Origin of the sequence: Acidovorax sp. Root402 (genome assembly GCF_001425125.1) — a bacterium.
GTDB lineage: Bacteria > Pseudomonadota > Gammaproteobacteria > Burkholderiales > Burkholderiaceae_C > Acidovorax > Acidovorax delafieldii.
This window is the reverse complement of the sequence record NZ_LMDQ01000012.1, coordinates 228,884-284,130: the sequence shown is the minus strand read 5'-3', so window position 1 is coordinate 284,130 and position 55,247 is coordinate 228,884. Positions and strand designations below refer to the sequence as shown.

Annotated in this window: 55 protein-coding genes (1 of these 55 cut by a window edge); 16 read left to right on the top strand and 39 right to left on the bottom strand. The window is 65.9% G+C overall.

The window, feature by feature from the left end:
* Positions 1–652 precede the first annotated feature (652 nt).
* Entirely contained in the window at positions 653–1,135 is a 483-nt protein-coding gene (locus ASC83_RS06415) for a type VI secretion system tube protein Hcp (RefSeq protein WP_056059598.1), read from the top strand.
* A 242-nt stretch (positions 1,136–1,377) separates the two neighbouring features.
* Here ASC83_RS06415 and ASC83_RS06410 read toward each other — a convergent pair whose 3' ends face one another.
* Positions 1,378–3,453 (bottom strand): bifunctional diguanylate cyclase/phosphodiesterase, encoded by a 2,076-nt coding sequence (locus ASC83_RS06410; protein ID WP_056059596.1) that lies wholly within the window; start codon positions 3,451–3,453, stop codon positions 1,378–1,380.
* A gap of 93 nt (positions 3,454–3,546) precedes the next feature.
* Between ASC83_RS06410 and dbpA the strand changes: the two genes are divergently transcribed.
* Positions 3,547–4,965: an ATP-dependent RNA helicase DbpA gene (gene dbpA, locus ASC83_RS06405; protein ID WP_056059595.1), complete on the top strand. Its 1,419-nt coding sequence runs from the start codon at positions 3,547–3,549 to the stop codon at positions 4,963–4,965.
* A 78-nt stretch (positions 4,966–5,043) separates the two neighbouring features.
* On the opposite strand, the gene ASC83_RS06400 is transcribed toward dbpA, so the two are convergent.
* The 4 genes from ASC83_RS06400 to ASC83_RS06385 form a co-directional block, all read right to left on the bottom strand.
* Positions 5,044–5,736: an ankyrin repeat domain-containing protein gene (locus tag ASC83_RS06400; protein ID WP_056059593.1), complete on the bottom strand. Its 693-nt coding sequence runs from the start codon at positions 5,734–5,736 to the stop codon at positions 5,044–5,046.
* A gap of 43 nt (positions 5,737–5,779) precedes the next feature.
* Positions 5,780–6,274: a heme-binding protein gene (locus ASC83_RS06395; protein WP_056059591.1), complete on the bottom strand. Its 495-nt coding sequence runs from the start codon at positions 6,272–6,274 to the stop codon at positions 5,780–5,782.
* A gap of 139 nt (positions 6,275–6,413) precedes the next feature.
* Positions 6,414–7,046 carry a response regulator transcription factor gene (locus ASC83_RS06390; RefSeq protein ID WP_056059589.1) on the bottom strand — a complete coding sequence of 211 codons (633 nt, stop codon included), beginning with the start codon at positions 7,044–7,046 and terminating at the stop codon, positions 6,414–6,416.
* Positions 7,036–8,580: a sensor histidine kinase gene (locus ASC83_RS06385; RefSeq protein WP_082522365.1), complete on the bottom strand. Its 1,545-nt coding sequence runs from the start codon at positions 8,578–8,580 to the stop codon at positions 7,036–7,038. The genes ASC83_RS06390 and ASC83_RS06385 overlap by 11 nt, the downstream gene beginning before the upstream one ends.
* A gap of 413 nt (positions 8,581–8,993) precedes the next feature.
* Between ASC83_RS06385 and ASC83_RS06380 the strand changes: the two genes are divergently transcribed.
* The gene (locus ASC83_RS06380; RefSeq protein WP_056059587.1) at positions 8,994–9,944 is read left to right on the top strand and encodes a cation diffusion facilitator family transporter; all 951 of its coding nucleotides are present in this window, start codon (positions 8,994–8,996) and stop codon (positions 9,942–9,944) included.
* The gene (dtd, locus tag ASC83_RS06375) at positions 9,941–10,399 is read left to right on the top strand and encodes a D-aminoacyl-tRNA deacylase (protein ID WP_056059585.1); all 459 of its coding nucleotides are present in this window, start codon (positions 9,941–9,943) and stop codon (positions 10,397–10,399) included. The genes ASC83_RS06380 and dtd overlap by 4 nt, the downstream gene beginning before the upstream one ends.
* Before the next feature lie 34 nt (positions 10,400–10,433).
* Here the strand turns inward: dtd and ASC83_RS06370 are convergent, their stop codons facing one another.
* The 4 genes from ASC83_RS06370 to ASC83_RS06355 form a co-directional block, all read right to left on the bottom strand.
* Positions 10,434–11,750 carry an MFS transporter gene (locus ASC83_RS06370; RefSeq protein ID WP_082522364.1) on the bottom strand — a complete coding sequence of 439 codons (1,317 nt, stop codon included), beginning with the start codon at positions 11,748–11,750 and terminating at the stop codon, positions 10,434–10,436.
* An 11-nt stretch (positions 11,751–11,761) separates the two neighbouring features.
* Positions 11,762–12,544, bottom strand: a complete 783-nt coding sequence (locus ASC83_RS06365) for a sulfite exporter TauE/SafE family protein (protein WP_056059583.1) — start codon at positions 12,542–12,544, stop codon at positions 11,762–11,764.
* Positions 12,545–12,675: 131 nt separating this feature from the next.
* Positions 12,676–13,134, bottom strand: a complete 459-nt coding sequence (gene ybeY, locus ASC83_RS06360; RefSeq protein ID WP_056059581.1) for an rRNA maturation RNase YbeY — start codon at positions 13,132–13,134, stop codon at positions 12,676–12,678.
* A 62-nt stretch (positions 13,135–13,196) separates the two neighbouring features.
* Positions 13,197–14,153: a PhoH family protein gene (locus ASC83_RS06355; protein WP_056059579.1), complete on the bottom strand. Its 957-nt coding sequence runs from the start codon at positions 14,151–14,153 to the stop codon at positions 13,197–13,199.
* A gap of 80 nt (positions 14,154–14,233) precedes the next feature.
* Between ASC83_RS06355 and ruvA the strand changes: the two genes are divergently transcribed.
* From ruvA to ruvB, 3 genes are all read left to right on the top strand, one after another.
* Positions 14,234–14,809 (top strand): Holliday junction branch migration protein RuvA, encoded by a 576-nt coding sequence (ruvA, locus tag ASC83_RS06350; RefSeq protein WP_056059577.1) that lies wholly within the window; start codon positions 14,234–14,236, stop codon positions 14,807–14,809.
* A gap of 93 nt (positions 14,810–14,902) precedes the next feature.
* Entirely contained in the window at positions 14,903–16,816 is a 1,914-nt protein-coding gene (locus tag ASC83_RS06345) for a trypsin-like serine protease (protein ID WP_056060023.1), read from the top strand.
* 45 nt (positions 16,817–16,861) lie between these two features.
* Positions 16,862–17,923 (top strand): Holliday junction branch migration DNA helicase RuvB, encoded by a 1,062-nt coding sequence (gene ruvB / locus ASC83_RS06340; RefSeq protein ID WP_056059575.1) that lies wholly within the window; start codon positions 16,862–16,864, stop codon positions 17,921–17,923.
* Here the strand turns inward: ruvB and ASC83_RS06335 are convergent.
* The 7 genes from ASC83_RS06335 to ASC83_RS06305 all read right to left on the bottom strand — a co-directional run bounded on the left by ASC83_RS06335 (position 17,880) and on the right by ASC83_RS06305 (position 24,443).
* Positions 17,880–19,682, bottom strand: coding sequence for a lysoplasmalogenase family protein (locus ASC83_RS06335; RefSeq protein WP_056059573.1), 1,803 nt, complete (start codon positions 19,680–19,682; stop codon positions 17,880–17,882). The two genes, ruvB and ASC83_RS06335, sit on opposite strands and share 44 nt — an antisense overlap.
* A gap of 79 nt (positions 19,683–19,761) precedes the next feature.
* Entirely contained in the window at positions 19,762–20,928 is a 1,167-nt protein-coding gene (locus ASC83_RS06330) for a DSD1 family PLP-dependent enzyme (protein ID WP_056059571.1), read from the bottom strand.
* The gene (locus ASC83_RS06325; RefSeq protein ID WP_056059569.1) at positions 20,912–21,553 is read right to left on the bottom strand and encodes a histidine phosphatase family protein; all 642 of its coding nucleotides are present in this window, start codon (positions 21,551–21,553) and stop codon (positions 20,912–20,914) included. The genes ASC83_RS06330 and ASC83_RS06325 overlap by 17 nt, the downstream gene beginning before the upstream one ends.
* Before the next feature lie 23 nt (positions 21,554–21,576).
* A complete protein-coding gene (locus ASC83_RS06320) occupies positions 21,577–22,188 on the bottom strand; it encodes a DUF4136 domain-containing protein (protein ID WP_056059567.1) in 612 nt (203 codons plus the stop codon).
* Between the two features lie 55 nt (positions 22,189–22,243).
* Positions 22,244–23,227 carry a tRNA 2-thiocytidine(32) synthetase TtcA gene (ttcA, locus tag ASC83_RS06315; RefSeq protein ID WP_199227596.1) on the bottom strand — a complete coding sequence of 328 codons (984 nt, stop codon included), beginning with the start codon at positions 23,225–23,227 and terminating at the stop codon, positions 22,244–22,246.
* 4 nt (positions 23,228–23,231) lie between these two features.
* Positions 23,232–23,615, bottom strand: coding sequence for a dihydroneopterin aldolase (locus ASC83_RS06310; protein ID WP_192420890.1), 384 nt, complete (start codon positions 23,613–23,615; stop codon positions 23,232–23,234).
* Positions 23,616–23,648: 33 nt separating this feature from the next.
* Positions 23,649–24,443, bottom strand: a complete 795-nt coding sequence (locus tag ASC83_RS06305; protein ID WP_056059562.1) for an SDR family oxidoreductase — start codon at positions 24,441–24,443, stop codon at positions 23,649–23,651.
* A 10-nt stretch (positions 24,444–24,453) separates the two neighbouring features.
* Here ASC83_RS06305 and ASC83_RS06300 point away from each other — a divergent pair, with 10 nt between their 5' ends.
* Together ASC83_RS06300 and ASC83_RS06295 are read left to right on the top strand one after the other, a co-directional pair.
* Positions 24,454–25,572 (top strand): class I SAM-dependent methyltransferase, encoded by a 1,119-nt coding sequence (locus tag ASC83_RS06300; protein WP_056059561.1) that lies wholly within the window; start codon positions 24,454–24,456, stop codon positions 25,570–25,572.
* Between the two features lie 21 nt (positions 25,573–25,593).
* On the top strand, positions 25,594–25,788 hold the full coding sequence (locus tag ASC83_RS06295; RefSeq protein ID WP_056059558.1) for a DUF2905 domain-containing protein: 195 nt from the start codon (positions 25,594–25,596) through the stop codon (positions 25,786–25,788).
* Between the two features lie 35 nt (positions 25,789–25,823).
* Here ASC83_RS06295 and otsA read toward each other — a convergent pair whose 3' ends face one another.
* Genes otsA through otsB form a run of 3 tightly spaced genes read right to left on the bottom strand, consistent with a single transcriptional unit; the run spans position 25,824 to position 29,789 of the window.
* The gene (gene otsA, locus ASC83_RS06290; protein ID WP_056060017.1) at positions 25,824–27,200 is read right to left on the bottom strand and encodes an alpha,alpha-trehalose-phosphate synthase (UDP-forming); all 1,377 of its coding nucleotides are present in this window, start codon (positions 27,198–27,200) and stop codon (positions 25,824–25,826) included.
* A 49-nt stretch (positions 27,201–27,249) separates the two neighbouring features.
* A complete protein-coding gene (locus tag ASC83_RS06285) occupies positions 27,250–29,055 on the bottom strand; it encodes a glycoside hydrolase family 15 protein (protein WP_056059556.1) in 1,806 nt (601 codons plus the stop codon).
* Positions 29,052–29,789 (bottom strand): trehalose-phosphatase, encoded by a 738-nt coding sequence (gene otsB / locus ASC83_RS06280; RefSeq protein ID WP_056059553.1) that lies wholly within the window; start codon positions 29,787–29,789, stop codon positions 29,052–29,054. Before otsB ends, ASC83_RS06285 begins: the two co-directional genes overlap by 4 nt.
* Before the next feature lie 144 nt (positions 29,790–29,933).
* Between otsB and trxC the strand changes: the two genes are divergently transcribed.
* Positions 29,934–30,371, top strand: a complete 438-nt coding sequence (gene trxC / locus ASC83_RS06275; protein ID WP_056059552.1) for a thioredoxin TrxC — start codon at positions 29,934–29,936, stop codon at positions 30,369–30,371.
* Between the two features lie 108 nt (positions 30,372–30,479).
* On the opposite strand, the gene ASC83_RS06270 is transcribed toward trxC, so the two are convergent.
* The 4 genes from ASC83_RS06270 to ASC83_RS06255 are packed head-to-tail and all read right to left on the bottom strand — an operon-like array spanning position 30,480 to position 32,881.
* Positions 30,480–30,965, bottom strand: coding sequence for a DoxX family protein (locus tag ASC83_RS06270; RefSeq protein WP_056059550.1), 486 nt, complete (start codon positions 30,963–30,965; stop codon positions 30,480–30,482).
* 10 nt (positions 30,966–30,975) lie between these two features.
* On the bottom strand, positions 30,976–31,746 hold the full coding sequence (locus tag ASC83_RS06265) for a DNA-binding domain-containing protein (protein ID WP_056059548.1): 771 nt from the start codon (positions 31,744–31,746) through the stop codon (positions 30,976–30,978).
* Positions 31,737–32,585 (bottom strand): DUF692 domain-containing protein, encoded by an 849-nt coding sequence (locus tag ASC83_RS06260; protein WP_056059546.1) that lies wholly within the window; start codon positions 32,583–32,585, stop codon positions 31,737–31,739. The genes ASC83_RS06265 and ASC83_RS06260 overlap by 10 nt, the downstream gene beginning before the upstream one ends.
* 2 nt (positions 32,586–32,587) lie before the next feature.
* Entirely contained in the window at positions 32,588–32,881 is a 294-nt protein-coding gene (locus tag ASC83_RS06255) for a DUF2282 domain-containing protein (protein WP_056059544.1), read from the bottom strand.
* A 212-nt stretch (positions 32,882–33,093) separates the two neighbouring features.
* Between ASC83_RS06255 and ASC83_RS06250 the strand changes: the two genes are divergently transcribed.
* On the top strand, positions 33,094–33,639 hold the full coding sequence (locus ASC83_RS06250) for a sigma-70 family RNA polymerase sigma factor (protein ID WP_056059542.1): 546 nt from the start codon (positions 33,094–33,096) through the stop codon (positions 33,637–33,639).
* On the top strand, positions 33,636–34,277 hold the full coding sequence (locus ASC83_RS06245) for a DUF1109 domain-containing protein (protein WP_056059540.1): 642 nt from the start codon (positions 33,636–33,638) through the stop codon (positions 34,275–34,277). The genes ASC83_RS06250 and ASC83_RS06245 overlap by 4 nt, the downstream gene beginning before the upstream one ends.
* 21 nt (positions 34,278–34,298) lie before the next feature.
* Here the strand turns inward: ASC83_RS06245 and ASC83_RS06240 are convergent, their stop codons facing one another.
* Positions 34,299–34,757 carry a GNAT family N-acetyltransferase gene (locus tag ASC83_RS06240; RefSeq protein WP_056059538.1) on the bottom strand — a complete coding sequence of 153 codons (459 nt, stop codon included), beginning with the start codon at positions 34,755–34,757 and terminating at the stop codon, positions 34,299–34,301.
* 108 nt (positions 34,758–34,865) lie between these two features.
* Positions 34,866–36,125 (bottom strand): multifunctional CCA addition/repair protein, encoded by a 1,260-nt coding sequence (locus ASC83_RS06235; protein WP_056059536.1) that lies wholly within the window; start codon positions 36,123–36,125, stop codon positions 34,866–34,868.
* A 39-nt stretch (positions 36,126–36,164) separates the two neighbouring features.
* On the opposite strand from ASC83_RS06235, the gene ASC83_RS06230 reads away from it, so the two are divergent.
* The gene (locus ASC83_RS06230; RefSeq protein ID WP_056059534.1) at positions 36,165–36,620 is read left to right on the top strand and encodes a hypothetical protein; all 456 of its coding nucleotides are present in this window, start codon (positions 36,165–36,167) and stop codon (positions 36,618–36,620) included.
* Between the two features lie 23 nt (positions 36,621–36,643).
* On the opposite strand, the gene ASC83_RS06225 is transcribed toward ASC83_RS06230, so the two are convergent.
* From ASC83_RS06225 to ASC83_RS06215, 3 genes are all read right to left on the bottom strand, one after another.
* Positions 36,644–36,952, bottom strand: coding sequence for an NIPSNAP family protein (locus tag ASC83_RS06225; protein WP_056059532.1), 309 nt, complete (start codon positions 36,950–36,952; stop codon positions 36,644–36,646).
* Between the two features lie 8 nt (positions 36,953–36,960).
* On the bottom strand, positions 36,961–37,653 hold the full coding sequence (locus ASC83_RS06220; RefSeq protein WP_056060014.1) for a glutathione S-transferase family protein: 693 nt from the start codon (positions 37,651–37,653) through the stop codon (positions 36,961–36,963).
* Positions 37,654–37,785: 132 nt separating this feature from the next.
* Positions 37,786–38,358: a 5-formyltetrahydrofolate cyclo-ligase gene (locus ASC83_RS06215; protein ID WP_056059531.1), complete on the bottom strand. Its 573-nt coding sequence runs from the start codon at positions 38,356–38,358 to the stop codon at positions 37,786–37,788.
* Between the two features lie 14 nt (positions 38,359–38,372).
* On the opposite strand from ASC83_RS06215, the gene ASC83_RS06210 reads away from it, so the two are divergent.
* Both ASC83_RS06210 and ASC83_RS06205 read left to right on the top strand, forming a co-directional pair.
* Positions 38,373–40,358, top strand: a complete 1,986-nt coding sequence (locus ASC83_RS06210; RefSeq protein WP_056059529.1) for a lytic transglycosylase domain-containing protein — start codon at positions 38,373–38,375, stop codon at positions 40,356–40,358.
* A 116-nt stretch (positions 40,359–40,474) separates the two neighbouring features.
* On the top strand, positions 40,475–41,062 hold the full coding sequence (locus ASC83_RS06205; RefSeq protein WP_056059527.1) for a DUF4124 domain-containing protein: 588 nt from the start codon (positions 40,475–40,477) through the stop codon (positions 41,060–41,062).
* A 96-nt stretch (positions 41,063–41,158) separates the two neighbouring features.
* On the opposite strand, the gene ASC83_RS06200 is transcribed toward ASC83_RS06205, so the two are convergent.
* The 9 genes from ASC83_RS06200 to ASC83_RS06160 all read right to left on the bottom strand — a co-directional run bounded on the left by ASC83_RS06200 (position 41,159) and on the right by ASC83_RS06160 (position 51,542).
* Positions 41,159–42,091 carry an MBL fold metallo-hydrolase gene (locus ASC83_RS06200; protein WP_056059526.1) on the bottom strand — a complete coding sequence of 311 codons (933 nt, stop codon included), beginning with the start codon at positions 42,089–42,091 and terminating at the stop codon, positions 41,159–41,161.
* A 125-nt stretch (positions 42,092–42,216) separates the two neighbouring features.
* Positions 42,217–42,606: a D-ribose pyranase gene (gene rbsD, locus ASC83_RS06195; protein WP_056059525.1), complete on the bottom strand. Its 390-nt coding sequence runs from the start codon at positions 42,604–42,606 to the stop codon at positions 42,217–42,219.
* On the bottom strand, positions 42,603–43,541 hold the full coding sequence (gene rbsK / locus ASC83_RS06190; protein ID WP_369816951.1) for a ribokinase: 939 nt from the start codon (positions 43,539–43,541) through the stop codon (positions 42,603–42,605). Before rbsK ends, rbsD begins: the two co-directional genes overlap by 4 nt.
* A gap of 11 nt (positions 43,542–43,552) precedes the next feature.
* Positions 43,553–44,575: a LacI family DNA-binding transcriptional regulator gene (locus ASC83_RS06185; RefSeq protein ID WP_056059521.1), complete on the bottom strand. Its 1,023-nt coding sequence runs from the start codon at positions 44,573–44,575 to the stop codon at positions 43,553–43,555.
* 57 nt (positions 44,576–44,632) lie between these two features.
* Positions 44,633–45,625 carry an ABC transporter permease gene (locus ASC83_RS06180; RefSeq protein ID WP_056059519.1) on the bottom strand — a complete coding sequence of 331 codons (993 nt, stop codon included), beginning with the start codon at positions 45,623–45,625 and terminating at the stop codon, positions 44,633–44,635.
* On the bottom strand, positions 45,622–47,286 hold the full coding sequence (locus ASC83_RS06175) for a sugar ABC transporter ATP-binding protein (RefSeq protein WP_056059517.1): 1,665 nt from the start codon (positions 47,284–47,286) through the stop codon (positions 45,622–45,624). The genes ASC83_RS06180 and ASC83_RS06175 overlap by 4 nt, the downstream gene beginning before the upstream one ends.
* 160 nt (positions 47,287–47,446) lie before the next feature.
* Positions 47,447–48,400, bottom strand: a complete 954-nt coding sequence (locus ASC83_RS06170) for a sugar ABC transporter substrate-binding protein (protein WP_015015858.1) — start codon at positions 48,398–48,400, stop codon at positions 47,447–47,449.
* Positions 48,401–49,044: 644 nt separating this feature from the next.
* Positions 49,045–50,724, bottom strand: a complete 1,680-nt coding sequence (locus tag ASC83_RS06165) for an AMP-binding protein (RefSeq protein WP_056059515.1) — start codon at positions 50,722–50,724, stop codon at positions 49,045–49,047.
* Between the two features lie 74 nt (positions 50,725–50,798).
* Positions 50,799–51,542, bottom strand: a complete 744-nt coding sequence (locus tag ASC83_RS06160; protein ID WP_056059513.1) for a hypothetical protein — start codon at positions 51,540–51,542, stop codon at positions 50,799–50,801.
* A gap of 98 nt (positions 51,543–51,640) precedes the next feature.
* On the opposite strand from ASC83_RS06160, the gene ASC83_RS06155 reads away from it, so the two are divergent.
* On the top strand, positions 51,641–52,537 hold the full coding sequence (locus ASC83_RS06155; RefSeq protein WP_056060011.1) for a triacylglycerol lipase: 897 nt from the start codon (positions 51,641–51,643) through the stop codon (positions 52,535–52,537).
* A gap of 863 nt (positions 52,538–53,400) precedes the next feature.
* Here the strand turns inward: ASC83_RS06155 and phhA are convergent.
* Positions 53,401–54,240 carry a phenylalanine 4-monooxygenase gene (gene phhA, locus ASC83_RS06150; protein ID WP_056059511.1) on the bottom strand — a complete coding sequence of 280 codons (840 nt, stop codon included), beginning with the start codon at positions 54,238–54,240 and terminating at the stop codon, positions 53,401–53,403.
* 65 nt (positions 54,241–54,305) lie between these two features.
* Positions 54,306–55,247 carry the 3' portion of a tripartite tricarboxylate transporter substrate binding protein gene (locus ASC83_RS06145; RefSeq protein ID WP_056059510.1) on the bottom strand. It continues 27 nt past the right edge of the window, so the window shows 942 of its 969 coding nt (coding positions 28–969); its start codon lies beyond the right edge, outside the window — the gene reads right to left on this strand; the stop codon is at positions 54,306–54,308.

Here is a 55,247-nt window from a genome sequence, read left to right as displayed (position 1 = left end):
CGCTGTGTATGCCATTTACGTTGTCGCAGCTTGACCGCTGCAACTTGTCGGACTGCTGCGCCCCTGAGGTATGGAAGACTGTTTCAACGCCCTCAATCGTTTTCGATGGACGGGGAAGGCTCTGGCATCTTTGTTTCTTCGCCAAGCCACTAGAGTCAATCATTGGCACAACCCTTCGCAGTCATGTTCGCCTCCTGAAGAGCACTCATCGCCAAGTTGCTTGTAGTGCGTTTGTGGCGGGCGAGTCTAACGTGGACAAATTGCAAAAAACGTCACAAAACCACGACTTCAGATGCCGCGAAACACACTGTTGCTAATGTTGCTGAGAGCCGCTGAATTGCTGTGACTTGATACCCCTCCGGGCGCTTGGCGTCCGTATCATCCGCCCGCCAACAAGCTTGCGAGGGAGGGGAATTCAAGCAAGCGAAGCTCCATATGCACAAACAAACACACGTTTCCAAGGTGAGCGTAGTGGTGGCGTATGGCACAGTATTTCCGCATGTCCCGCATGCCGGCTGTGAGCTTCGTACCTCTCCTTCAGTCGTGAATTCTGTGGGGGCGCAACGCTGCCTCTGCGGAAATTGAGAGCGTGCGTGTGCCGTTCAAGCAACGGCGCCTGCAACGCATTTTTGAACCAAGGAGAGGTACCCGAATGACAGTTGCGATTTTTATGAAGGTGGAAGGTGCGAGCGGTGAATCGAAAGACGCAGCGCACAAGGATTGGACGGATGTCGAGTCGTTTACCTGGGGTGTGACCCAGCCGCACTCTATGGCCTCTGGTGGTGGTGCCGGTGCCGGTAAGGCTGACTTTCAAAACCTGAATGTTGTCGCCAACATCGACAAGTGCTATCCCGCTGTGCTCAAGCATTGCGCCACGGGCAAGCATTTGGGTCAGGTAGAAATTTCGATGTGCAAGGCCGGTGGCACGCAGATTGAATTCGGCAAGATCACCCTGACGGACGTGATGGTTACCAACGTGACCGTCAGCGGTACAAGTTCTGGCGACACTGTGGTCGTGAACTACGCGTTCCAGGCTGCCAAGATCAAGACGGAGTACTCCGAACAGACCAACCAAGGCGGCAAGGGCGCTACCAGCCAGATGGGCTTCAGCATCAAAGAAAACAAGGAAGCCTGAACGCACGGCTGCTTGTGATAGCGCCCACTTGGGTGAGCGCTATCCAAGTGTCGTACTGTAGGGGGCCGGCTTTCCTGCAAGCGTTCGCTCTCGGCCTCAGTGACTTGTGAGATCGACGCGATTCGATGTGCGAGCAGGAAATGAGAGCGTGCAAGCGCCGCAGAGCGGGCCCAGCCGTTGGCTGCCGCTAAGCCATTTCACCGAGAACTGGGGGGCTGGCGGTCCATCCGTCGGAAACGGTTTTACCCACTACCGTTACTCTCCAGCCATTCCCGCGCAATCGTCTCATCCATCGGTACCGACACCACAAACCCCTGGATCACATCGCACCCCAGTTCCTTGAGCAATGCGATCTGCCCTTGCGTCTCCACCCCTTCCGCCACCGTCTTGAGCTGCAGGCTGCGGGCCATCTGGATGATGGCGGTGACGATGGCGACGTCGTCGGCACTGCCGGGGGTGTCGGTGACAAATGACCGGTCGATCTTGAGCTTGTCGATGGGGTAGCGCTTCAGATATGCCAGGGAGGAGTACCCGGTGCCGAAGTCATCGATGGAGATGCCGACGCCCAACGCCTTGACGGCGTGCAGGGTGTTCAGGGTCTGGCCAGTCTGGTGCATGAGCACGGACTCGGTCAGTTCGATCTCCAGGTATTGCGGTGCCAGCCCTGTTTCCTGGAGGACGGCCGCGATTTCTGCGGCCACATCGCGCTGGCGGAATTCGAGGGCCGAGAGGTTGACTGCCACGGGCACCTTGGCCAGGCCCTGGTCCTGCCAGGCTTTGAGCTGGCGGCAGGCTTCGCGCATCACCCAGCGGCCGATGGGCGTGATGAGGCCCCGTGACTCCGAGAACGTGATGAACTCATCGGGCCCCACCAGCCCACGCTCGGGGTGGCGCCATCGCACCAGCGCTTCCAGGCCTTGCAGCGAACCGTCGGCCAGGCAAATTTGCGGCTGGTAATGCAGCACGAAGTCGTTGCGTGCAATGGCGTCGCGCAGCAGGCGCTCCTGGTGCAGCACATCGAGGGCACTGGCCTCCATGCTGGTGGCGTAGAACTGGCGGTTGCCGCGCCCGCTGTCCTTGGCATGCTGCATGGCCGCATCGGCGCAGCGCAGCAGCATGTCGGCGCTGCCACCGTGGTCCGGGTACAGGCTGATGCCGATGGACGGGGAGATGGTGAGCGGCAGCTGATCGACCGTGAAAACGCCGTGCATGGACTCCAGCAGCTTGTCGGCCACCATGGCCGCGTCATCGGGCGTCTGCACGTCGGTCAGCACCACCACAAACTCGTCGCCGCCGATGCGCGCGACCACGTCGGCATCGCGCACACCCTGGCGCAGTCGCTCGGCGACGTTGCACAGCAGCTGGTCGCCCGCATGGTGGCCGAGCGAGTCGTTCACGGTCTTGAAATGGTCCAGGTTCATGAACAGCACCGCCACACGGCCATGCCGCCGGCGGGCCAGCGACAGCACCTGCGACAGCTGCTCCATCAGGAAGTGCCGGTTGGGCAATTGTGTGAGGGGGTCGTGCAGTGCGATGAAGGCTTCGCGCTCCTGCGCCTGTTTGCGGGCCGTGATGTCGCGCACCACCACGATGCGGTAGTCGGCATGGTGCAGGGGCATGGTCTTGCCGACGACCTCGACGGGGATGGGATGCCCGTCCTTGTGGCGGATGGTGACTTCGTACGGATCCTCCCGTCCGCTGCGGGTGTATTCCAGCGCGGTGGCGCGCCACTCGGGGCTGATGAAGTTGAAGATCGACAGGCCCAGCACTTCGTGCAGTGCAAATCCCGTCAAGCGGTACAGTGCCTCGTTGCCGTCGGTGATGATGCCGTCGCGATGGAACACGATGGCCTCGTCCGTGGCCTCGGTGAACTTGCGCATGCGTTCTTCGCTCTGGCGTACCTCGCGCTCGGCGCGCCAACGCTCGGTGATGTCGGTGATCAGCACAAAGGAGCCGAGCTGCAGCCCCGCGTTGCCAAAATGCGGGATCAGGTTGACCTCGATCATCCGCACCTCGCCGTTGGGCAGGGTTTGCTCGCGCGTGTATTTCACGCGCTCACCGTGCGAGCAGCGCTCCACGTACGGCTGGATGGCCTGCCAGGCCTTGTCGCCAATCGCCTCCTGCACGGTCAGGCCCAGGATGGATTCTGTGCTGTGGCCGTTGTAGGCGGCGTAGCCCTGGTTGGCGAACTGGCAGCGCAGCCGCGGCAGGTCGTAGTAAGCCATCAGGGCCGGGACCGAGTCGGCGATCAGGCGCAGCAGCGAGTCGCTGGAACCCCCTTGACCTGGCGTGTTGGCTGCGTTGGATGAGTCTGGCATGGACCGCTCGGTACGTATCTGTTTGTTATAGCCGATACACCTGACGGGGGCGTAAGGTAGTTGCCCGGATACCCCGCACCGGATAATCCGCCCATGACCTCCAAAGAAAACCAAGCCCGCACTGATTTCAGCGCGCTGGCCCTGAGCCCCGCCATGCTGGCCAACCTGCAGCAGCTGGGCTACACCACGATGACGCCCATCCAGGCGGCCAGCCTGCCGCCCGCCCTACTGGGCAAGGATCTGATCGCCCAGGCCAGCACCGGCAGCGGCAAGACCGCCGCGTTTGCGCTGGCGCTGCTGGCCAACCTCAACCCCCGCCGCTTTGCGGTACAGGCCCTGGTGCTGTGCCCCACGCGCGAGCTGGCCGACCAGGTGACCACTGAAATCCGCCGCCTGGCGCGCGCCGAGGAAAACATCAAGGTCGTGACCCTGTGTGGCGGCGTGCCGCTGCGCGGCCAGATGCTGAGCCTGGAGCATGGCGCGCACATCGTGGTGGGCACACCCGGCCGGGTGATGGACCACCTGGAGCGCCAGCACCTGACGCTGGAGGCGCTCAACACCCTGGTGCTCGACGAGGCCGACCGCATGCTCGACATGGGCTTCTTCGACGACATCGTGACCGTGGCGCGCCAGTGCCCTAAAGAGCGCCAGACCCTGCTGTTCTCGGCCACCTACCCCGAGGGCATCGCCAAGCTGAGCGCCCAGTTCATGAAGTCGCCCGAGCAGATCACCGTGCAGGCGCAGCATGCCGAGGGCAAGATCGGGCAGCGCTGGTACGAGGTGAAGAACAGCGAGCGCCTGCATGCCGTGTCGCTGCTGCTCAACCACTTCCGGCCCGATTCGTCCATCGCGTTCTGCAACACCAAGCAGCAGTGCCGCGACCTGGTGGCCGTGCTGCAGGCCCAGGGCTTCAGCGCGCTGGCGCTGTTTGGCGAGCTGGAGCAGCGCGAGCGCGACCAGGTGCTGGTGCAGTTTGCCAACAAGAGCTGCTCGGTGCTGGTGGCCACCGACGTGGCCGCGCGCGGGCTGGACATTGCCAACCTGGCCGCCGTGATCAACGTGGACGTGACGCCCGACCCCGAGGTGCACATCCACCGCATCGGCCGCACGGGCCGGGGCGATGCCGAAGGGCTGGCGCTGAACCTGGCCAGCCTGGACGAGATGGGCAGCGTGGGCAAGATCGAACAATTGCAGGGCCGAGAGTCGCGCTGGTTCCCTGTGGCCGACCTGACACCGACCGGCAACGGCCCGCTTGTGCCGCCCATGGTCACCATCCAGATCATCGGTGGCCGCAAGGAGAAGATCCGTGCGGGCGACGTGCTGGGCGCGCTGACCGGCGAGATGGGCTACACCCGAGAGCAGATCGGCAAGATCAACGTGAACGACTTCTCCACCTATGTGGCGGTGGACCGTGCCATCGGCGCCCAAGCTGCCCAGCGTCTGAACCAGGGCCGGGTGAAGGGCAAGACCGTGAAGGCCCGCCTGGTGACGGGAACCCAGGACTTTGAGTAAAAAGCGCCGGATGCGCTAGTCAATCATGCGCCAATAGCTATCAATTTGATAGTAAATGCGCGTCCTGCACTGGCGGCATCAGCGCCGTGCTGCGGCAGCCTCCAGCATCCGCACCATTTCTCCGAAACCCCGCTGGCGCGCCAGCTGCAGGGGCGTGTTGCCCTGCCGGTCGGTCAGTGCCTGGCTGGCCCCCGCCTGTAGCAAGGCTTGCAGTGTCGCCTGGTGGCGCGGACCGCCGTTGCCCAGCACGATGGACTCGATGAGCGCCGTCCAGTGCAGGTTGTTCACATGGTCCAGCGGCGCCCCGGCGGCGATCAACTGACGCACCACGCCGTCGTGCCCCAGGTGGGCGGCGGCGATCAGGGCCGTGCCGTCATAGCGGCTGGTCACCTGTTTGGCGCTGGCGCCCAGCTGCAGCAGCACGCGCAGCGTGGCCTCGTCGTCCGCCACGGCGGCGATGGTCACGGCGTCGTAGCGGTCGTTCTCCAGCGCATTCAGGTCGGCCCCAGCCTGGGCGAGGGCGCGGATGGCATCGGCCTGCCGGGCAAAGGTGGCCACATGCAGCGGCGTGCGGCCGTAGCCATCGCGGGCATTCACGTCGGCCCGCGCTGCGATCAGCTGGGTGAGCCTGGGCACATCGCCCCGCGCCGCAGCGGCATGCAGGCCCTGGTAGGCCGCTGTTTCGGCCGCCGTGGGTGGCACCTGGGCCTGGGCCGGGGTGGCACAGGCCAGTGCGGCGGCCAGGGCGAAAACAAGATTCCACGGCTTCATGGGGGCCTCCGTTGAATGCTCAGTTGCCTGTGGTTGGGCTGGCTTACTTCAGCAAGTCCTGCACCTTGGCGATGCCCGCCACCGCGCACTGCTCGTCCAGGTGGCCGCCGGGTGCACCGCCCACGCCCACAGCGCCGATCACCTCGTTGCCCACCTTCACCGGCACGCCGCCGCCCAGCAGCAGGTAGCCGGGGATGTTCACCAGGTTGGCCGCAGCGGGGTTCTTCTGTACGCCTTCCATCATGGCCAGCGTGGTGTTCTTGGCCGATGCCGAGGTGTAGGCCTTGAGGCGGCTGGCCTCCAGCGTGTGGGGGCCGGCGTTGTCGGCGCGCTGCACAGCGCGCACGGTGCCTGCGCGGTCCACCACGGTGGCCGTGACGGCGTAGCCGTTGGCGGTGCAGGTGGCCACGGTTTGCGCGGCGATCTGCGTGGCCAGGTCCAGCGACATGTTCTTTTCGGTGCGCACGCCTTCGGCGCTGGCGGCGGTGGCGATCAGGGACAGGGTGAGGGCGGCGACGGTGGCGAGGCGGTTTTGCATGGTGTTCTCCGGTGTTTCTGGGTCGGTGCCACCCGTTGTGGCGCCGTGGGAGAACTGTAGAAATGGCCGCCGTTTTCGGCCATTCGGGCGGCTACGCGCGGGCCTCCGTAGAACTACGGAAAGCCCGCCAAGGGGCAGCTCACGCGGCCGCGTCCACCAGCGCCGCGTACCGCCGGATCAGCTGCGCCAGCGACTCGGCCCCCAGCTTGGCAAACAGGTTGGCGCGGTGTGTTTCCACCGTGCGGGGCGAGAGTTCGAGCGCGCGGCCGATTTCCTTGTTGGTCAGACCCTCCACGATCAGTCCCAGCACCTCGCGCTCGCGGGCCGAGAGCTGCGCAAAACGCTCGCGCGCCTGCTGGTCGGCCTGGTGGCGTTCGCGCGAGCGCACATGCTGGCGCACGGCGTTTTGCAGGGCTTCGATCAGCACTTCGTCGTCCACCGGTTTTTCCAGAAACTCGGCCGCGCCGGTCTTGAACGCGCGGCGGCACATCTCCACCGTGCCGTGGCCGGTGAGCAGGATCACGGGCTGGTCCACGCCCTGCGCCAGCAGTTGCTCCAGCACCGTGAGGCCGCTGATGCCCGGCATGCGCACATCCAGCACGATGGCGCCGATGCTGGCGCGGTCAAACCCGGCCATGAAGGACTGCGGGTCGGCCCAGGTCTGCACGCGCAGGCCCACGGTGCTGATGAGCAGGGAGAGGCCCTCGCGCACGGCAGCATCGTCGTCCACCAGGTGGATCAGGGGCGAGAGGGAGGGGGCGCTATCGGTCATCGGTGGGTGGTGCGACGTTGAGGGTCAGCACAAACTCTGCCCCCCGTTGGGCGGCGGATGGGGGCGTGGCCTCGGGCGCCAGGCTCAGCTGCGCGCCCATGGCCTGCGCCAGGCTCTCGCACAGCGTGAGGCCCAGGCCCAGGCCGCCGTTGCGTGTGGTGTAGAAGGGCTCGAACAGGTGCTGGCGTGCTTCGGGCGGGATGCCGGGGCCGTGGTCGCGCACCGAAAGCGCCACCTGTCCGGCACCAGCCTGCGCCATTGCAAGGTGCAGCCGGCGTTCAGCGGGGGGCACTTGTTCCAGCGCCTGCAGCGCGTTCATCAGCAGGTTGTGGATGATCTGTTGCAGGGCCACGGGTTCGGCCAGCACCGGGGGCAGGTCTGCGGCGGCCAACACCTCGGGCACTACGCTGCGCTGTGCCAGCTCGGGCTCCAGCAGGTGCAGCACGTCCTGCACGGCAGTGGGCAGCGCCAGGGGCTGGGCCTGACCGGCCAAGTCGGGCCGCTCCACCAGGCGGCGCAGGCGGCCCACCACGGTGGATGCGCGGCGCGCCTGCTCCACGGCGCGGGCCATGGCGGTCTGTGCGGTGTCGAGGTCGGGTGGGTCGTCGGCCAGCAGGCGCTGGGCGGCCTGGGTGCTGGACAGCAGGGCGGTCAGCGGCTGGTTCAGCTCGTGGGCCATGCCAGCGGCCAATTCGCCCAATGTGTTCAGCCGCGCCACCTGGCCCAGGCGCAACAGCTCTTCGGCCCGCTGGCGCGCCACGCGCTGGCGCCACAGTGCGCGGCCTGCGGCCCACAGCGCTGCGGTCAGCAGGCACCAGCTCAACATGCGCCACCAGGGCAGTTCGTGCAGGCCCACGGTGCGGCGGGCCACCACGTCCAGCGGCTGGCTGGCGGCGGCCAGCAGTTTGTGAAAGTCGTAGGTGCGGATGCCGCTGCCCTGGTCGGCCTGGCCGGGCTGCACCACAAAGGCCGTGCCGCCATGCTCCAGCGTCACGCGCACCGGGCTGGCGGCCATATCCATGGGCCACTCGTCGGTGGGGATGGTGGTGCGCAGGTCGATGTGCAGCGCATAGCTGGCTGGCGTGCCCGCCAGCACCAGGTAGTAACGGCCTGCGGGTAGGTTCAGGCCTGCCGTAGCGGCGTGGCCGGTGCGCCGTGAGGTGGCCTCGGCGGCTGTCAGCTCGGCCTGCAGTGCGGGCGGCCAGTCGCTGTGGGCCGAGCGCTGCAGCACCGCCAGAATCTGCGGATACACCGACGTGAGGCGGGGCAGGGGCGATGCCGCGTTGTGCAGGTCATCCACCGCAGCGGCTGGCTGCAGCAGCGCCAGCGTGGCCATGATGGCGTCGTGCTGCACCACGCGCTGGCTCAGCAGCCGATGCACGATGCGCGCGTCGGTCTCAAACGCCGCGTGCAGCTGCTGCAGGCGGTCCACCACCAGCCAGCCGCAACCGATGCAGGCCACCGCCACCCACAACTGCAGGCTGGGAAGGTGCAGGGCGTGTCGGGGCAGAAGGCGGCGCCAGGCGGGGAGCATGCGCGGATTCTGGCATGGGGGCCTTAGAGCCTGTTCAACGTCTTTTTGGAGATCGCATTGGAGTGCAATCGGGAGGAGTGGATGCTTTGGATGCGCCGCATGGGCTCGTGCCCATGCAAGCAGCCGGGGCGCCAAAACTCCGAGTTCATCGGCCCGATTTCACTCCAACCCTTCGGGCAAGTGCCTTGCCGGGCGGTCTGCGGCGTTGTGTCGCTTGTGGATAGCGGGGCTATCCACTGCGCCCCGCGCCTTGCATCCCATCCAGCCAAGGGCGTTGTGCGACTCCAAAAAGACGTTGAACAGGCTCTTGGCTGGGGCCTGCTGTTAAACGGCGCTCAGATTCTGAACAGGTTCTTAAGGTGGCTCTGGTGTAATTTCAGACTCGCCTGTTTCCGCTCCTTCGCTCACCCGCCATGTCAGCATCTTCTCCCGCATCCCACCCCTGGCTTTCACCCCGCAACCTGCTGTGGGCCTCGGTGGCCGTGGCGGTGGTCACCATTGCACTCAAGACGCTGGCCTGGGTGGTCACGGGCTCGGTGGGTCTGTTGTCTGACGCCATGGAGTCGTTTGTGAACCTGGCCAGCGCCATGTTTGCGCTGGCCATGGTGACGGTGGCGGCACGGCCAGCCGATGACGACCACCCCTACGGCCACCACAAGGCCGAATACTTTTCCTCGGGCTTTGAGGGCATCCTCATCATGGGCGTGTCGGCGGGCATTCTGTGGGCGGCGGGGCACCGCTTGTTTGACCCACAGCCCATCGAGCAGGTGGGCTGGGGCCTGGGACTGTCGGTGCTCAGCTCGGCCCTGAACGGGCTGCTGGCCTGGGTGATGTTCCGCTCGGCGCGCGAGCACCGCTCCATCGCGCTGGAGGCCGATGCACGCCACCTGGTCACCGACGTGTGGACCTCGGCCGGTGTGCTGGTGGGCATTGCGGGCGCTGCCCTGACCGGGTGGTTGTGGCTGGATGCGGTGGCGGCCATTGCTGTGGCGCTGAACATCCTGAAAGAGGGCGTGGAGCTGGTGTGGCGGTCGTCCCAGGGCCTCATGGATTCAGCCGTGGAGCCCGAGGTTCAGTCCACCATCGACACCACGCTGCAGCAGTTTGTGGCCGCCCAGGCGCCGGGCGCTGTGCGGTTCGACCATGTCTCCACCCGCCGCGCGGGCCAGCGCCAGTTTGTGGACATGCACCTGCACATGCCCGCCGACTGGACCCTGCGCCACGCCGCCGAGCTGCGCGGCCAGGTCGAGCGCGCGCTGATGACCGCCGTGCCCGGCCTGCGTGCCACCATCGAGCTGCTGCCCACCGATGTGGAGGCGCATTTCGACGACCCCCGTGACGATGTGAAGGATGCCGTGAAGTGATCAGCGTATTGCAACGTGTGCGTGAAGCGCGTGTGGATGTGGACGGGCAGATCGTGGGCGCCATCGGCGCGGGGCTGCTGGTGCTGGTGTGTGCGGAGCGTGGAGACACCGAGGCCGAAGCCGACAGGCTGCTGGCCAAGATCCTCAAGCTGCGCATCTTTTCGGACGCCGCAGGCAAGATGAACCAGAGCGTGCAGGACATCGGTGGCGGCCTGCTGCTGGTCAGCCAGTTCACGCTGGCGGCAGACACCACCGGCGGCAACCGCCCCAGCTTCACCCAAGCGGCGGCACCCGATGAAGGGCTGCGGCTGTACGACTACCTGGTGGCCCAGGCGCGCAAGATCCATCCCGTGGTGGCCACCGGCCAGTTTGCAGCCGACATGCAGGTGCACCTGGTCAATGACGGGCCGGTGACGATTCCGCTGCGGATGCCCCCTGCAGTTCAACAAAATTGATAGCAGCTGACGATTGATAGATAGGTACTAGAGGCTATCTGGGTTCTGATGCTTGCGAAGAAACCAGTGGCGACACAGGCAAAAACCGAAACGCCATTGACGCCAGCGCCAGCCAGGCCGCAATCGCCAGCATGACGGCCGTGTGGACATCCCAGCCCAGGTGTTGGGCGCCTGTGGCCACGATGCCGGTGAACCACTGCATCAGCGCCACGCCCAGGAACATTGCCATCGTGTAGGCCGACAGGGCCCGGCCGGTGAGTGCGGGCGGGTACGAGGCGCGCACGTCGGCGTACTGCAGCACGCCGTGGCCCGACAGCAGCCCCATCAGCAGGATCAGCATCACGCTGGCGGCAGGGTGCACCCGCAAAAATGCCAGCAGCGCGAACAGCCCGGCCATCAGCAGCGAGGCGTTGCCAATCCATCGCCGGCGGCGGCCAATGCCAGGGTCCAGCCGGCCCGCCAGACCGGGTGCAAACAGCGCAATCAACGACAGACCCAGCGCCACGTTGCCGCTGTCCACCAGCGTGAGGTGGTAGCGGTCCATCAGCAACGGCGCCAGCCACAGGCCCCGCAGCGACAAAAACGCGGCGTAGCCCGACATGCCCAGCAGCAGGATGCCCCAGGTGTGCGGCACCGTGAGCAGCTGGCCAAAGCCGAGCAGCGCCTGGCCCCAGGTTTCGCGCTGCGCCGGGGGCGGCACCAGCGGGGCAGGCTCGTGCACCCGCAGCCAGATCAGCAGCCACGACAGCGCGCTGAGCACCGCCAGCACGGCATAGCCCGTGCGCCAGCCGCCACCGTGCTGCACCAGCCAGGCCAGCGGCGTACCGGTGAACAGCAGGCCCAGACCTCCAACTCCCATCGCCACGCCCGACAGGTAGGCAAACCGGTCGGCAGGGAAATGCCGCGCAATGAACAGCGTGCAGGCCAGGAACGCGGGCGAGCAGCCCACGCCGATCATCAACTGGCCCACCATCAGCCACGCATAGCCGGGCGCTGCCGCCGACAGCGCGGCACCGCCAATCGCCAGCGGGAAAGCGGTCAGCACCGTGCGCCGCAGGCCCCACAGGTCCAGCCCCACGCCCATCAGCAACTGGGCCACACCGAACGACAGGCCGAACAGCCCGGCAAAGGCCCCCAGCGACCCGGGCGACAGCCCGAACTCGGCGGTCAGCCCCTGGGCCAGGATGGCAGTGGTGGTTCGAAACGCCTGGCTCAGCGCGAACCCGCTGAGCAGCGTGAGCAGCATGGCCCACAGCACGCGGGGCGGCGGGCGGCTGCTGCCTGCCGTTGGTGCTGGCGTGGGTGCCGGTACCGCCGCAGGCGTGGACCTTGGCGTTGGCGGCGAGGCCAAGGGGCTGCTGCTCACTGCCGCCAGAAGAACACCGCCGCCATCACCAGCCCGGTAGCCACGATGCCCCAGCGGAGCACATTGGCAGGCAGCTTGCGCGCTAAGCGGGCGCCGCCGTAGCCGCCTGCGGTGGCGGCCACCATCATCATCAGCGCCTGCGGCCACAGCACGATACCGCCTGCTGCGTAGATGGCCACCGCAATCGCGGTGAGCAGCGCAGAGACCAGGTTCTTCATGCCGTTCATGGCGTTGAGCTGGGTTTGCCCCAGCAGGCCGAACAGTGCCAGCAGCAAGATGCCCAACCCGCCGTTGAAGTAGCCGCCATACCCCGCTACGGCCAGCATGCCCAGGGCCGCCTTCCACGGCGCGGCGGGGCCATGGGCCGTGGCACCGGCCCACTGGCGCAGCCGGGGCCCCAGGGCAAACAGCGCCGTGGCCGCCAGCAGCAACCAGGGCACGACCTTGCGGAAGGTGGCATCGGGCGTGATCAGCAGCAGCGCAGCCCCAGCCGATCCGCCAATGAGGGCCAGCACCACCACCGCCCGCATGGACAGGCCGGGCGGCGGTTGCATGTCCTCCCGAAACCCCCAGGCCCCTGCCATGTAGCCCGGCAACAGCGCTACTGTGCCCGTTGCATTGGCGACCACGGGCGGCACGCCGGTGAAGACGAGGGCAGGCAGGGTCAGAAAGCTGCCGCCTCCGGCAACGGCATTGAGGGCGCCGGCGACGAAGGCGGCGGTGACGAGCAGGGCGGTATCCAAAGTATCTCCTTGGCCGCATTGTTGCGCGCGCGGCATTGCACCGATGTTAGGTGGAGATGCCGCGCTTTCGAGTCCGAATTGCGACCGTAAAAGGTGCGACTGCTTTGCCCACGGCTGCGTTTTTCAGGTGGGCGATCGGCAGGCTCTCGGGGAAATCCTGAATCCGGTCAGGTTGCGTAGGGGTCTTCAAAACCCAGCTCGCGCAGGATGTCGGACTCGTACGCCTCCATCTCCTCGGCGTCGGCCTCGCTCGTCTCGTGGTCCCACCCCTGGGCATGCAGGGTGCCGTGCACCAGCATGTGGGCGTAGTGTTCTTCCAGGCTCTTGTTTTGCTCCTTCGCCTCGCGCTCGATCACGGGGGCGCACAGCACCAAGTCGGCGGTCACCACCGGCTCCTGCGTGTAGTCGAAGGTGAGCACGTTGGTGGCGTAGTCCTTCTTGCGGTACTCGCGGTTGAGCTGCTGGCCTTCTTCGGCACCCACGATGCGCACGGTGATCTCCGCGTCGGTGGCCAGGGCGTGGCGAATCCAGCGCGTGACCTTGTGGCGGGGCAGCACAGCCCGGTGGGCGGCGGCTTCGTCAAACGCGCCAAACTGCAGCGACAGGGAGAGTTGGTTTAAGGACATTTGAGGTGTTTTAAGCTACCGGTGCCCAATTTATAAGCGTACGTAGCTATTAAATTAGGAGTTCAGTCGCGGGTGCGGGCCGCTGCGGCACGGCGGGGGGCGTCGTAAGCGTCCACGATGCGGGCCACTAGCGGATGGCGCACCACGTCGGCGCTGGTGAAGTGGGTGATCGAGATGCCCTTGACGCGCTTCAACACCCGTTCTGCGTCGATCAGGCCGCTCAGCGTCCCCTTGGGCAGGTCGATCTGGCTCACGTCGCCCGTCACCACCGCCTTGGCACCAAAGCCAATGCGGGTCAGGAACATCTTCATCTGCTCGGGCGTGGTGTTCTGCGCTTCGTCCAGGATGACGAACGCGTTGTTCAGCGTGCGGCCACGCATGAAGGCCAGCGGCGCGATCTCGATGGCGTTGCGCTCGAAGGCCTTTTGCACTTTGTCGTGCCCCATTAGCTCATACAGCGCGTCGTACAGCGGGCGCAGGTACGGGTCCACTTTCTGCGCCAGGTCGCCGGGCAAAAAGCCCAGGCGCTCGCCCGCCTCCACCGCCGGGCGGGTCAGCACGATGCGCTGCACGCTGCTGCGCTCCAGCGCATCCACCGCACTGGCCACGGCGAGATACGTCTTGCCGGTGCCCGCAGGGCCGATGCCGAAGGTGATGTCGTGCGTGGCGATGTTCTGCAGGTACAGGTTCTGCGTGGGCGTGCGCCCACGCAAGTCGGCCCGGCGGGTGTTGAGGATGATGGCGTCGTCTGGCGCTTCCAGCAGTTCGCTGTCGCCCGCCAACATCAGCTGGATATAGTCCTCGCCAATGGGGCGCTCGGCCATCTCATACAGGGCCTGCAGCAGCTCCATCGCCTGCGTGGCCTTGGCCTTGGGGCCGTCGACCTTGAACTGCTCGTGCCGGTGCGCAATGCTCACCTGCAATGCCACCTCGATGGTGCGCAGGTGCGCATCGGCCGGGCCACACAGGTGGGTGAGCCGGGTGTTGTTGTGGGGGGTGAAGGTGTGGCGCAGGATCACGCGGATAATTCCAGTCAGGCAACGGAAAACAGCAAGAACGGCGGCGCGGCATGTCATGCCCGCGCCGTCAAAGGACATCAATGATAGGCAAATTGACCGGCACCCTGCTGGAGAAGAATCCCCCCGAGGTGCTGCTGGACTGCCACGGCGTGGGCTACGAAGTGAATGTGCCCATGAGCACGTTCTACAACCTGCCCGCCGTGGGAGAGCGTGTGAGCCTGCTGACACAGTTCATCGTGCGTGAGGATGCTCAGCTGCTGTACGGCTTTGCAACCGCCCCTGAGCGCCAGGCGTTTCGTGAGCTGATCAAGATCTCCGGCGTGGGACCACGCACTGCGCTGTCCATCCTGAGCGGGATGGGCGTGAGTGACCTGGCGCAGGCGATTTCGCTGCAGGAGGCGGGCCGTTTGGTGAAGGTGCCGGGCATTGGCAAAAAGACAGCCGAGCGTTTGCTGCTGGAGCTCAAGGGCAGGCTGGGGGCGGACATGGGGGCTGTGCGTGGCGCGGCCACCAGCGATGCGCAAGCCGACATTCTGCAGGCGCTGTTGGCTTTGGGCTACAGCGACAAGGAGGCGGCTGCGGCGCTCAAGGCGCTGCCAGCGGAGGTGGGGGTGAGTGACGGAATTAAGCTGGCGTTGAAGGCGTTGGCCCGCTGATAATCGCCCCGAAATGTTCGCCCCGCAATGGTTTAGTGGTGACCCTTCTGAGGCTTGCAAGCGTGAGTCGTAGCGATTTCTAGGATGCAGACAATGAAAAAGTTTTCCGTAGTGCGTTGGGTACCCGCCCTCTTCTCGGCAGCAGCGCTGCTGGTGGCGTGTGGTGGTGGCACAGGTGACGCGGCACCTAACGCTCCGTTGCTGTCTCAGGTGGACAGCAGGGTTCAGCCTGTAGAAGCCGTGCAGGATGTTGCTCGAGTGAAGTCCCGCAGTGCCACTGCAGCGCCGTCAGCAGCTGTGGTCGCGTTGGCAGAACTGGCTGCGGAAAAGACCCAGTCCGTGGACTCGGTGGGGCCACGGCTCGTGGGGCAAGGCCGTGATGTGGAGGCGACCAAGTCTGTGTCTGCGATGGGAGCCCTGTGGAAGTGGCGCAAAGCACCTGCGGGTGGCCTGGTTGCTGCGGTGAGTTTCAGCGCGGAAGGGGCCTATGGTTTGCGGCTGGGAGTGCTTGTTCAGCAGCTTCCGGGCAGCGCAGTGGTGCGCGTTTATACGCAGGCGGCGCCTGACAAGGTGTTCGAGATCTCCGGGCAGGAAATTCTCCAACTCATCGAGCGCAATCAGGCTGCGGGCGACCGTTCGGATGCTGCTCGCACGTGGTGGACACCTGATACCGGGGGCGGTGAGGCGACCTTGGAAGTGGAGTTGCCGCTTGGCATTGCCGCGAGTACCTTGCAAATTTCGGTACCCCAGCTGTCGCACATCTTCGCGAACTTGTCCGTGCCCACCGAGCAGGAATACCAGGAACAAATTCAGCAGAATGCGAAAGCCATCGGCGATGCCGACACCTGTAACCTGGACGCCACTTGCTACAACGACGGCGCCAACGAACGCAATGCGGTCGCGCGCATGGTATTTGTTAAAGGAGCGAATGCCTACCTGTGCACAGGCACATTGCTCAACGATGGCAGCTCCAGTGGCAAGCCTTACTTCCTGAGTGCCAACCACTGCATTTCAGATCAGACCGTGGCTTCGTCCTTGCAGACGGACTGGTTCTTCCGTTCGTCGAGCTGTAACAGTGGTGCACTGCAGAGTTCGAGTACCAAGAAGGTAGGAGGGGCCAAACTTCTCTACGCCAGTGCCGATACCGATACATCGTTTCTCTTGCTCAACGACACGCCTCCCGCAGGAGCGGTTTTTGCGGGGTGGGATGCGTCTGCCGTGGCTGCAGGAGTCTCTACCATCGGTTTGCACCATCCCCGTGGCGACCTCCTTAAGTTGAGCTATGGGGCAGTGGTCGGCCAATCGACTTGCACCACGATCTCTGACACGCAATTTTCGTGTGGAGGGACCAACGGTAACTACTACCGAGTTAACTGGAGCCAAGGCACTACCGAGGGGGGCAGCAGTGGTTCTGCGCTGTTCAGGAACGGCAAGGTGGTAGGCACCCTGTATGGAGGGAGTGCCATTTGTACCAACAAGTCGTCATCGGACTTCTATGGCCGTTTTGACGTGGCTTACAACGCTGCGTTGAAGAACTGGCTGGCATCGGCAGTCAGCAGTGGTCGCGCAGCTGTTTACCGATTTTACAACAGCAAAACTGGCGCGCATTTCTACACGGCCAGTGCTGCCGAACGGGATTTCGTGATTAAAACCTTCCCAGAGTTCGGATATGAAAATATCGCGTTCTACGCTTATCCGGATGTCAGCTCCGGTAAGGACCCCGTGTTTCGTTTCTACAACGCCACCAGCGGCGCACATTTTTACTCGGGCAGTGTGGAAGAGCGCGACTATGTGATCACTCATTTTCCTGAATATCGCTACGAGGTCGTCAGCTGGTATGCACAGAAGGCTGAGGGCAACGAGTCTTCTCCGATCTACCGCTTCTACAACGCAAAGACGCGAGCACACTTTTACACGATCAGTGCTGCTGAGCGGGACTTTGTGATTCAGGTCCACAAGGACTTTCAATATGAGGGCCCCATGTACTACGCATGGACTTCGCAGTGAGTTTGTGCCGCAGTATCCAAGGCGCAGACCCTCCCTGCTCACACAATGACCATCCAGACCGACGATTTCACCCCCGCCCCCGCCAAACGCGTCATCTCCGCAGTTCCCGTTTCCCCCCAAGAGGAGGCCATCGAACGTGCCCTGCGCCCCAAACTCTTGCAGGAGTATGTGGGGCAGGCCAAGGCCAGGGAGCAGTTGGAAATCTTCATCGGCGCGGCGAGGAAGCGGGGTGAGGCGCTGGACCATGTGCTGCTGTTCGGCCCGCCCGGCCTGGGCAAGACCACGCTGTCGCACATCATCGCGGCGGAGTTGGGCGTGAACCTGCGCCAGACCAGCGGCCCGGTGCTGGAAAAGCCCAAGGACCTGGCGGCGCTGCTGACCAATCTGGAAAAGAACGACGTTCTCTTCATCGACGAGATCCACCGCTTGTCACCCGTGGTGGAGGAAATCCTCTACCCTGCGCTGGAGGACTACCAGATCGACATCATGATCGGCGAGGGGCCGGCAGCGCGCAGCATCAAGCTGGACCTTCAGCCCTTCACCCTGGTGGGCGCCACCACGCGTGCGGGCATGCTGACCAACCCGTTGCGCGACCGCTTCGGCATCGTGGCGCGGCTGGAGTTCTACACGGCCGAGGAGCTGGCGCGCATTGTCCAGCGCAGTGCCGGGTTGCTCCATGCACCGATGGATGAGGAAGGTGGCTTCGAGATCGCCCGCCGCTCGCGCGGAACACCGCGCATTGCCAACCGGCTGCTGCGCCGGGTGCGCGACTATGCAGAGGTCAAGGGCGATGGGCGCATTACCAAACCCATTGCCGACAAGGCGCTGGCCATGCTGGATGTGGACCCGCAGGGCTTTGATGTGATGGACCGCAAGCTGCTCGAAGCCGTGATCCACCGCTTTGACGGCGGTCCCGTGGGGCTCGACAACATCGCTGCCAGCATTGGGGAAGAGGCCGGCACCATCGAGGATGTGATCGAACCCTATCTGATCCAACAGGGCTTCCTGCAGCGCACGCCGCGCGGGCGCATTGCCACGCTGGCGGCGTTCCGCCACCTGGGGGTTACGCCGCCGAAGGCGAGCGGGCAAGATCTGTTTGGGGTGTGAGGGCCGTGGCAGAGCTGGGCTCTGCGCGGGCTGCTCCCCGCAGCATGCCCGCCACGATCAGCGCCTGCGCCGCGTAGTACGTCGCCAGCACCCACACTTGTGCCATGGGCAGGGGCGTCACAAACCGGTTGGTGGCCAGCAGCGAGTCGCTGAGCATGAAGAACCCGGCGCCGATGGCGACCCACAGCGAGGGGGCGTCGCGCAATACGGTGGCGCGGCCTATCGCCTGGGCCGCCATCAGCGCAATCACCAGCACATAGGCCGCGACGGGGGCGCGCAATGCAGGCGGCAGGCCGCCCGCCCACAGAAAGGCGTACATGGCCACGCCGATGCCCAGCGTGGCCACCAGCGCACCCCGGTGCGGAAACCACGCCTGTCCACTTTTGAACAGCGCCACATAAAACAGATGCGCCACCAGAAAGCTCACCAGGCCGGGGATGAAGAAGCCCTGGAACATGAGAAACACATCCCCCGCCAATGACCCGCCCAGGGCCGCGATCAGCAAGACCCAAGGCGTTTTTGCGCCTGGTGCACCTCTTGTGCTAGTCGAATATGCACTGGCAGCTACTAAAATAATAGCAATCGCCATGGTCAGCGGTTTGAACAGCCAATGCCATTGTGTGAACTCCAGCGCACTGGTGGCCGTGGCCAGTGCCGCGCTTTGCAGCATCAGCGCCATCAGCATGCGAAGGCGCCCCTGCATCACAGCGCCCAGCGACCATTGCACTGTCAGCAGCACGGCGAACCAGACGGCGTTGTGCGCCAGCGGCGCCGCATCGGCCTGCCACAAAAAGGCCGCCACGCCCCCGAGAAGCAGCACAAACTGCACCAGTGCAAACCACTGCACGGCGCGCGACATCGGTGGGTGGTAGAGCGCCATCTGCGCCATGCTGAAGGCCGGCTTGGGAAAGCGCTCCGCCACGTCCGCAGGCCGCCAGCCCGGCGGCTTGATCCAGACCTTGAGCTTGTCGAGCCAGCTGCGTGCGTGCCAGCTGTCGTGCGCCAGCCCGGCGTACACCTGGGCGTTGGCCCACAGTGGGTCCCAGCTATTGAGCAGGCCGCGGGTGCCATACACACATTTTTCCTGGTCGTCTTCGTCCTTGAAGGTGCCAAACAGTCGGTCCCATACGATCAGGATGCCGCCGTAGTTCTTGTCCAGATAGGCGTCGTTGACGGCATGGTGCACGCGGTGGTTGCTGGGGCTGCAGAACCAGCGGTCGAACCAGCCCAGGCGTCCCACCTGCTCGGTGTGCACCCAGAACTGGTAGAGCAGGTCAATCAGCGCCACGACGCCGAACACCAGCGGCGGAACGCCCGCCAGTGCCATGGGCACATAAAAGATCCAGCCCAGCAGCGCGCCCGAACTCGTCTGGCGCAGCGCGGTGCTGAGGTTGTAGTCCTGGCTCTGGTGGTGCACCGCGTGCGCGGCCCACAGCACCGCCGATTCATGCCCCATGCGGTGGAGCCAGTAGTAGCAGAAGTCGTAGAACACCAGCGCCAGCAGCCAGCCGGGCAGGCTGGTCCAGAACGCATCGTTGCGCCACAGCGCCACGTGCTCGAACAGGGCGGTGTAGATGCCGATGCGCAGCAGCCGCGTGAACACTGCGCTGGTCTGGCTCAGCATGCCCAGGCTGATGCTGCTGACGGCATCGGCCAGGCGGTAGGTGTTGCGCTGGCGCTTGAAGCCAATGGCCAGCTCAAGGGCGATCAGCAGGAAGAAGACGGGTGTGGCAAGGACGATGATCTGGCTGGGGCTCATGTTGCCGGATTGTGGTCCAGCAGCCAGCTCACACCGGGGCAGGTGAACCCCTATAGCCCCGGTGTTTAGAGGGCTGCGCCTATGTCTGCGCTCCCCGTGCATCCACCCGGATGATGCGCTCCACCGTGCCGGCCGCCAAACCGCCGCGCACGCCGATCAAAAAGTCATGCAGATTGACCGTGGGGTCGCAATGGCCAGGGATGAGCCAGAGCATGTGTCCCAGGCTGGGCAGTCGGGCATCGGGAGCGTCTGCGTAGAGCAAGCCATGCTCGTCGCCCCCGTTGGCATAGCGCAGGGTGCGGTCGGCGGGCAGCAGGGCCACCGTGGGCAGGCCGGAGTCAATGGCGTGGCTCTTGTGACCGGCGTCGCACACGGCGTGGGTGTCGCGCACAGACACCACCTGGGTCTTGACGTACAGCGCATGTTCAAACGCGGGCTGCGCAGGATCGCGTTCGTTGCGCGCGTAATCTGCGTCCATGAACAAAAACGAGCCTGCCTGCAACTCGCCAAACACGCCGCTGGCGGCCTCGTGAACCAGAGTGCCTGTGCCTGATCCGGTGATCAGCGGCACGGGCAGCCCGGCGGCTTCGATGAGCTGGCGCGTGTGATCCGCCGCGCGAACGACAGCGGCGATGGTCTCGCGCCGACCCACGCTGCTGGCCAGGTGCTGGGCGCGCCCATGGTAGGCCTGCAGCCCCGCAAACCGCAGGCGGGGGCTGCGCGACACGGCCAGCGCGAGAGGCACGGCGGCCTCGCCCGGCGGCACGCCGCAGCGGCCCTGGCCCACGTCGATCTCGACCAGCACATCAATGCCCGCGTCGCTGCCGTACTGCGCCATGGCTTCGGCCAGGCGTTCGATGCCGTCGATGTGGTCCACGGCCACGCCCAGGCGACCGCCGCGTGCCGCCAGCAGCGCCGCCAGCCGCGCCACGCGGTGCAGCTTGGGCATGGCAATGACTTGGTTGGTGATGGTGATGTCATCGACCCCGCCAGCGGCCAGCGCCTCGGCCTCAGCGACCTTCTGCACACACACGCCCTGGGCGCCAGCGCGTTGCTGCAGTAGCGCGAGTTCGGCGCTCTTGTGCAGCTTGGCATGGGGGCGCCAGCGCACGTGGTGCTTACGCGCGAAGTCGGCCATGCGCTGGACGTTGCGGTCCATGGCATCCAGGTCCACCACCAGGGCGGGGGTGTCGATAGCGTCCACCCGCTGGCCGATGGTGGATTGCAATTCAGGCGTGGTTTTCATCGCGCAGGACAATCTGGTCAAGGTGTTGGGTGTCCGCCCAGCCGACGAGGGTGAGGCCGTCAGGCGTCCACAGCAGGCGGTTGATGGCGGCGTTGGAGAGTTGCCAGGTGCGCGGCGCCTGGATGTCCTGGCGCGTGGCCAGGCGGTACAGCACATCGAGCACGCCGCCGTGCGCCACCATCACCACCTGCTCGCCCACATGCTGCTGCGCCAGCGCGGTCACGGTGCGTTCGATGCGGTCACGCAAGGTGACGAGGGATTCGCCGCCCTCGGGCGTGTAGTGGGGGTCGCGCTTGCGCCAGCGCAATGCGTCCTCGGGCAGCTCGGCCTCGATCTCGGCAAACGTGCGGCCCTGAAAGTGCCCGAAGCTGCGTTCGCGCAATCCCGGCTCGGTCTTCAACGGGGCGCCTGTGGTGTGGGCCACGGCCTGGGCGGTGGCGTGCGCGCGTTGCAGGTCGCTGGAGTAGATGGCTGCAATCGGTTCGCCCACCAGGGCCTGGGCGACCTGGGCGGCCTGCCACAGGCCGGTGTCGTTGAGCGGGATGTCCAGGTGGCCCTGGATGCGGGTGTCCACGTTCCAGGCGGTTTCGCCGTGGCGGATGGCAACGATGCGGGTGGCGTGCATGCAATAGACGGGCGTAGAGGGAATCAGTGTGAGGGCGGAACCAATGGCAGGCGTACTTGCCGCGGCCCCTCGGGCGGCTTCGGAAAGCCGTTGAGTGCGGCGTCGAACAGCACGCCATAGACGGCCGGATCGCTCACCCACACATCTTCGTGCACGGCTGAGGTTTCGTACACGACGGCCTGGGTGCTGGCGTCGCGCATCACGATGCTGACCGCGCGGCGGTGCAGGGGCGTGGGCTCGCCAAAACGCCACATGCCATGCACTCCCCAGCCCCGTCCATACCAGCCGCCCATGCCCCAGGGGCCGGGGCCGTAAGCGCCGTACGGGCGGAACGGGTCATAGCGCGGCACGGCGTCGGCCTGCACGCCCAGCTGCACCAGCAGGCGGGGCGCAGCATCGTCGCGCTGCAGGCCCGCGCGCGCCAGGGCCTGTTCGGCCAGTGTGGTGATAGTGTCGAACGAAGGGGCCTGCTGCGAAGGCAGGCGCTCAATGCGGTACGTGGCAGGTGCGGGCACGGCCGCCAGCGTTGAGAAGCTCTGCACCTGGCCCTCCACCACGCGGGTGGTGCTGCAGCCTGCGAGCAGGGTGACGGTGAGGCCCAGGAGCAGGGCGGGAATCCATCGGCGTTGTGTCATGGTCAGAGTGTCCTGAAACAAGGATCTCCGTGAGAGTGCCGCTGGCCCCGGCAGTTCACGACAGTTGCACCACCTGCACGCCGGGCAGCGATGGCGATGGCGCCGCAAACTCTTCCTTGTCAAAGGCCTTGTCGCCGTCTTCGCTGGCGATGCCGGTGGCCTTGGCGTTCTTGAAGTCGTACAGGCTGCCGTCCAGCAGGTGCGAGGGCACCACGTTCTGCAGGGCGTTGAACATGTTCTCCACGCGGCCGGGGAAGCGCTTTTCCCATTCGCGCAGCATCTCGCCCACCTGCTTGCGCTGCAGGTTCTCCTGGCTGCCGCACAGGTTGCACGGGATGATGGGGAAGTTGCGGTGCGCAGCCCAGCGGGCGGTGTCTTTCTCGGCCACGTAGGCCAGCGGGCGGATCACCACATGCTTGCCATCGTCGCTGACCAGCTTGGGGGGCATGCTCTTCATCTTGCCGCCAAAGAACATGTTGAGCAGCAGCGTCTGCAGGATGTCGTCGCGGTGGTGGCCCAGCGCGATCTTGGTGCAGCCCAGCTCATCGGCCACGCGGTACAGAATGCCCCGGCGCAGGCGGCTGCACAGGCTGCAGGTGGTCTTGCCCTCGGGGATCAGCTTCTTGACGATGCTGTAGGTGTCCTCGTTCTCGATGTGGAAGGGCACGCCGGTGCTGGCCAGGTACTCGGGCAGCACATGCTCAGGAAACCCCGGCTGCTTCTGGTCCAGGTTCACGGCCACCAGGTCAAAGTGAATGGGCGCGCGGGCCTTGAGCTTGAGCAGGATGTCGAGCAGCGCATAGCTGTCCTTGCCGCCGGACATGCACACCATCACCTTGTCGCCTTCTTCAATCATGTTGAAGTCGACGATGGCCTTGCCGACTTCGCGGCACAGGCGCTTTTCCAGCTTGTGGGTTTCACGCTCGATCTTCATGCGGGCGGCGCCGCTGGCGGCTGCCTCTGCAGGCTCGTCGGCCCAGCCGACGGGGGCGGAGAGGGCGGGGTTGGTGGTCGGGGCTTCGTTCACTACGGTGCTCATGGGGTCACCACTGTCCTGTCTCGACGCGAATGGCCACTTCGCAGTCGTCAAAAATTTCGAGTTTGGCAATCTTCACGCGCACGCCCAGCACGCCGGGCAGTTGCATCAGGCGGTTGGCCAGCTTGCCGATCAGGCTCTCCAGCAGGTTCACATGCTCGGCCGTGCACTCGTCGATGATGATCTGGCGCACACGCCGGTAGTCCAGCACATGGCCAATGTCGTCGTCGCGCGGGGCCAGCGGCTGCACGCCCAGGCTCAGTTCGGCATCGACCTGGATGGGTTGCGGGTCGGTCTTTTCGTGGTCGAGGATGCCCAGGTTGGCATCGAAGCGCAAACCGGTGAGCGTCAGGATCTGCGTGCCAGTCATCTGGGAAGGGGTCTGTGTCATGGTGGGGGCTCGTTGTGTGCGCAAGCGCTGGGCTCACATCAACGAGAAATCGCGGTCAAACTTCATCAGGTGCTGGCCGCCATCGACCAGCAGCGTGGTGCCGGTGATGGAACGGTTCTCCAGCGCAAACTTCACCGTGGCGGCCACGTCCTCGGCGGTGGAAGAGCGGCCCAGGGGGCTGAGGGAATGCAACTGGGCGAACTTTTCGTCGCTCAGCATATGGCTGGTCAATGTGAGGCCGGGTGCCACGCCCACCACACGCACGCGCGGCGCCAGGGCCAGCGCCAGCATGGTGCCGGCGGCTTCCAGCGCGGCCTTGGAGAGCGTGTAGCTCATGAAGTCGGGGTTCTGGTTCCAGAGCTTCTGGTCCAGCAGGTTGACCACGGCGCCCTGCGCATCGGCCTCACCCGCCGCCACCCGGTCGGCCACATGCTGGTGCAGGGCCTGGGCCAGCAGCACGGGGGCCGCGGTGTTGCTGCGCAGATGCTTTTCGAGCGCGGCAAAGCCAAAGGTCTCTACGTTGTCGTGCTCGAACAGGGAGGCGCTGTTGACCACCGCGTCAACGCTGCCAAAGTGCGCCACCACGCGGGGCAGCAGGCCGCGCACGGCGGCTTCGTCATCAAAATCGGCCTCAAAATGGGCGCTTGCGCTAGTCAATCTTGCACATTCAGCTACTGTATTGATAGCATCTTGCGCTGACGAGCGGTAGTGCACCGCCACCTGCCAGCCGCCGGCAGCCAGGGCCAGCGCAATGCTGCGGCCCAGGCGCTTGGCGGCACCGGTCACCAGCACGGTGCGGGGGCGGTGGGGAAGGGAAGGGGTGGACATGTGGGGGACAATGCGGGCCGTGACCCAAAGACTCGACAGTTTAACGACCGCCCTGCACCAGCACATCACCCAGGCCATTGCCGCCGAGGGTGGATGGCTGGGTTTTGATCGCTTCATGGCCTTGGCCTTGTACACGCCCGGCCTAGGCTACTACGCCAACGATTCCACCAAATTCGGCGCCATGCCGGAGTCCGGCAGCGACTTTGTGACCGCGCCCGAGATGACCCCACTGTTCGGCCAGACCCTGGCCGTGCAGGTGGGCGAGGCGCTGGCCCAAACCGGCACCGACGAGGTCTGGGAGTTTGGCGCGGGCTCGGGCGCGCTGGCGCTGCAGTTGCTGGATACGCTGGGCGACCAGGTGCAGCGCTACACCATCGTTGATCTGTCGGGCAGCCTGCGCGCGCGCCAGCAGGTCAAGCTGGTAGCCCACGCCCACAAGCTGCGCTGGGTGGACGCCTTGCCCGAAACGTTCAGCGGCGTGGTGGTGGGCAACGAGGTACTGGACGCCATGCCCGTGCAACTGCTGGCGCGCCACGGCGGCCAGCAGGGCGGTGTGTGGCATGAGCGCGGAGTGGCGGTAGCTCAGGACGGCACTTTTGCCTGGGTCGACCGTCCCACCGAACTGCGCCCGCCCATCGACATCGAAGGCCCGCAGGACTACCTGACCGAGATCCACGCCCAGGGCGAAGGCTTCATGCGCATGCTGGCCGACCGGCTCACGCGCGGCGCGGCCTTCTTGCTGGACTATGGGTTTGGCGAAGATGAGTACTACCACCCCCAGCGCCACATGGGCACCGTGATGTGCCACCAAGGCCACCTGGCCGATGGCGACCCGCTGGTGGCGGTGGGGCTCAAGGACATCACCGCGCATGTCAACTTCACCGCCATGGCGCTGGCCGCGCAGGAGGCGGGCCTGAATGTGCTGGGCTACACCACGCAGGCGCATTTCCTCATCAACTGTGGGTTGCTCCCAAAAGTGGAGCAGCTACCGCAAGCCCAACGGGCGACAGCGGCCAAATTGATCATGGAACACGAGATGGGCGAGCTGTTCAAGGTGCTGGCCGTGGGGGCGGGCGAGCCGTGGGAGCCGCTGGGGTTCAGCCACGGCGATCGTTCGCACCGGCTCTGACCGCCTGCTGCCGCGCTGCCCATGTTTCGCTGGCTTCTCGTCATCCTCCTGGCCCTGATGTTCATCAGCTGGCTGTCGCCGCTGCTGCGCCGCATGGGCTTCGGGCGGTTGCCGGGGGACTTCCGGTTTCGGTGGCTGGGGCGGGACTGGGACGTCCCGCTGGCGTCCACGCTGCTGCTGAGCTTTGTGGCCAGCCTGATCACCAAGCTGTTGTAGTGCAGCGGCCGCTGCCGCTGCCCTGCTATCTCAAATTAGCCCGCCGTCTGCAGCGCGTCCAGAAACGCCTTGCGCCACCAGTGCACGTCGTGCTCGCGGATGCGCGCCATCAGCTTCTGGTGGCGCGCCTGCCGTTCGGCCAGCGGCATCTGCAGGGCCTGCTGGATGCTGTCGGCCATGCCCTGGGGGTCGTAGGGGTTCACCAGCAGCGCCTCTTTCAACTGTTCTGCTGCACCTGCAAACCGTGACAGCACCAGCACGCCGGGGTTGTCCGGGTCTTGCGCCACCACGTATTCCTTGGCCACCAGGTTCATGCCATCGCGCAGTGGCGTGACCAGGCCCACGGCAGCGGCGCGGCACAGGCCCGGCACACGTTTGCGCGCTACCATGCGGTGGATGTAGCGCACCGGCATCCAGTCCAGTTCGCCGTAGTCGCCATTGACCGAGCCGCACAGGCCCTCCAGTTCCTGGCGCAGGTCGGCATAGGCGTGCACGTCGTCGCGGCTGGGTGAGGCGATCATGATCATCGTCGCACTGTCGCGGTTTTCGGGGTAACGATCCAGCAGCTCTCGGAATGCGCGCACGCGGTGTGGAATGCCCTTGGAGTAGTCGAGCCGGTCAATGCCCAGCAGCAGGAGCCTGCGCGAATACTCGTCGCGCATGTTCTCGTAGGTCTCCATCGCGTCGGGGGCGTGTGTGAGGCGGGTGAATTCGTCCACGTCGATGCCGATGGGAAACGACTGCACCACCACGGTAGCCCCAAACGCGCGCACGCGCTTTTCGTCCACCGCTTCGGCGCTGCCCTCATTGCGAACATAGCGCGTGAAATGCGACACGTCGGTCTCGCTCTGCAGGCCCACCAGGTCGTAGGCGAACAAAGAGCGCATCAGCCACTCGTGCTGCGGAATGGCCGCCATGATGAGCGGCGGCGGCATGGGAATGTGCAGAAAGAACCCGATGCGCTGCTTGCAGCCCATGGCACGCAGCTCGGCGGCGAGGGGAATGAGATGGTAGTCGTGCACCCAGATCACATCGTCGTCGCGCAGCAGGGGCAGCAGCTTGCGCGCAAACATCTGGTTCACACGCCGGTAGCCTGTGATGTAGCGGGCGTTGAAGTCGGCCAGGTCCAGCCGGTAATGGAACACCGGCCACAGCACGCTGTTGCTGTAGCCGTGGTAGTAGCTGTCATGGTCTTCGCGGCACAGGTCTACGGTGGCCAGGGTGACGGCGCCGGCCTGGCGGGTGTGCAGTTCGCTCTCGCCGGGTGTGCCGTCTTCGACCACGGTGCCGCTCCAGCCAAACCAGAGTCCTCCGGTCTGGTTCAGGGCTTCACCCAGGGCCACAGCAAGGCCACCGGCGGCGGGCTTGCGCGGATCGGCAAGGCGGTTGGAGATGACGACAAGACGGCTCATGGGGGCAATCATCCGTGCTGACCGCCCCCGGCCGGTGTCGGACAGCGCCTCAAATCACGCTGTCCCAGGGCGCTGACAGGCGCACGGCGGCGTTGATCACACCCACCATCGAATAGGTCTGCGGGAAGTTGCCCCACATCTCGCGGGTTTCGGGGTGGGTGTCCTCCGACAGCAGGCCAAGCGGGTTGCGTGCGGCCAGCATGGTCTCGAAGATGGCCCGTGCCTCGGCCTTGCGGCCAATGCGCGCCAGCGCGTCTATGCGCCAGAAGGTGCAGATGTTGAAGGCCGTTTCGGGCTTGCCAAAGTCGTCGGCCGCCTCGTAGCGGCGCATATAGGGGCCATCGCACAGGCTCTTTTCCATGGCCTCCACGGTGCTCACAAAGCGTGGGTCCTTGGGGTCGATCAGGCCCACCTCGGCCATCAGCAGCACGCTGGCATCCAGCTCATGCCCGCCAAAACTCTCGGCAAACGCCTGGCGTTCTTCGCACCACGACTTGTCGAGGATCTCGGCGCGCATGCGGTCGGCATGTTGCTGCCAGTGGCTGGCACGGTCGGCCAGCTGCAGCGTGGCGGCGATCTTGGCCAGCCGGTCGCAGGCGGCCCAGCTCATCAGTGCGGACGAGGTGTGCACCCGGGCGCGCGTGCGCAGCTCCCACATGCCGGCATCGGGCTGACCGTACACACGCACCGCGTTGTCGCCCACCTGTTCCAGCCGCTTGAATTCGGCCAGGCCCGCGCGGTGCAGCAGGCGGTGGTCATGAAAGGCCTGGGCCGCGCCCAGCACGATGTTGCCGTACACGTCGTGCTGAAAATGCTCGGCCGCCTGGTTGCCCACGCGCACCGGGCCCATGCCCCGGTAGCCCGCCAGCTGGGGCACAAAACTTTCGGGCAGGTCTTTCTCCAGTCCGATGCCATACAGCGGCTGGATGTGGCCGTCGCCGCCTTCGACCACCACATTGCTCAGCCAGCGCAGGTAGTCCTCCATGGTGCCCACCTCGGAGATGCTGTTGAGAGCGCGCACCACAAAAAAAGCATCGCGCAGCCAGCAGTAGCGGTAGTCCCAGTTGCGGCCGCTGTGGGCCGACTCAGGGATGCTGGTGGTCATGGCGGCCACGATGGCACCGGTTTCTTCGTACAGCGACAGCTTGAGCGTGATGGCCGCACGGATCACCGCGTCCTGCCATTCCAGTGGAATAGCCAGGGCGCGGCTCCAGCTGCGCCAGTAGGCCGTGGTCTCCTGTTCAAAGCGGCGGGCGTTATCGGCAATACCGTCCACCAGCGTCTCGTCGGCGCCCAGCAGAAAGTTGTGTTCGCGCGTGAGCACAAACGCCTGGCCCGACAGCACATGCGACACCGGCGCATCGGTGGACAGGCGCAGCGTCATGCTCTCGCCCACGTAGCGGATGTGGTTGCTGCCGCGCGTGATCTCGGGGGTGGTCTGGCCCCAGTCGTAGCGCACCTTGAGCGCCACACGGATGCGCGGCGACCCCTGGATGGGACGCACCCGGCGTACCAGCGTCATGGGCCGGAAGTAGCGTGACCGGCTGTAAAAGCGTGGCGCAAAGTCGGTGATCTCGATGCCGTGGCCCGCCTTGTCGAACAACTGCGTGCGCAGGATGGCGGTGTTCGGCTCGTACCACTGGTGGGCCGATGCCAGGTCTTCCAGTTCGATCGCGAAGTGGCTGCCCTCGTCGCCAGGCTGCAGCAGGGCGTTGAACACCGGGTCGCCATCAAAGCGCGGCAGGCAGCACCACACCATGCGGGCATGGTCGTCGATCAGTGCGCTGATGGCGCAGTTGCCGATCATCCCGAGGTTGAGCGAGCCCGTCTGGGGGGCTGTGGCGGCTGTGTTCATCGTTCGCGCTCCAGCGTTGTGCGTGCAGACGACAACCAGCCCCGCAGTGCGGCCGATGTCATGCAGCGGTGTTGTGCCATGGTGGGCCCTTCGCCCACCTTGATGCCCCAGCCGCCGAGCGTCTGCACAGCGGCAAAGCCGGCCTCGTCGGTGACGTCATCGCCCACAAAGACCGGCGTGCGGCCCACAAAGGGTGGCTGTGTCATGAAGTCGACGATGGCCTGGCCTTTGTGAACGCCACGGGGTTTCACTTCAAAGACGCATTTGCCACGCAGCAGTTCCACACCTTCCACCTCGCGCATGGCCCGCACCAGCGTGTCGTGGCACAGGGATTCGAGGTGGGGCGCCTGGCGGTAGTGCAGGGCCACGCTCACACGCTTGGTCTCCACCAGCAGGCCAGGGTGCCGTGCTGCAAGGTCTTGGGCGGCCTGTAACACGGGCTCCAGGGCGGGTGGCTCGGTGGCGGGAACGGAAGTCTCGCCCAGACGGTATTGGGCCCCATGTTCGCTCGCCAGCGGCAGGTGCAGCGGTGCCAGAAATCCGTCGATGTCCGCCTCGGGCCTGCCAGTCACGATGGCCAGCGCGCCACCCAGCTGGGTATGCAGCGATGACAGCGTCGGAATCAGCCCCGACGCGATGCGCACCGCCTCGGGGCGCGGTGCCAGCTCGGTGAGCGTGCCATCGAAGTCGAGAAAAAGCGCATGGGCAGTTGTCAGTGTGGGGAGCAGCTGCATGCACGAAACCATAGCAGACGCTGCAATGCAGATATGGCGACCAGGGGGATTCTGGGCTGGTAAACGCGCGCAAGGTTTGCGACCTCTTGAAACGGAGAGCCAGTGCCGCAATGTGTTCAGAGACCCCAATGCCCCCGCCACGCCATGACCGAAGCTCTGCACATCGTCTGCCCCCATTGCCACACCACCAACCGCGTGCAGAGCGCCGACTTGGGCAGCGCGCCCGACTGTGGCCAATGCCATCAGCCCCTGTTTGCTGGGGCGCCGCTGGAGCTGGATGCCACCAGCTTTGACAAGCAGGTGGTGCGCAGCCACATCCCGGTGCTGGTGGATTTTTGGGCCCCATGGTGCGGCCCGTGCCGCCAGATGGCGCCCGCCTTTGCGCAGGCTGCCCGTGAGCTGGAACCCCGCGTGCGCCTGGTCAAGCTCAACACCGAAGACCACCAGGCCATTGCGGCGCGCTATGCCATCCGCAGCATTCCGACCATGATCCTGTTCCAGCAGGGGCGTGAGGTGGCGCGCATTTCGGGCGCGCTGGGGGCGGCGGACATCGTGCGCTGGGTGCGTACCGTGGTGGGGTGATTGGGAACGACTTGGCAGGTTTTGAAGCGTTTTAGGCCGCAAGCGCTAGTTGAATATGCCTTGAGTGCTATCGAAATGGTAGCTGTTGATCCCGCGCAGACGGGTTCTTCAACGAATCCCAAGCGCCCGGTCCAGCGACACGTTGCCGGCACCGCGCCCCACCAGGTACAGCATCAGCCCCGCCCATGACAGGTGGGTGGGCCAGGCGTCCGGGTAGACAAACAGCTGAATTGTCAGCGTCATGCCCAGCAGCGCCAGGGCCGACAGGCGTGTGAACAGGCCCAGCACCAGCAGCACCGGAAACAGGTGCTCGGCCACGGTGGCCATCTGCGCCGCCAGCTCGGGCGGCAGCACGGGCAGCTTGTACTCGTCGCGGAACAGCGTGTAGGCGCTGTCGGAGATGGTGAACCAGCCATCGACCTTGGTGCGGGCCGACAGCCAGAAGATGCCTGCAATGGCCACGCGGTTGACCAGTGCCAGCAGGCTGTGCGGGGTGAGCCAGGTGGCTGCATCGGCCAGGCGCGCCCACAGCATGCGCGGGCCTGTGGCGGGGGGCGTGGGGACGTGGGTGGCCGGGGTGTTGGGGATGTGCATGGTGGGCTCCTCAGCCGGTGTGGGCGGTGTGTGGGTTGGTGGTCGTCAAGGCGCCCGCGTCGAGCAGGCTGGTCATCAGGGCGGCAAAGTCGGTCGCCGGGTCGGCCTCCAGGGAGCGGGTGGCGGCAGTCTCCAGCGGCAGGCCTTGGGCGCAGGCGTCCAGAAACGCCACGCCGGCGCGGGAAAGGGGCCGCCATATCACTTCCGCATGGGGCCGGGTGAGCAGTGCGCCGTCGCCGTGCCAGTCCAAGGCCTCGGGCAGGGCCAGGCCCTCGCGGTGGTGGTGCCACAGCGCATAGGCTGGAAAGTCTTCACACCAGGCCCAGCGCGCGGCGGGGTGCGGCTGCAGTGATGCGTGGGGCAAGGTGTCAGGGGCCTGCTGTGCCAGCCAGTGGCGGTCCACGGCAGTGGCGTCTGCCGCCAGATGGCATGCGGTCCAGCAGCGGTCCAGGTGCGCCACGGCGCTCAGGTAGGGCAGTTCGGCCGCCGGTGCAAAACCGGCCAGAAAATCGGCAAACCCGGCGCCATAGTCCACCAGCAAGCCGTCACGCGGCGGCTGCGCGCGGGCAAACACCGCCGCAGCGGCGCGGAACCAGTCTTCGCCTACCAGCTGGCACACCGTGGGGTAATTGGCCTGTAGCGCATCGATGCAGCCCTTGAACACGGTGTTGCGGTACACGGCAAAACCGGGCTGAGCTTCCAATGCGGACAGCCACGGTGCATCTGCTGCCTGGCCGAGCAACGCGGCAGAGAAGCCGTCCTGAAAGGTGCTCAGCGGCATGCAACCTCCCGGGGCTGTGCATGGGCGAGCGCACGGTGGGCCTGCTCCCGCTCGGCCAGCAGTTCATTGAAGGTCGGCAACTGGTCGTCGCGTTCGATCAGGGTGGGCACGGGGCCAGTGCGCGCCATCACCTGCTCGTACAGCGCCCACACGGCGGGCGCCACGGGCGCATCGTGGCTGTCGATCAGCAGCGCATCGCCGTGCACCGGGTCGGCATGGTGGCCTGCCAGGTGGATCTCTGCCACGGCGTGCAGGGGGAAAGCTTCGAGGTAGGCTTGCGCGCTAAATCCCAGGTTGTTGGCGCTGATGTACACGTTGTTCACGTCCAGCAGCAGGGTGCAACCAGTGCGCAGCACCAGCTCGGCCAGAAAATCGGTTTCCGCCCAGTCGTGGCCGTCGATGTGCAGGTAATGCGTGGGGTTCTCGATGGCGATGGGGCGCTGCAGCACATCCTGCGTGCGGGCGATGTTGCCGGCGATGCGGTGCAGTGCCGCGTGCGTGCGCGGAAACGGCAACAGGTCGGGCAGGTATTGCCCGCGCCAGGTGGACCAAGCCAGGTGCTCCGAAATGATGGCGGGCTCTATCCGTCTTGCGAGGGCCGCAAGCCGTGCCAGGTGGGCCTCATCAGGTGGTGCATCGGCCGCAAGCGATAGTGACACGCCATGCAGTGCCACTGGGTGGCACGCACGGATGGCCTCCAGCCAGGCCAGGCGCGGGCCGCCGTCGGCCAGGTAGTTCTCGGGGTGCACTTCCCACCACAGGCCGGGGGCAGGGCACCGCAGCGCCTCGTCGTAGTGCTGGGGCTTGAGACCCAGGCCGGCGGTGAGAGGGGATGCCATGGTCAGCTCTTCATGGGCGTCAGCATGCCCATGCCCTTGGGCGTCTTGATAGTGGTGCAGGTGCCTGCGGGCACAAACTTCCAGGCGTTGCCCTGGTAGTCCATCTTGGACGTGCCCGCGCAGGTGGTGCCGGGACCTGCAGCGCAGTCGTTCTTGCCAGCCATCGAGACGCCGTAGCACTTCTCCATGGCAGGCTTGGCGCCGTCCATGGGGGCGGCGTTGGTTTGGGCCATGGCGGCGCCAGAGGTCAGGGCAACAAGTGCGAGGGCGCCGAGGCTGAGGGTGCGAGTGGTCATGGTACGGTTCTCCGAGGGTTGGATAAAGGTTGAATCCGACCGGGTGGCGGCACTGAGGTCGCATTGAGTGGCCCGATCTGCGTTGTAATTCGGGCTGTGCAGCAGGCGGGTTACAGCACTGCTCAAAAATTCGTGGCGGCGTTGCGCAAATATTTTTTGTGTTGCCTGTAACCCATTGGCCCCGGCATACGAATTCCTTGCAGGGAGACACCATGGAGATAGTGGAAGAGCGCCTGCGCGGCTTGCTGATGCAGGGGCTGGATGCCGATGCAGCCGCTTACCAGCGTTTTTTGAAGGAGCTGAGCGCCCACCTGCGCGCCTTCCTGCGCCGCCGCCTGGCGCAGCGGCCCGATGAGGTGGAGGACCTGGTGCAGGAGACGCTGCTGGCCGTGCACAACCAGCGCCACACCTACCGGCCCGAGATGCCGGTGACCGCCTGGGCGCATGCGATTGCGCGCTACAAGCTCATCGACTGGCTGCGCTCGCATGCCGTGAAGGAGGGCCGCAACGACCCGCTGGACGATGCCGACGAGTTGTTTGCCACCAGCGACAGCGAGGCTGCCGAAGCCCGGCGAGACCTGGGGCAACTGTTGCGCACGCTGCCAGACAAGCAGCGGCTGCCCATTGAGTATGTGAAGCTGGAAGGGTTGTCGGTGGTCGAGACGGCGCGCCTCACGGGGTTGTCGGAGTCGGCCGTCAAAGTCGGCGTGCACCGGGGGCTCAAGGCCCTGGCCGCCAAGATCAGGGGAATGGCATGAAAACCGATGAATTGATCCACCTGCTGGCCACCGATGACCGGCCGGTGCAGCCCGCCGCTATTGAGCGACGGTTTGCCGCCGCCAGCGCCGTGGGCATTGCCGGTGCCGGGGTGCTGATGCTGGCCCTGTTCGGTCTGCGCCCTGACCTGCTGGCGACCATGGCGTTGCCCATGTTCTGGGGCAAGCTGGTGTTTGCGGCCGCCCTGGCAGCCGGTGGCCTGGCGCTGCTGCGCCGCATGGCCCGCCCGGGCATGCCGCTGGGCCTCGCAGCCCTGTGGCTGGCGGTGCCGCCGCTGGTGCTGTGGGCCATGGCCCTGGGGGCTCTGTGGCAGGTGCCTGCGGCGGAGCGTGTGCCGCTGATTCTGGGCAGCACCTGGCGGACTTGTCCCTTCAATATCGCCTTGCTGTCGGTTCCTGCGTTCGTTGGGGGCTTCTGGGCGCTCAAGGGCGCTGCGCCCACGCGGCTGGCGTGGGCAGGAGCGGGCGCTGGCTTGCTGGCAGGCGCGCTGGGGGCGTTGGTGTATGCCCTGCATTGCCCCGAGATGGCCACCCCGTTTTTGGCGGTGTGGTATCTGGCGGGCATGGCCATACCGACTGCGCTGGGGGCGGTGCTGGGGCCGCGTCTGCTGCGCTGGTAGCGCTGGTGGGGGAATGGAGCTTCAGGCGCTGACACGCTTGTTGTACGCGCGGAACACTGTGTCCAGCGTCCAACCCAGCGATTCGTAGAGCTTTTGCGCCGTGGTGTTGGTGTGGGCCGTGGTCAGGTCCATGCGCACCTTGCCATGGGCGCGGGCCGTCGCTGCTGCCGCCAGCAGCAAGCTGCGCCCGGCCCCTGTCTTGCGCGCTGCGGGCGCCACGAACAGGTCGTACAGCGTGTAGATGGGCGCTGCCTCCACCGAGCAGAACGTGGGGTAGAGCTGGCAAAAGCCCACCGCTGCCTGTGCCCCATCCATCGCAAGCAAGATCACGGACTCTTCGCGCTCCAACCGCTTTGCAATGAAGGCCCGCGCTCCGGCCAGGTCCGGCGCCTGCTCGTAGAACTGCCGGTAGGCGTCAAACAGCGGCGCGATGGTGTCGGCGTCCGTCGTGGTGGCGGGGCGGATGTGCACAGAGGTCATAGCGGCGTCGTGATCGCAAAATAGCCAAAAGACGCACCCTTTTCAGGGTGCGAGCGGACGCGGATTGTAGGGAGGGTTGGACCGATCTTGGCGACGTAGCGCACGCGGTCAGGTGGTGGTACCGTGCGCCTGGGTGTGCAGCCACTGCGCCACGGCTTCGACCCGTGCCTGGTGGATCAGCGCACCCACCTGCGGGCCGCTTTGTCCCCTGGCGGCGGCCTGTGCCGCAATCTCGCGCGTGACGACCGATTGGACGGCGGCCAGCACGGCCAGCAGGCGAGGGCGCTGCGGATACGCGGACTCTTCAAACCCCAGCCGCCCGCGCGCATCGCACTCGCAGGCCAACAGCACCTCGGCAAACCGCTCGGGCTTGCGGATGGCGTCGCAGCGCTCCAGCAGGCGCACCAGGGCAGCGGCAGACAGGTCGGCGCTGCGGTGGATGTGCCCGTGTTCACGCGCCACCACCTCGGCGGTCTCGCGGCAGTCCACGGGCACGCGCAGGCGCTCGGCCACGCCTTTCAGCAGCTCGGCACTGCGCTCCTCATGCCCGATGTGGCGCGGCAGCACATCGGCGGCCGTGGTGCCCTTGCCCAGGTCGTGCACCAAGCAGGCAAAGCGCACGGTGAGTGGCGCCTGCAGCCGCGCCGCCATGTCCAGCACCATCATCAGGTGCACGCCGGTGTCCACCTCGGGGTGGTACTCGGCCCGCTGGGGCACGCCCCACAGGCGCGCCACCTCGGGCAGCAGCACGGCCAGTGCGCCACACTCGCGCAGCACCTCGAACATGCGCGAGGGTTGTGCTTCCATCAGCCCGCGCGCCAGCTCTTGCCACACGCGCTCTGGCACCAGGTGGTCCACCTCGCCATGCGCGACCATCTCGCGCATCAGCTGCATCGTCTCGGGCGCCACCGTGAAGTCGGTGAAGCGCGCAGCAAACCGCGCCACGCGCAGGATGCGTACCGGGTCTTCGCGGAAGGCATCGGTCACATGGCGCAGCACGCGCGCACGGAGGTCTTTTTCGCCGTGGTAGGGGTCAAAAAGACGGGTGGCGCCGGATTCATCTGTGCTGGATGCTATTGAATTGATAGTAAGGTCGCGGCGCGAGAGGTCTTCCTCCAGCGTCACATCGGGCGAGCTCTGCACCACAAAGCCCCGGTAGCCGCGCCCGCTCTTGCGCTCGGTGCGGGCCAGCGCGTATTCCTCGCGTGTTTCGGGGTGCAAAAAGACGGGGAAGTCGCGCCCCACGGGCAGGTAGCCCTGCGCCAGCATCTGCTCAGGCGTCGCGCCCACCACCACCCAGTCGTGGTCATTCACCGGTCGGCCCAGCAGCTTGTCGCGGACGGCGCCGCCCACCATGTAGATTTGCATCGGCGTAGTTTAGGACGAGGGTCGTATAGTCCCGCCACCATGTCCCTATCGTCCGACCTCACCATTGCCCAGCTCAACCCCGACGGCAGCGTTCCTGTGCCCCAGGCACCAGACGCCGCTGCCAATGCGGCCGCCGAGGCCCTGCAGCGCGAGGCGCAATTCGAGGCCCTGAAGGCCCAGGTGGAGGCGCTGCAGGAGATCCTGGCCAAGCCGCTCAACGACATCCTGGCTGAACACGACAAGTTCAAGGAGGTGGCGGCCGCATGGGATTCCTTCGGCGCGATGTGGATGCTGTCGCAGCGCGCCATGCGCCGCGTGGCGATGGACCTTGCAGCCACCCAGGGCGTGAGCGAGGAAGAGGTGGTGGCCCGTGCCATGGCCTACGCGAACCAGGTGCTCAACACCGAGGACGAAGACCTGGGCGGCACCATCGCCCCCGCCCAGTTGGCCCACATCGCGCGGCACAAGGCGTTCTTGCGCAAGCAGTTCCGGTAACGGGGCTGCACGGCCCCGCCGGGTCAGTGGAACACGGGGCGGAAAAAACTCCGCTCGTAGCTCACGATGCACCCCGTCTCTTCGGCATAGCGGAAAGCCGCCTGGCACTCCGCGTCTTGCATCGACTGCTGGCGGTACACCTCGTAGGCGGCGAGGCTCTCGAACGTGAACAGCGCCAGCGCGATGTTGTTGGCGCCCTCGCTGGGCATGAAGTAGCCGTGGTGTTGGCCGCCGAATTTCTCGACCAGCGGAATCCACAGTTTTCCGTAGTGCTCAAACTCTTTCAGCTTGCTGGTGTTGAGCACGTAGCGCAGGTAGATGGTGACGGCCATGGTGGTGCTCAGCCTTCGGTATGGCGCAGGCGGTAGGGCTCTTCGAAGTCCAGGAAGTCCTTCTCGGCCAGGGCTTCGTCGATCCAGGCCTGCACGCCGGGCAGGGTGCGCACCCGGTCCACATAGGCCCGGATGGTCGCAGGCACGGGCAGGGCGTAGGTATGCAGGCGCATGCAGACGGGGGCAAAGTAGGCGTCGGCCACGGTGAATTCACCAAACAGCAGCGGACCACCGTGCTCTTGCAGCAGCGCACTCCACATCTCCACCAGGCGCTGCACGTCGGCGCGCACGCCGGCCTGGTCGCGCCAGATCAGGGCGCCGGTGTCGGCAAGGTTTGCTTCGATGTTCATGGGGCAGTGGTTGCGCAGGGCGGTGAAACCGCTGTGCATCTCGGCGCAGACGCTGCGGGCGCGCGCGCGGGCCTTGGCGTCGGTGGGCCAGAGCTTTTTGTCGGGGTGGGTTTCGGCCACGTACTCCGCAATCGCCAGGGTGTCCCACACCACCAGGTCGCCGTCCACCAGCACGGGCACTTTGGCCGTGGGGCTCACGGCCCCGATGGTGCGCTTGAATTCCGACTGCGCGTCAAAGCTGTCAAAGCGCACGCGCACTTCTTCAAAGACGATGCCCGCCTGCTTGAGCAGCACCCAGGGGCGCATGGACCAGGACGAGTAGTTCTTGTTGCCGATGTAGAGCTTGAGCATGTTGGGCACCTGAGATGAAGGGGTCAGCCCGCCATGCTAGCGGCTGCCGGGCGCGTCAGCGATGCCAAAAACTGGCCTGAATGATGCGCTGCCGGCATCACAGGCCATCGTGCAGGCCTGCCTGGCCGGGGATCAGATGGGCCAGACCACGCCGTTGTCGTTCAGGATGGCGTCGAGTGGCAGGTCGAACTCCTCGGGCTCGAAGTCGTCCAGGTAGCCATGGGTGAAGCCCAGGCCCACGGTGAACGGCTTGGGCTGCAGCGTCGCCAGCGTGCGGTCGTAAAAGCCGCCCCCATAGCCCAGCCGGTAGCCACCCGGTGCGTAGCCCACGCAGGGCACAAACAGCAGCGTGGGCACGATGACCTCGGTGTCCTTGGGCTTGGGGATGCCATAGGCGTCCTCTTCCATGGGGCAGCCGGGGTACCAGGCGTGGAAGGTGAGGGTCTTGTGCTGCTTGTTGACCACCGGCAGGCCGATGCGGCGGCGCAGGGGTTCGTCCAGCAGCTCGCCGTCTTCCTTCCAGCGGTGCAGGGCGGGCAGGGGGTCGAACTCGCCCTTGATGGGCCAGTAGGCGCCGATCACCGTATCCGGCCGGTTCACCAGCCAGATGCGCATCACCTGCTGTAACAGGTCGGCCCGCTGTAGGCGGTCGGGCAGGTTGAGGCGTTCTTCTATCAATGTGCGCCGAAGGGCTGCTTTGTCCATCAGATAATTCCCCCATGCAATTTCTCAGAGCGATTCTGACACCCCTTGTGGCCGCCACCCTGCTGGCCGCCACCGCGCCCCTTGTCATGGCGCAAAACCGTGGTGACGATACCCTGCTGGAGATGCAGCAGGCGTTCCGCAAGGGCGACCGCAACAAGCTCGCGCAGCTGCTGCCTGCGGCACGCGGCCATGCGCTGGAGCCTTGGGCCGCCTACTGGGAGTTGCGCGTGCGTCTGGGCGAGGCCTCGTCACAGGAGATTCAGGCCTTCATGCAGCGCTACGCCGGCACCTACCAGGAAGACCGCCTGCGCAACGACTGGCTGCTGCTGCTGGGCCAGCGGCGCGACTGGGGCCAGTTTGCCGACCAACACCCCAGCTACCGCATGTCAGACGACCGCGAAGTGCGCTGCTACGCGCTGCTGATCGACCAGATCAAGGGCACGGCACCGGCCACCGTGGCCGAGGACGTGCGCAGCAACTGGTATGCGATCCGTGACGCCGACGATGGCTGCACCCACGCCGCGCGCGAGCTGTATGGCTACAAGAAGCTCTCGGCCCTGGACGTGTGGCGCAAGGCCCGCCTGGGCGTGGAGGCCAACCGCCCCCGCGTGGTGCGCTCGGCGGTCGAGATCGTTTCGCCCGAATCGCTGCCGCAGCTCAAGGATGTGCTCGATGCGCCCAGCAAGTACCTGCTCTCGCGCGCCACTGCCGCTGGCAAGGCCCGGCAGGAACTGGTGCTGCTCGCCCTGTTGAAGCTGGCCACCAGCGACCCGGACGGCGCGGCCTATCAGCTGGAGAACAAATGGGGCGTGCACCTCTCGGCCGAAGAGCGCAACTGGGCCTGGGGCGTGATCGGCAAGACCGCTGCGCAGAAGCTGGCCAGCAACGCCCACGGCTACTTCGCCAATGTGACCAAGGACAGCGACCTCAACGACGACCTGCTGGGCTGGAAGGTGCGTGCCGCCTTGCGCGCCGGCCAGTGGAAGGCCGTGGGCAAGGCGGTGGATGCCATGGGCCCTGAAGGCCGCCAGGACAGCACCTGGGTGTACTGGAAGGCGCGCTCGCTGCTGGCGGGCCGCGTGAGCGATGCCGAACGCGCCGAAGCCCGGCAACTGCTCGAAGGCATTGCCGGAACGCGCGGCTTCTATGAGCAGCTGGCGCTCGAAGAGCTGGGCCAGCGCATCACCACACCCCCCGCTCCCGCGCCCCTCACCGCCGAAGAAAAGGCTGCCGCCCGCGCCAACCCGGGGCTCAACCGCGCCCTGTACGCCATACTGCTGGGCCTGCGCAGCGAAGGCGTGCGCGAGTGGAACTACACCACCAACCTGCACCAGAGCGGCGGCATGCCCGACCGCGAACTGCTGGCCGCCGCCGACTTCGCCTGCCAGCGCGAGGTGTGGGACCGCTGCATCAACACCAGCGAACGCACCAAGGGCGTGGTGGACGTCACGCAGCGCTTTCCCATGCCGTTTCGCAGCACCGTGGTGGAGCGTGCCCAAGGCATCGGCATCGACCCGGCCTATGTGTACGGCCTGATCCGCCAGGAAAGCCGTTTTGTGATGGATGCCCGCTCGCATGTCGGTGCCTCGGGCCTCATGCAGGTGATGCCCGCCACGGCCCGCTGGACGGCCAAGAAGATTGGCCTCACAAACTTTACGCCCGACCAGATCACCGACCGCGACACCAACATCACCATCGGCACGGCCTACCTCAAGCTGGCGCTGGACGACTTTGCGGGCTCCATGCCCATGGCTGCGGCCGCCTACAACGCGGGCCCCGGCCGCCCGCGCAGCTGGCGCAACGGCCCGGTGCTGGACGCCGCCATCTGGGCCGAGAACGTGCCCTTTGCCGAGACGCGCGACTACGTGAAGAAGGTGCTCTCCAACACCACCAATTACGCAGCCATCCTCACCGGCCTGCCCCAGTCGCTCAAGAGCCGCCTGGGCACCATTGGCCCCCGCGACGCGAACCTGCCCGAGGTGAACAAGGACTTGCCCTGAGGCCCTGTTGCTCTCCGGCGGGGGCGAAAGGTATCTGGATTGCTATCAATAGAGGAGCTGAAGGCGCATGTTCAACTGGCGCTTCAGTGGGTTTTAATTAAAAGAGAGAGGGTGTGATGGGCAAACTGGCATGGATGGCCTGTGTGGCCGCAGTGTGGGCGTGGGGCGCGGGTGCTCAGGCGCAACCCGTGTACAAGTGGGTGGACGCCGATGGCAAGACCCACTATGGCTCGCAGCCCCCGCCCGCCAAACAGGACGCCGAGCCGCTGAAGCTGCAAAGCAACAACGGCACCAGTGGCGGCAGCACCTCATCCGGCAACAACGGCGCCAGCGCCAAGGCGGGCCAGCAGTACAACCCCGATGGCACCAAAAAGGTCTCCAAGGACGTGGAGGAGTTTGGCGAAGGGCTCAAGAAATCGCTGGGCACCGTGGACAGCCAGCAGGCACCCCTGAACTGCGCCGTGGCCGTGGACAACATCCACTACCAGGCCGACCTGATGCTGGAGGTGGGCCAGAAGAACGTGCGCGATGGCTACATGACGCAGGCAGCGTTTGATTCCGCCGCCCCCAAAATCCGCGAGGCCAAGGGCAAGTACAGCGTGTCGGACTGTCAGGGCGCCTCGGGCAACAAGAAGTCGTTCTACCAGTGCATGTCCAGCAGCAAGAACCACGTGACGGGCTGCGACAAGCAATACAAACACTGACGGCGTTGTGCTGATCCGCCCAGGCGCTTTGCGCCAGCGGCGGGGTCCCTCCGTCAGGGCACGCACCGGCACCCAGTGATGCCGAGGCGCCAGGCCTCACACGTTGTGCAGCACCTCGCCCTGACGCGCCGCGGCGCCTGACCGCACCAGTTCATCTGCCAGGCTCTGCAGCCATTCGGCCTCGGTCTGCGCTGCAAAGTGCCGTGCACGCAGCATGCCGAAATACGGCGTGGCCTGCGCCCAGGCCGTGAGGTCGGCAATCCCGATCTGCTGCCATTCGAGCAGCTTGTACTTGAGCAGCACCTTGGCCGCATAGAGCGCGTGCTTGCCCGGGTTGTGCACAAAACCGTCCAGGCGGCGACGGGCGCCGTCGATGGCGCGGGGCGCATCGGCAAACACCGGCCCGTGGCCCGGGATCACGACCTGGGGCGACAGCGTTTCAATCAGGTCCAGCGTGGCCCCCACCTGGGCGAAGGCATCGTCGCCCTCCAGCTCCGGGAACACCACGCCAAAGCCGTTTTCCCACAGCGCATCGGCCGAGATCAGCACGCGGCCCTGGGGTTCGAACAACACCACCGAGTGCGGGTCGTGCCCCGGCGCGGCATGCACCTGCCACGGCTTGTCGCCCAGCAGCACGCACGAGCCCGGCACCAGCAGCGTGTCGGCCCGAAAGGGTGGGCACTCCTGCCCGGTGGGGGTGTAGCTGAGCGCATAGGCATCCCACTGGCGCACATGGTCGGCCTGGCCGGGCGGTATGGCCGTGAGCACGCCGGGCCAGGCCTTTTGCAGCGCGGCATTGCCGCCGCAGTGGTCGCTGTGCAGGTGGGTGTTGAGCAGGCGATCCAGCCTGCGGCCCGCGAGAGCATCGCGCACCAGCTCCACGGTTTGCTCGGCATGGCTGCAATAGCCGGTGTCCACGATGGCTGTGTCGTGCTGGCCGATGAAGAGGATGTTGTTGGCCGACAGCCAGCCGCGTTCGAGGACGGTGATTTCAGGGGGCAGGAGATCGTGGGGCGCTGTGGTGGGCATGGGTGCAGGAATTCGGGGCTTCGGTGGCGGGCTTCAACGCCGCGCCGTGGGCTGCTGCCCAGCGTACCGCAGGTCGCACCTGCCCGAAGTCCTCCAAAACCCGCAGCCTGGCCGCCCAGGCTGTGTCAGAACGTCACGCCCGCCACCAGGATCACATTGGCATACGGCGTGCACTCGCCTGTGCGCACCATCACGCGGGCCTGCTGGGTCAGGCGCTTGAGCTCATCGTGCGATACGGTGCCAGGGACCACCGGAAGCTGGCACCACGTGGGTAACTGGCCACCGTTGCGCTCCACGGCTTCGGTGGCGATCAGCGCTTTTTCGACCTGCATTTCGTCCAGCACCACCCGCAGCACATCGGCCACGGCCGGGATGCCCGGCGTCAGCGCAAGGTCAATGCGGCGCGGGCCATTGGGGATGGGCAGTCCCACGTCGCCAATCACCAGCATGTCGCCGTGGCCCAGGGTGGCGATGGCGTGGGAGAGTTCGGCGTGCAGCAGGGCGGTGCGTTTCACAGGGGGCTCCAGGCGGGCGGTTGGGGGCTTTGCGCCACGGCGGCGCGGGTGGGGATGGAGGGCTGGGCGCCGGGCTGGGTGACGCACAGCGCCGATGCTCGGATGCCTTCGCGCACGGCGGCGTCCAGCGGCTCGCCGCGTGCCAGCGCCACGGCCAGTGCACCCAGGAAAGTGTCACCAGCGGCCGTGGTGTCCACGGCTTTCACGACCAGGCCGGGGTGGTAGCGGTTGCCTGCCGCATCGGCGGCCACGGCACCTGCGGCGCCCAGGGTCACCACCACCTGGGCGGGGCCCTTGGCGCGCAGGGCCTGTGCGGCCTGCGCGGCATCTGCGGGAGTGGTCACGTTCTGGCCTGCCAGCGCGGCGGCTTCCACCTCGTTCACGACCAGTGTGTGCACCAGCGGCCACATCGTATTGGGCAGGGGCTGGATGGGTGAGGGGTTCAGCACCACCGGGCAGCCTGCGGCATGGGCCATCTCGGCGGCGGCCAGCACCTGGGGCAGGGGGGTTTCGAACTGCAGCACCAGGCCGCCTGCGCCTTGCAGGGCGACGCCCAGCGCGGCGGCATCCAGCACAAACCGGCCATTGGCGCCGGGCACGACCACGATGCGGTTTTGCCCGCTGGCCTCCACGGTGATGGCGGCCACGCCGGTGGTGGTGTCGGTGTCGGTCTGCACGCCGCTGTGGTCGATGCCGTCGGCATCGAGCCCGGTGCGCAGCGTGTGGCCATAGCCGTCGTCGCCCACGCGGCCAAACAGGGCCACCCGGGCACCCTGGCGCGCACAGGCCACGGCCTGGTTGCCGCCCTTGCCGCCGGGCACCAGGTGCAGGGCGTCGGCCAGCACGGTTTCGCCGGGGCCGGGCGCATGTTGCACCTGCAGCACCAGGTCCATGTTCAGGCTGCCGACGACGGCGATGCGGGGGGCAGTATTCAATGGGTTGTTGTTCATGCCTCAGCCCCCGGGGCTGGCGCGGTGGACGAGCGCACGCGCAGCTCGGGCTGCAGCATCACCTTGCGCGCGTCCTGGCGCTTGCCGTCGATGCGCTCCAGCAGCATGTCCACGGCCAGTGCGCCGATGCGCTGCTTGGGCTGGGCCACGGTGGTGAGCGGTGGGCTGGTGAAGGCCGTGAGTTCGATGTCGTCAAAGCCGACGATGGACAGCGCCTCGGGCACGCGCAGGTCGCGTTCGTGCGCGGCGCACAGTGCGCCCATGGCCATGAGGTCGTTACACACGAAGACGGCGGTGGGGGGCTCGGGCGCGCGCAGCACCGCGTGCATGGCTTCGTAGCCGCCCTGGCTGGTGAAGTTGCCGTGCCACAGCAGGCCGTCGCCCGTGCCGCAGCCCGCGTCGGCCAATGCGGTGCGCCAGCCTGCAATGCGCTGCTCGCTGGGGGCAATGCCGGCTGGCCCGCCAATGCAGGCTATGCGCCGGTGGCCTAGCGACAGCAGGTGGCGCGTGGCCAGCAGGCCGCCCTGCATGTGGGCGGTTTCCACCAGGTCGCAGGGCTGCTGCTCGGTGAGTTCGATCTCGCGGTCCACCAGCACGGTGGGGATGGACAGGCCCGCCAGCTGCGTTGCCAGCGTGGCGTCGTGCCCGGTGGAGACCACGATGAGCCCGTCGATGCGCCGCTCGGCCAGCACCTGCAGGTAGGTGCCCTGGCGGTGCGCCTCGTCGTTGGTGTTGCACAGGATGACGTTGTAGCCTGCGCCAAAGCAGCGGTCTTCCACGCTGTGCACGATCTCGGCAAAGTAGGGGTTGGAGCTGTTGGGGATCAGCATGCCCAGCGTGCGCGTGTTGTTGCTTTTGAGGCTGCGCGCAATGGCGCTGGGCACATAGCCCAGGGCGCGGATGGCGGCCTCGACGCGCTCGCGCCCCTCGGGGCTCACGCGGCGTGTGCCGTTGACCACGTGCGACACCGTGGTGACCGACACCTCGGCGTGGCGCGCAACGTCCTTGATAGTAGCCATGCAAAAAGAAGAATGAGGTCGTTGTTGGTGGGGCAGACGGTCGCGGTAATCAGTCTCTCAGACCTTGGCGCGGCGCTGGCGCAGCGTGTCCACGATGACGGCCGCCACGATCACAAAACCCGTGATGATGCGCTTGCTGGGCTCGCTGGCGCCCACCTGGGCCAGGCCTGCCTCCAGCACCGCGATGATGAGCACGCCAAACGCGGTGTTGATCACCGAGCCGCGCCCGCCCATCAGGCTGGTGCCGCCAATCACCACGGCCGCAATCACCTGCAGCTCCATGCCGGTTCCGGCGTTGGGGTCGGCGGCTTCCAGCCGGGCCGACTGCATCAGACCCGCCAGGCCCGCGAGCAGGCCGGTCATGGCAAACACGATGACGCGGATGGGGCGCGGGTCCACGCCTGCGAGGCGCATGGCTTCTTCATTGGTGCCAATGCCCACCACGTAGCGGCCGAACACGGTGCGCGATAGCACCAGCTGCGCCACCACCACCAGCACCACGGCCAGCAAGAAGGCGAACGAGATGCCGCCAAAGAAGGGTGCCGACAGCCACGAGATCGCATCGCCCACGTACTGCGTGCGCGAGTCGGTCACCACATACGCGCTGCCGCGCACGGCTTCGAGCATGCCCAGGGACACGATGAACGAGGGCAGCCGCCACGCGACGGAAATGGTGCCCGTGATGGTGCCGCACACCAGGCCCGTGGCCAGTGCCAGCGCGGCGGCGGCGGGCACCGTCCAGCCCCACTGCAGGATGGCAGCGGCCGAGGTGGCGGCGGCCAGCGCCATCACAGAGCCCACCGACAAATCGATGCCCGCGATGATGAGCACAAAGGTCATGCCCACGGCCATCACGGCCAGGGCCGGGATCTCGTTGGCGATGGTGATGAAGGTTTCGGCGCTCCAGAAATATTCGGACAGCGACGAGAACAGCGCCACCATGCCTGCCAGCACGGCCAGCAGGCCCAGGTAGGTGCCCAGCTGGCTGCGCCAGACCGAGGCAGAGGAGGGCGCCGCAGCGGGTGCGGCAGATGTGGTGGGGGCGTTCATGCGGTCACAGGAGAAGAAGTTGAAGGGGTGGTGCTGGTGCGTCCGCCGGGCTCGGAGAACGCGGCCGCCAGCAGCGATTGCTCGGACCACTCGCCGCGCTCGAACACGGCCACCAGGCGGCCCGCGCTCATCACGCCGATGCGGTCGGCCATGGCCATGAGCTCGCGCAGGTCGGACGACACCATCAGCAGCGCGCGGCCCTCGGCGGCCATGCGGTCCAGCTCGCCGTACAGCTCGGCGCGCGCGCCCACGTCCACGCCGCGCGTGGGTTCGTCCAGCAGCAACACGCGGCCTTCGCGGTGCAGCCAGCGGGCAAACACCACCTTTTGCTGGTTGCCGCCCGACAGTTGCCCCACGGGTTGTTCCGGGCCGTGGCAGCGCACGCGCAGGGTGCGGATGAATCCCTGCACCAGGCGGCTTTCGAGCCCGCGCTGCAGCCAGCCGCCGCGCGACACGGCCGACAGGTCGGACAGCGTGGCGTTGATGCGGATGGGCTGCGACAACAGCAGGCCCTGGGATTTGCGGTCTTCGGTAACCAGGCCCACACCGGCGGCGATGGCCTGCAGCGGCGACGCGAAACCACGGGGAATCGTGCGGGGTGCGGCCTGGGAAACCGCAGGTTTCTGGTTTGCTATGTTTTGTATAGCCGATTGCGCTTGCGCATCAAGCGCTAGAGGCTGTTTTTGCTCAAATTCTGGGTGCAGCGTCACGCTGCCACGGTCTGCCCGGTCGGCGCCAAACAGTAGGCGGACCAGCTCGGTGCGGCCCGATCCAACCAGCCCGGCAATGCCGAAGATCTCGCCAGCGCGCAGCTCCAGGCTCACGTCCTGCACGGCGGTGCCCCGGCCCAGGTTTTCAGCGCTCATCACCACGGGGCCGATGGGGCGGCGCGGGCGGTGGTCCAGGTCGCTCACCACGCGACCCACCATGCGCTGCACCAGGTCGTCTTCGCTCATGCCCGCCATGGGGCGAACGTCCACCAGGCGGCCGTCGCGCAGCACGGCCACGCGGTCGGCAATGCGGCGCAGTTCTTCGAGCCGGTGCGACACGTAGATGATGGCCACGCCGCGCGCGGTGAGGTGCGCGATCTGCTCAAATAGGTAATTGGTCTCGCGCGGCGTGAGCATGGCCGTGGGCTCATCGAGCACTAGGATGCGTGTGTCGTCCTGCAGGTTGCGCGCAATCTCCACCATCTGCTGCTGGCCGATTCCCAGCTGCGAGACCGGGGTGGCGGGGTCGATGGTGTCGAGCCCGATCTTGGCCAGCTGCGCACGGGCGGCGGCGTGCAGCACATCGCGCTGCAGCCAGCCCAGGCGGTGTGGCAAGCGGCCCATCAACAAATTCTCGGCCACGGTGAGCGTGGGCACCAGGCCCAGCTCCTGCATCACCATGCGCACGCCGTGGCGCTCGGCGTCGCGGCGCGACGTTGGCGCGTACGCCTGCCCCGCCAGCAACATGCCGCCGCGCGTGGGCTGCTCCAGCCCGCAGAGGATCTTGGACAGCGTGCTCTTGCCCGCGCCGTTCTCCCCGGTCAACGCCAGCACCTCGCCCGCAAACAGCTCCACGTTCACGCCATCGAGCACGGTGGCGGTGTAGTCCTTGCCCACGGCCTGGATGGCGAGCAGGGGCGTGGCTTGTCGGGCGGCGGAGGGGCTGAGCATGGTGGTGTGATGGGGGCGACTGCAGAGCGGGCTTTATGTTTTAAGCGGTGAACAAAGCTCAGCGAAGCGGTTCTGGCTAGGCGCCGTGTCGCAGGCAGTACTGGAAGTACGACAAGACACGGCAACAACGCCAGAAGAGCTTTGTTCTCCGCTCCAGGGCTTACTTGCTGTCTTTCGTCACCAGCACCACATCCGTCTTCACCGTGGCGGGCAGCTGGTTTTGCGGCGTCTTGGCGGCCAGGGCCTTCTGCGCGAGTTCGATGCCGAACACGGCCTGCTTGGCGGCGTACTGGTCGGCGGTGGCCAGCACGCGGCCATCGGCCAGCATGGGCTTGATGGCGCCAATGTTGTCGTAGCCCACCACCTGCACCTTGCCGGTTTTGCCAGCGGCCTTCACGGCGGCCACGGCGCCCAGGGCCATGCTGTCGTTGCCCGCCAGCAGGGCCACCAGGTCCGGGTGCTCACGCATCATGCCGGCGGCCACGGTGTTGCCTTTTTCAATCTCCCAGTTGCCGGACTGCACGCCCACCACGGTGATGTTGGCAGCCTTCATGGCGTCCTGGTAGCCGAGGGTGCGCTGTTGCGCATTGAAGGTGGTGGACACGCCTTCGATGATGCCGACCTTGTCACCGGCCTTCAGCGTCTTGGCCAGGTGGTCGCCCACCAGCTTGGCGCCCGCGCGGTTGTCGGGGCCCACGAAGGGCACGGTGATGTTCTTTTCCTTCAGCGCATCGGCATCGAGCTGGTTGTCGATGTTGACCACGAGGATGCCCTTGTCGATGGCGGACTTGACCACGGGCACCAGCGCCTTCGAATCCGCCGGGGCCAGCACGATGGCGTTGACCTTTTGCGCTACGGCCTGTTCGATCATCTTGATCTGTGCGGCCGTGTCGGTCTCGTTCTTGATGCCGTTGGCCACCAGCGTGTATTCCTTGGCGTGGGCCTTCTGGTGCGCCTTGGCTCCGTCTTCCATGGTGCGGAAGAACTCGTTGGCCAGCGACTTCATGATGAGCGCGATCTTGGGCTTGTCTTGCGCAAACGCAGGGCTGGCCAGCAGGCTGCCCACAACGGCGAGGGCGGCGGCGGTCTGAACGGAACGGCGGGTGAACTTCATGGGTGTTGTCTCCAGGTTGGAATGTGGATAAGGGCAACGCTGAACAAGCCTCTTGCGCCCGGCGCATCCCTGGCTCAGCACGGTCTGCAGCGTTGCAAATCCTCGCGATAGCTACGGCTATCGCTGTGGTTTGCGCCTTGCAGCCCATCCCGACCCAGAGCCCGCCGCATCGCGGAGGATTATTCAGCGTCGCCCTCAGGCGACCGACAGCGCGGATAGAACCCCGGCAGACCCCGCAAAAAGGAGCGGCTGCGAAGGTCCGGTGCCTTGTCGTGATCGGGATGATAACGAAAGCAAACGTTTGCGCAAACGTTTGCTATTCGGTAAAAACCCGGAGACGATGGCGTTTTACGGCTGTGCGGTGGCTGCAGGAAGGCGCTGCAATGCGGTGGAAAAGAGCTGGCCTGCCGTTGTGTCGGTTCGCTATGTGGCCGACGGAGGCAGCGTTGCGGAGCGGGCTTGCGGGGGGGCGTGTGCCGAGAGGACAGATACTTTGCTATCGCTTGGGCCTTTGGAGAAGGCGCGCCCCAGACCAGGGACACCGCGCAAGGGCCGCCCCGCCGCGCTGGTGTCGTCCCCCTTCCCGAAGCGCGTAGCGCGCAGAGAGAAGGGGGAAGCGGCGTAGCCGCTCAGGGGGATGGTCTCTACTTTCGCAGTTCCCTGCGCAGGATCTTGCCCACATTGCTCTTGGGTAGCTCGTCGCGGAACTCGATGTACTTGGGGCGCTTGTAGCCGGTGAGGTTCTGGTGGCAGTAGTTGGCCACTTCGTCCTCGGTCAGAGCCGGGTCGTTCTTGATGATGAACACCTTGATGGCCTCGCCCTGTTTCTCGTCGGGCACGCCGATGGCCGCGCATTCGACCACGCCGGGGCACAGACTGATGACCTGCTCCAGCTCGTTGGGGAACACATTGAAGCCGCTCACCAGGATCATGTCCTTCTTGCGGTCGATGATGCGGGTGTAGCCCTGCGGGTCCATGATACCGATGTCGCCCGTGCGCATGAAGCCGTCGGGCGTGAAGGCCTTGGCGTTTTCTTCGGGCTGGTTGTAGTAGCCCGTCATCACGTTGGGGCCGCGGATGCAGATCTCGCCCGACTCGCCCTGGGGCAGGCTGTTGCCTTCGTCGTCCTTGATGGCAATGTCGATGCCCGGCAGCGGCAGGCCGATGTTGCCGCTGAACTGGGTGCTGATCACCGGGTTATTGGTGCCGATGGCGCAGGTCTCGCTCATGCCCCAGCCTTCGATCATGGTGCTGCCGGTCACCTTCTGCCACTGCTTGGCCGTGCCCTCGCTGGCCGCCATGCCCCCGGCCTGCGACACGCACAGGTGCGAGAAGTCCAGCGCCTTGAACTGCGGGTTTTGCAGCAGCGCATTGAACAGCGTGTTCACCGCCGGCAGCATGTGGAAGGGACGCTTCTTGAGTTCGGCGATGAACTTGGGAATGTCGCGCGGGTTGGGGATCAGCGTGAGGCTGGAGCCCTGGCGGATGGCCAGCAGGCACAGCGTGAGCGCGAAAATGTGGTACAGCGGCAGCGCGGCAATGCTGTTGGCCTTGGAGAGGTCACCCACCTTGGACAGCGCTGGCGTGAACCACGCCTCGGCCTGCAGCGTGGCGGCCACGATGTTGCGGTGGGTCAGCACTGCGCCCTTCGACAGGCCCGTGGTGCCGCCGGTGTACTGCAGGAAGGCAATCGAATCCAGCGTGGCCTGGCTGGGTGCGAGCGACTTGTGCTCGCCCAGCGACAGCGCCTTCTTGAAGGTAACGACCTTGCGGCCATTCGACAGCGGCAGGTCATACGCAGGCACCATCTTGGCCAGGTGGCGCACGGCAAAGGTGATCCATTTGCCAAACCAGAAGCCCAGCAGGTCGCCCATGGACGCCATCACCACATGCTTGACGGCGGTGTGGTCCACGACCTCGGCCAGCGTGTGGGCAAAGTTCTCCAGGATCACGATGGCCGTGGCGCCCGAGTCCTTGAGCTGGTGCTCCAGCTCACGGGCGGTGTACAGCGGGTTCACGTTCACGCAGGTATAGCCTGCGCGCAGCACGGCGGCCATGGTCACGCCAAACTGGGGGATGTTGGGCAGCATGATGGCCACGCGCGCACCGGGCTCCAGCCCCAGGCTCTGCAGATAGGCACCCAAAGCGGCCGAGCGGCGATCCAGCTCGCCGTAGGTCATCCACTGGTCCATGCAGACCGAAAACGGGCTCGATGCGTGTTTGCGGAACGACTCTTCCAGCAGGTGGGCCACAGAGCGGTATTGCTCGGGCTGCACGTCGTGTGGGACGCCCGGGGGGTAGCTCTTGAGCCAGATCTTTTCCATGCGCTTGTTTCCTTGTGCTCGCCAAATGCCATTGATAGGTGGGCACAGATTGTGGAAGGCGGGCGCGTTGCGGGCTATCGGGCTTGTCCTAGTGTGCTGGCGAGCTGGGTCCCGCAGGTGACAGGATCGGCATCGAACAATTGCTCCATCAGCGCCCGCTCGCGTTGTTCGATGGTGGCCAGGAACTGCTCCACCCCGCCGCGCTGGCGCGCAAGCTGGCCGAAGGTGTCAAACCCCGCCTCCAGAAACTTCTGCAACGCGCCCATGCCCGCAGCGTTGGCCGGGCCGCGCATCATGCGCAGCATCATCCGCAGGCCGGGGGTGCGCGTGAGGCGCGCCAGGTCATTCCCCATGGCCAGCACGCGCTGCAGCTGCTGCTGGCGCGCATGGCGCTGGCCCACAGTGCGCCAGGCGGTGGTGTAGCGGGCGGCAACGTTGGCCGCATCGGCTTCGTGCAGCAACCACGCACGGCCCATGTCCTGGTCCAGTCCCTCGGTCTGTGCGTGCAGCACCGCCAGGGCCACGGCGGTGTTCACGACCGGTTGGGGGAACATGGTCTGCAGCGTGCCGGCGATGCGGCCAAACTGCAGATCGCGGTCGGTGTAGTCGGTGTCGCTGTACAGCTCTTCCAGAAAGAACTGTGCTGCGGGTCCGAACGCGGGCGAGCCCATCAGGTCCGCATAGGTGCCCCGAAAGCGCCGCGCCTGCAGGCTTTTGACGCTGCCCACCGCCGCCCCCAGCGCCGGGTCGCCCGTGCGGTGCAGGCGCAGGGCGGTCACGTCGGCGATGCAGTCGCGGATGGTCTGGGCGGCATCCATGGGGCGGGGTCCTCTCTGCGTTCTGCGGGGTGCGGTGTCGGGCGGTGGTCAGACCGCACAATGCGGCTGGTCAATTACAACATTTGCCCATCACCACCATGATCGCGCGCTGGCAACGAACCCTGCTCCTGTTCATCCTGCTGACCATGGCCGCCTGGCTGGTGTGGCAATGGCCCCATTCACCCTGGCGTGCCGTGCTGGGGGCCTTGGTACCGCTGTGTCTGTACCTGGTGGTGATGGCGGTGGAGTTTGTGCTGATGCACATCACCAACCGTGCCGATGCTGCGCCCCGCGCCCGCCTGTCGCAGGTGGTGGGTGCCTGGTGGGCCGAGGTGTGGGTGGCGCTGATGGTATTTTGCTGGCGCCAGCCGTTTCGCCATGATTCCGTGCCCGACTGGCTGCCTGCACAGCCGACGGGAAAGCGCGGCGTGGTGCTGGTGCATGGATTCATGTGCAACCGGGGGCTCTGGCTGCCGTGGTTTGCGCATTTGCAGGCGCGGGGGCATGCCTATGTGGCGGTCAATCTGGAGCCGGTGATGGGCTCGATTGACGAGTACGCGGACATCATTGAAGACGCTGTGCGCCAAGTGACGGCTGCCACGGGGCAGGCGCCGGTGCTGTTGTGCCACAGCATGGGGGGCTTGGCGGTGCGGGCGTGGCTGCGGGCGCACCAGGCGGATGGGCGGGTGCACCGAGTGTTGACGCTGGGTACGCCGCATGGGGGCACGTGGCTGGGGCGTTTCAGCCGGGCGGTGAATGGGCGGCAGATGAGCTTGGCGGGGGATTGGGTGGTGGCGTTGCAGCGGGCAGAGCCGGCGGGGCGGGCTGCGTTGTTTACGTGCTGGTATTCGAACTGCGACAACATCGTGTTTCCGGCGACTACTGCGGCGTTGGTGGGGGCGGAACACCGGTTAGTGGAAGGGGTTGCGCATGTGCAGATGGCGTTTGACCCTGGGGTGATGAAGGCTTGTCTGGAGGAGGTTGGGCGGGGGTAATGTTTTGGTTTTTGGGCTGGATGCGCTAGTGGGATATGGGTGGGTAGCTATTGATTTTGCAGTGTTGGTTCTTGTGCGCTGATTGGGTGGCGTGCCTTTGTTGAGGGCGGGAGCCGGGAGTCGCCCGGCGAGCGAGTGACTTTCTTTTGCTTCGCCAAAAGAAAGTCACCAAAGAAAAGGCGACCCCCAGTCTGCGACCCCTTCGCGGTGCGAAGGGGCAGACCTGCGGCGGGGCGGCTGCGGGGTGCGCCGTGGAACTCACTGCGCTGCGTTGCAGCTTCGTTCAGACATCCACGGCGAGTCAGTTCACGAAGCATGGGCGCTGCGACGCCCATGCTCACCCCACAACCGCCCCGCCGCAGGCGCAGCCAGCAGGGGTGGGACAGCCGAACATCCAAACAACCGAACAGCCGGACATCCATTCGGGCCATTGCTGCGCTCGGCCGCGCCTGCGCAGCGCAAAGCGCTTGCGCCCGCGATGTGGGGCCGAGCGCAGCGATGGCCCGTGTGGATGTTCTGCTCCCTGTGCCCGGCTCGCGTGTGTCTGAGCGACGCGCAGCGGCGCGAGTTGAGCGAGACCCCGCCAAACCCGAGCACCGCAGGTTGCCCCGTAGCGTCAGCGCAGGGGACGCAGACAGTGGGGTCGCCTTTCTTTTGGGTACTTTTCTTTGGCGAAGCAAAGAAAAGTGCCTCGCCTGCCGGGCGAATCCCGGCCCCCGCCCTCAACCCAGGCACAGAGACCGATTCATCCAAAAGGCCCAACAACCCCAGCCCAGCCCCGCATTCCTGGATGCAAGTTGCTATTAAAAGCGTAGCTTTCAGCGCATGATTCACTAGCGCTGGCAGCCAGTTTCTTCAAAACATCAAGCCGCCACAGCCTCCCGCTCATCCGCGGCAAACTCCGGCAACCCACGCAGCCGCTCATAGATCGGCGCAAAGTCCGCCGCCGTCATCTCGAACAGCTGCTCAAAACTGTCGATCACAAAATACGTCTGCTGGTACGTATCAATCTTGTAGCGTGTGCGCATGGTGCGCTCCAGTTGCAGCGGAATGCGCTGTGGCTCCGGGCTCTGCACCGAATACGCCAGTTCGCCCGACGAACTCAGGATGCCCGCGCCATAGGCCCGCAACTGCCCCGCTTCGCGGATCAACCCAAACTCGATCGTGTACCAGTACAAGCGGCTCAGCATCTCGCACGACCCCAGCCCCTGCGCCTTCAGCCCGCCCTGGCCGTAGCGCTGCACATAGTCGGCAAACACCGGGTTGAACAGCAGCGGCACATGCCCGAACAGGTCATGAAAGATGTCGGGCTCGACGATGTATTCGAACTCTTCGGGCTTGCGGATCCAGTCCGTCACCGGGAATTTGCGGTTGGCCAGCAGGGTGAAGAAGGGCACCTCCGGGATCAGCCCGGGCACGCCCACCAGCTCCCAGCCTGTGGCCTTGTAGAGGCGCTCGTTGACCTCTTCGAAGCGCGGGATGCGGTCGCTCGCGCCCAGTGAGGGCAGGGCGTCGATGAACGCCTGGCTGGCCAGGCCCGGCAGCAGGGCGCGCTGGCGCTCGTACAGACGGCGGTAGGTGTCGTGGTCGGCGGCGGTGTAGGCCGCGTAGTCCTGCGGGCAGGTGTAGTCCGCGTTGGCGCGCGAATAGTCGCCACGCGGTGGGCGGGTGGATTGGCCATAGACGACAGGGGCTTGTCCCATTTTTTTCTCCTTTGCCGCCATGGTCGGCGCACCGCGACGGGGGTGCGCACCAGCCCACGCGGCTGCTAATCGATCTTGATCTTTGCGGCCCGGATCAGGAACTCGTACTTGCTGTTTTCCGAGCGCACAAACTGCGCAAACCCGTCGAGCGTCAGCTCTTCGGGCGTGATACCCATCTTCTTGAACTTCTCCTTGCCAGCGGGCGAATGCATCGCTGCCGAGAACGCATTGGCGTAGCGGCGCGCGTCGGCATCGGGCAGCGAGGCCGGTGCGAACAGGCCGAACCAGGTCGACACGTTGAAGCCCTGCACGCTGTCGTTGATGCTGGGCACGTTCGGCAGCGCCTCATTGCGGCTCAACGTGGTTACACCCAGCGCCAGCAGCTTGCCCGACTGGATCTGCGGCAACGCCGAAGCCAGGTTGTCAAACACCATCAGCACCTGGCCGGATTCCAGCGCGGCCAGCGCGGGCTTGGAGCCCTGGAAGGGCGTGTGGCCCATCTTGGTGTTGGTGAGCGACTTGAACATCTCGGCCGAGATGTGGCCGATGCTGCCGTTGCCGCCCGATCCGTACTTGGCCTGGTCCGGGTTCTTCTTGAGGTACTGCACCAAGTCGGGCGTGGTCTTGACGCCCAGCTTGGCGGCCTGCTCCGCATTCACCACCAGCACATTGGGCGTGCGCGCCACGAGGGCGATGGGTTTGAAGTCCTTGAGCGCGTTGTAAGGGAAGTTCTTGTACAGCCAGGGATTGACGGCGTGGGTGGCCACGGCGCCCATCAGCACCTGGTTGCTGGTCTTGGGTGATTTGGCGACCTGGTCCGCACCGGTACTACCACCCGCCCCCGGTTTGTTCTCCACGGTAATGGAGCCAAGCTGGGCTGCAGCACCCTCGGCCACGATGCGGGCCGAGGTGTCCAGCGGACCACCAGCGGGGTAGGGAACCACGATGGTGAGCGGGGCAGAGGGGCTTTGGGCCATGGCAAAGGTGGCCACACAGGTCAGGCCAAC

Coding starts and splice junctions, on each gene's coding strand:
- ASC83_RS06415 (WP_056059598.1), top strand. CDS start 653: ATGACAGTTGCGATTTTTATGAAGGTGGAAGGTGCGAGCGGTGAATCG.
- ASC83_RS06410 (WP_056059596.1), bottom strand. CDS start 3,453: ATGCCAGACTCATCCAACGCAGCCAACACGCCAGGTCAAGGGGGTTCC.
- dbpA (WP_056059595.1), top strand. CDS start 3,547: ATGACCTCCAAAGAAAACCAAGCCCGCACTGATTTCAGCGCGCTGGCC.
- ASC83_RS06400 (WP_056059593.1), bottom strand. CDS start 5,736: ATGAAGCCGTGGAATCTTGTTTTCGCCCTGGCCGCCGCACTGGCCTGT.
- ASC83_RS06395 (WP_056059591.1), bottom strand. CDS start 6,274: ATGCAAAACCGCCTCGCCACCGTCGCCGCCCTCACCCTGTCCCTGATC.
- ASC83_RS06390 (WP_056059589.1), bottom strand. CDS start 7,046: ATGACCGATAGCGCCCCCTCCCTCTCGCCCCTGATCCACCTGGTGGAC.
- ASC83_RS06385 (WP_082522365.1), bottom strand. CDS start 8,580: ATGCTCCCCGCCTGGCGCCGCCTTCTGCCCCGACACGCCCTGCACCTT.
- ASC83_RS06380 (WP_056059587.1), top strand. CDS start 8,994: ATGTCAGCATCTTCTCCCGCATCCCACCCCTGGCTTTCACCCCGCAAC.
- ASC83_RS06365 (WP_056059583.1), bottom strand. CDS start 12,544: ATGCCGCGCGCGCAACAATGCGGCCAAGGAGATACTTTGGATACCGCC.
- ybeY (WP_056059581.1), bottom strand. CDS start 13,134: ATGTCCTTAAACCAACTCTCCCTGTCGCTGCAGTTTGGCGCGTTTGAC.
- ruvA (WP_056059577.1), top strand. CDS start 14,234: ATGATAGGCAAATTGACCGGCACCCTGCTGGAGAAGAATCCCCCCGAG.
- ASC83_RS06345 (WP_056060023.1), top strand. CDS start 14,903: ATGAAAAAGTTTTCCGTAGTGCGTTGGGTACCCGCCCTCTTCTCGGCA.
- ruvB (WP_056059575.1), top strand. CDS start 16,862: ATGACCATCCAGACCGACGATTTCACCCCCGCCCCCGCCAAACGCGTC.
- ASC83_RS06335 (WP_056059573.1), bottom strand. CDS start 19,682: ATGAGCCCCAGCCAGATCATCGTCCTTGCCACACCCGTCTTCTTCCTG.
- ASC83_RS06330 (WP_056059571.1), bottom strand. CDS start 20,928: ATGAAAACCACGCCTGAATTGCAATCCACCATCGGCCAGCGGGTGGAC.
- ASC83_RS06325 (WP_056059569.1), bottom strand. CDS start 21,553: ATGCACGCCACCCGCATCGTTGCCATCCGCCACGGCGAAACCGCCTGG.
- ASC83_RS06320 (WP_056059567.1), bottom strand. CDS start 22,188: ATGACACAACGCCGATGGATTCCCGCCCTGCTCCTGGGCCTCACCGTC.
- ttcA (WP_199227596.1), bottom strand. CDS start 23,227: ATGAGCACCGTAGTGAACGAAGCCCCGACCACCAACCCCGCCCTCTCC.
- ASC83_RS06310 (WP_192420890.1), bottom strand. CDS start 23,615: ATGACACAGACCCCTTCCCAGATGACTGGCACGCAGATCCTGACGCTC.
- ASC83_RS06305 (WP_056059562.1), bottom strand. CDS start 24,443: ATGTCCACCCCTTCCCTTCCCCACCGCCCCCGCACCGTGCTGGTGACC.
- ASC83_RS06300 (WP_056059561.1), top strand. CDS start 24,454: ATGCGGGCCGTGACCCAAAGACTCGACAGTTTAACGACCGCCCTGCAC.
- ASC83_RS06295 (WP_056059558.1), top strand. CDS start 25,594: ATGTTTCGCTGGCTTCTCGTCATCCTCCTGGCCCTGATGTTCATCAGC.
- otsA (WP_056060017.1), bottom strand. CDS start 27,200: ATGAGCCGTCTTGTCGTCATCTCCAACCGCCTTGCCGATCCGCGCAAG.
- ASC83_RS06285 (WP_056059556.1), bottom strand. CDS start 29,055: ATGAACACAGCCGCCACAGCCCCCCAGACGGGCTCGCTCAACCTCGGG.
- otsB (WP_056059553.1), bottom strand. CDS start 29,789: ATGCAGCTGCTCCCCACACTGACAACTGCCCATGCGCTTTTTCTCGAC.
- trxC (WP_056059552.1), top strand. CDS start 29,934: ATGACCGAAGCTCTGCACATCGTCTGCCCCCATTGCCACACCACCAAC.
- ASC83_RS06270 (WP_056059550.1), bottom strand. CDS start 30,965: ATGCACATCCCCAACACCCCGGCCACCCACGTCCCCACGCCCCCCGCC.
- ASC83_RS06265 (WP_056059548.1), bottom strand. CDS start 31,746: ATGCCGCTGAGCACCTTTCAGGACGGCTTCTCTGCCGCGTTGCTCGGC.
- ASC83_RS06260 (WP_056059546.1), bottom strand. CDS start 32,585: ATGGCATCCCCTCTCACCGCCGGCCTGGGTCTCAAGCCCCAGCACTAC.
- ASC83_RS06255 (WP_056059544.1), bottom strand. CDS start 32,881: ATGACCACTCGCACCCTCAGCCTCGGCGCCCTCGCACTTGTTGCCCTG.
- ASC83_RS06250 (WP_056059542.1), top strand. CDS start 33,094: ATGGAGATAGTGGAAGAGCGCCTGCGCGGCTTGCTGATGCAGGGGCTG.
- ASC83_RS06245 (WP_056059540.1), top strand. CDS start 33,636: ATGAAAACCGATGAATTGATCCACCTGCTGGCCACCGATGACCGGCCG.
- ASC83_RS06240 (WP_056059538.1), bottom strand. CDS start 34,757: ATGACCTCTGTGCACATCCGCCCCGCCACCACGACGGACGCCGACACC.
- ASC83_RS06235 (WP_056059536.1), bottom strand. CDS start 36,125: ATGCAAATCTACATGGTGGGCGGCGCCGTCCGCGACAAGCTGCTGGGC.
- ASC83_RS06230 (WP_056059534.1), top strand. CDS start 36,165: ATGTCCCTATCGTCCGACCTCACCATTGCCCAGCTCAACCCCGACGGC.
- ASC83_RS06225 (WP_056059532.1), bottom strand. CDS start 36,952: ATGGCCGTCACCATCTACCTGCGCTACGTGCTCAACACCAGCAAGCTG.
- ASC83_RS06220 (WP_056060014.1), bottom strand. CDS start 37,653: ATGCTCAAGCTCTACATCGGCAACAAGAACTACTCGTCCTGGTCCATG.
- ASC83_RS06215 (WP_056059531.1), bottom strand. CDS start 38,358: ATGGACAAAGCAGCCCTTCGGCGCACATTGATAGAAGAACGCCTCAAC.
- ASC83_RS06210 (WP_056059529.1), top strand. CDS start 38,373: ATGCAATTTCTCAGAGCGATTCTGACACCCCTTGTGGCCGCCACCCTG.
- ASC83_RS06205 (WP_056059527.1), top strand. CDS start 40,475: ATGGGCAAACTGGCATGGATGGCCTGTGTGGCCGCAGTGTGGGCGTGG.
- ASC83_RS06200 (WP_056059526.1), bottom strand. CDS start 42,091: ATGCCCACCACAGCGCCCCACGATCTCCTGCCCCCTGAAATCACCGTC.
- ASC83_RS06185 (WP_056059521.1), bottom strand. CDS start 44,575: ATGGCTACTATCAAGGACGTTGCGCGCCACGCCGAGGTGTCGGTCACC.
- ASC83_RS06180 (WP_056059519.1), bottom strand. CDS start 45,625: ATGAACGCCCCCACCACATCTGCCGCACCCGCTGCGGCGCCCTCCTCT.
- ASC83_RS06175 (WP_056059517.1), bottom strand. CDS start 47,286: ATGCTCAGCCCCTCCGCCGCCCGACAAGCCACGCCCCTGCTCGCCATC.
- ASC83_RS06170 (WP_015015858.1), bottom strand. CDS start 48,400: ATGAAGTTCACCCGCCGTTCCGTTCAGACCGCCGCCGCCCTCGCCGTT.
- ASC83_RS06165 (WP_056059515.1), bottom strand. CDS start 50,724: ATGGAAAAGATCTGGCTCAAGAGCTACCCCCCGGGCGTCCCACACGAC.
- ASC83_RS06160 (WP_056059513.1), bottom strand. CDS start 51,542: ATGGATGCCGCCCAGACCATCCGCGACTGCATCGCCGACGTGACCGCC.
- ASC83_RS06155 (WP_056060011.1), top strand. CDS start 51,641: ATGATCGCGCGCTGGCAACGAACCCTGCTCCTGTTCATCCTGCTGACC.
- phhA (WP_056059511.1), bottom strand. CDS start 54,240: ATGGGACAAGCCCCTGTCGTCTATGGCCAATCCACCCGCCCACCGCGT.